The organism is Pseudomonas sp. EA_35y_Pfl2_R111, from assembly GCF_963970955.1.
Classification (GTDB): domain Bacteria; phylum Pseudomonadota; class Gammaproteobacteria; order Pseudomonadales; family Pseudomonadaceae; genus Aquipseudomonas.
Window position 1 is genome coordinate 460073 of sequence record NZ_CAXAOM010000002.1, and the last position, 56392, is coordinate 516464.

General features: G+C 60.1%; 54 protein-coding genes and 1 pseudogene (1 of these 55 only partly in view). 20 read left to right on the plus strand and 35 right to left on the minus strand.

The window, feature by feature from the left end; all coding sequences use genetic code 11:
* On the minus strand, positions 1-3159 hold the start of the coding sequence (locus AACY25_RS10640; protein ID WP_339524415.1) for a retention module-containing protein. The gene continues 7362 nt to the left of window position 1, outside the view; the window shows 3159 of its 10521 coding nt (coding positions 1-3159); its start codon is at positions 3157-3159; its stop codon lies off the left edge, out of view.
* Between the two features lie 436 nt (positions 3160-3595).
* On the opposite strand from AACY25_RS10640, the gene AACY25_RS10645 reads away from it, so the two are divergent.
* From AACY25_RS10645 to AACY25_RS10655, 3 genes are read left to right on the plus strand one after another with little or no spacing between them, the layout of a single operon-like run.
* A complete protein-coding gene (locus tag AACY25_RS10645; RefSeq protein ID WP_339524417.1) occupies positions 3596-4951 on the plus strand; it encodes a TolC family outer membrane protein in 1356 nt (451 codons plus the stop codon).
* 32 nt (positions 4952-4983) lie between these two features.
* Complete coding sequence (locus AACY25_RS10650) at positions 4984-7134, plus strand: type I secretion system permease/ATPase (protein WP_445262149.1); 2151 nt, start codon at positions 4984-4986, stop codon at positions 7132-7134.
* Positions 7135-7142: 8 nt separating this feature from the next.
* Complete coding sequence (locus AACY25_RS10655) at positions 7143-8501, plus strand: HlyD family type I secretion periplasmic adaptor subunit (protein ID WP_339524421.1); 1359 nt, start codon at positions 7143-7145, stop codon at positions 8499-8501.
* A 27-nt stretch (positions 8502-8528) separates the two neighbouring features.
* Here AACY25_RS10655 and AACY25_RS10660 read toward each other — a convergent pair whose 3' ends face one another.
* The 5 genes from AACY25_RS10660 to aceK form a co-directional block, all read right to left on the minus strand.
* Complete coding sequence (locus AACY25_RS10660) at positions 8529-9143, minus strand: tRNA-uridine aminocarboxypropyltransferase (protein WP_339524423.1); 615 nt, start codon at positions 9141-9143, stop codon at positions 8529-8531.
* Between the two features lie 90 nt (positions 9144-9233).
* Entirely contained in the window at positions 9234-10799 is a 1566-nt protein-coding gene (locus tag AACY25_RS10665) for a methyl-accepting chemotaxis protein (RefSeq protein WP_339524424.1), read from the minus strand.
* 182 nt (positions 10800-10981) lie between these two features.
* Positions 10982-11113, minus strand: a complete 132-nt coding sequence (locus AACY25_RS10670) for a PA1414 family protein (RefSeq protein WP_339524426.1) — start codon at positions 11111-11113, stop codon at positions 10982-10984.
* A 99-nt stretch (positions 11114-11212) separates the two neighbouring features.
* Positions 11213-13252, minus strand: a complete 2040-nt coding sequence (locus tag AACY25_RS10675; protein ID WP_339524427.1) for a TonB-dependent receptor family protein — start codon at positions 13250-13252, stop codon at positions 11213-11215.
* 4 nt (positions 13253-13256) lie between these two features.
* Positions 13257-14987 carry a bifunctional isocitrate dehydrogenase kinase/phosphatase gene (aceK, locus tag AACY25_RS10680; protein WP_339524429.1) on the minus strand — a complete coding sequence of 577 codons (1731 nt, stop codon included), beginning with the start codon at positions 14985-14987 and terminating at the stop codon, positions 13257-13259.
* Positions 14988-15189: 202 nt separating this feature from the next.
* On the opposite strand from aceK, the gene AACY25_RS10685 reads away from it, so the two are divergent.
* Complete coding sequence (locus AACY25_RS10685) at positions 15190-16089, plus strand: DMT family transporter (protein WP_339524431.1); 900 nt, start codon at positions 15190-15192, stop codon at positions 16087-16089.
* Positions 16090-16333: 244 nt separating this feature from the next.
* Here AACY25_RS10685 and cysK read toward each other — a convergent pair whose 3' ends face one another.
* Entirely contained in the window at positions 16334-17308 is a 975-nt protein-coding gene (cysK, locus tag AACY25_RS10690; protein ID WP_339524432.1) for a cysteine synthase A, read from the minus strand.
* Positions 17309-17429: 121 nt separating this feature from the next.
* Between cysK and AACY25_RS10695 the strand changes: the two genes are divergently transcribed.
* The 4 genes from AACY25_RS10695 (at position 17430) to AACY25_RS10710 (ending at position 21118) form a co-directional block, all read left to right on the plus strand.
* On the plus strand, positions 17430-18506 hold the full coding sequence (locus AACY25_RS10695) for a DUF748 domain-containing protein (RefSeq protein ID WP_339524434.1): 1077 nt from the start codon (positions 17430-17432) through the stop codon (positions 18504-18506).
* Between the two features lie 131 nt (positions 18507-18637).
* Complete coding sequence (locus AACY25_RS10700; protein WP_339410795.1) at positions 18638-19483, plus strand: AAA family ATPase; 846 nt, start codon at positions 18638-18640, stop codon at positions 19481-19483.
* A 26-nt stretch (positions 19484-19509) separates the two neighbouring features.
* The gene (locus AACY25_RS10705; protein ID WP_339524436.1) at positions 19510-19905 is read left to right on the plus strand and encodes a GFA family protein; all 396 of its coding nucleotides are present in this window, start codon (positions 19510-19512) and stop codon (positions 19903-19905) included.
* Positions 19906-19939: 34 nt separating this feature from the next.
* Positions 19940-21118, plus strand: coding sequence for a vWA domain-containing protein (locus tag AACY25_RS10710; RefSeq protein WP_339410791.1), 1179 nt, complete (start codon positions 19940-19942; stop codon positions 21116-21118).
* A 39-nt stretch (positions 21119-21157) separates the two neighbouring features.
* On the opposite strand, the gene AACY25_RS10715 is transcribed toward AACY25_RS10710, so the two are convergent.
* The 3 genes and pseudogenes from AACY25_RS10715 to AACY25_RS10730 all read right to left on the minus strand — a co-directional run bounded on the left by AACY25_RS10715 (position 21158) and on the right by AACY25_RS10730 (position 23311).
* On the minus strand, positions 21158-22117 hold the full coding sequence (locus AACY25_RS10715) for a DUF2167 domain-containing protein (RefSeq protein ID WP_339524437.1): 960 nt from the start codon (positions 22115-22117) through the stop codon (positions 21158-21160).
* A 92-nt stretch (positions 22118-22209) separates the two neighbouring features.
* Positions 22210-22341 (minus strand): annotated as a pseudogene (locus AACY25_RS10720) (EamA family transporter); the annotation flags it as partial.
* 79 nt (positions 22342-22420) lie between these two features.
* Positions 22421-23311, minus strand: a complete 891-nt coding sequence (locus AACY25_RS10730) for a LysR substrate-binding domain-containing protein (RefSeq protein ID WP_339524438.1) — start codon at positions 23309-23311, stop codon at positions 22421-22423.
* A 105-nt stretch (positions 23312-23416) separates the two neighbouring features.
* Between AACY25_RS10730 and AACY25_RS10735 the strand changes: the two genes are divergently transcribed.
* Complete coding sequence (locus tag AACY25_RS10735; protein WP_339524439.1) at positions 23417-24379, plus strand: DMT family transporter; 963 nt, start codon at positions 23417-23419, stop codon at positions 24377-24379.
* Positions 24380-24431: 52 nt separating this feature from the next.
* On the opposite strand, the gene AACY25_RS10740 is transcribed toward AACY25_RS10735, so the two are convergent.
* From AACY25_RS10740 to AACY25_RS10755, 4 genes are all read right to left on the minus strand, one after another.
* Positions 24432-24956: a DUF2937 family protein gene (locus AACY25_RS10740; protein WP_339524440.1), complete on the minus strand. Its 525-nt coding sequence runs from the start codon at positions 24954-24956 to the stop codon at positions 24432-24434.
* 15 nt (positions 24957-24971) lie between these two features.
* Complete coding sequence (locus AACY25_RS10745) at positions 24972-25748, minus strand: class II glutamine amidotransferase (RefSeq protein ID WP_339524441.1); 777 nt, start codon at positions 25746-25748, stop codon at positions 24972-24974.
* Positions 25741-26184, minus strand: coding sequence for an HIT family protein (locus tag AACY25_RS10750; protein WP_339524442.1), 444 nt, complete (start codon positions 26182-26184; stop codon positions 25741-25743). Before AACY25_RS10750 ends, AACY25_RS10745 begins: the two co-directional genes overlap by 8 nt.
* A 90-nt stretch (positions 26185-26274) precedes the next feature.
* Positions 26275-26748 carry an MFS transporter gene (locus AACY25_RS10755; protein ID WP_339524443.1) on the minus strand — a complete coding sequence of 158 codons (474 nt, stop codon included), beginning with the start codon at positions 26746-26748 and terminating at the stop codon, positions 26275-26277.
* A gap of 294 nt (positions 26749-27042) precedes the next feature.
* Between AACY25_RS10755 and AACY25_RS10760 the strand changes: the two genes are divergently transcribed.
* The 3 genes from AACY25_RS10760 (at position 27043) to AACY25_RS10770 (ending at position 31513) form a co-directional block, all read left to right on the plus strand.
* Positions 27043-29073, plus strand: a complete 2031-nt coding sequence (locus tag AACY25_RS10760; RefSeq protein WP_339524444.1) for a S9 family peptidase — start codon at positions 27043-27045, stop codon at positions 29071-29073.
* Between the two features lie 219 nt (positions 29074-29292).
* On the plus strand, positions 29293-30915 hold the full coding sequence (locus AACY25_RS10765; RefSeq protein ID WP_339524445.1) for a methyl-accepting chemotaxis protein: 1623 nt from the start codon (positions 29293-29295) through the stop codon (positions 30913-30915).
* A gap of 124 nt (positions 30916-31039) precedes the next feature.
* A complete protein-coding gene (locus AACY25_RS10770) occupies positions 31040-31513 on the plus strand; it encodes a Crp/Fnr family transcriptional regulator (RefSeq protein WP_339524446.1) in 474 nt (157 codons plus the stop codon).
* 11 nt (positions 31514-31524) lie between these two features.
* Here AACY25_RS10770 and AACY25_RS10775 read toward each other — a convergent pair whose 3' ends face one another.
* Entirely contained in the window at positions 31525-31824 is a 300-nt protein-coding gene (locus tag AACY25_RS10775) for a hypothetical protein (RefSeq protein ID WP_339524447.1), read from the minus strand.
* Between the two features lie 125 nt (positions 31825-31949).
* Between AACY25_RS10775 and AACY25_RS10780 the strand changes: the two genes are divergently transcribed.
* On the plus strand, positions 31950-32321 hold the full coding sequence (locus tag AACY25_RS10780) for a YajD family HNH nuclease (protein WP_090253165.1): 372 nt from the start codon (positions 31950-31952) through the stop codon (positions 32319-32321).
* A 176-nt stretch (positions 32322-32497) separates the two neighbouring features.
* Complete coding sequence (locus AACY25_RS10785; protein ID WP_339524452.1) at positions 32498-32968, plus strand: RNA methyltransferase; 471 nt, start codon at positions 32498-32500, stop codon at positions 32966-32968.
* A 15-nt stretch (positions 32969-32983) separates the two neighbouring features.
* On the opposite strand, the gene AACY25_RS10790 is transcribed toward AACY25_RS10785, so the two are convergent.
* From AACY25_RS10790 to rnd, 8 genes are all read right to left on the minus strand, one after another.
* Positions 32984-34075 carry an extracellular solute-binding protein gene (locus tag AACY25_RS10790; protein WP_339524454.1) on the minus strand — a complete coding sequence of 364 codons (1092 nt, stop codon included), beginning with the start codon at positions 34073-34075 and terminating at the stop codon, positions 32984-32986.
* A gap of 9 nt (positions 34076-34084) precedes the next feature.
* Positions 34085-35197 carry an agmatine deiminase gene (gene aguA / locus AACY25_RS10795; protein ID WP_339524455.1) on the minus strand — a complete coding sequence of 371 codons (1113 nt, stop codon included), beginning with the start codon at positions 35195-35197 and terminating at the stop codon, positions 34085-34087.
* 100 nt (positions 35198-35297) lie between these two features.
* Positions 35298-36182 (minus strand): LysR substrate-binding domain-containing protein, encoded by an 885-nt coding sequence (locus tag AACY25_RS10800; RefSeq protein WP_339524456.1) that lies wholly within the window; start codon positions 36180-36182, stop codon positions 35298-35300.
* A gap of 18 nt (positions 36183-36200) precedes the next feature.
* On the minus strand, positions 36201-37427 hold the full coding sequence (locus tag AACY25_RS10805) for a hypothetical protein (RefSeq protein WP_339524458.1): 1227 nt from the start codon (positions 37425-37427) through the stop codon (positions 36201-36203).
* A gap of 64 nt (positions 37428-37491) precedes the next feature.
* Positions 37492-37941: a YcgN family cysteine cluster protein gene (locus AACY25_RS10810; protein WP_160087331.1), complete on the minus strand. Its 450-nt coding sequence runs from the start codon at positions 37939-37941 to the stop codon at positions 37492-37494.
* A gap of 84 nt (positions 37942-38025) precedes the next feature.
* A complete protein-coding gene (locus AACY25_RS10815) occupies positions 38026-38958 on the minus strand; it encodes a D-2-hydroxyacid dehydrogenase (protein ID WP_339524995.1) in 933 nt (310 codons plus the stop codon).
* Between the two features lie 29 nt (positions 38959-38987).
* The gene (locus AACY25_RS10820; RefSeq protein ID WP_090253148.1) at positions 38988-39281 is read right to left on the minus strand and encodes a YcgL domain-containing protein; all 294 of its coding nucleotides are present in this window, start codon (positions 39279-39281) and stop codon (positions 38988-38990) included.
* On the minus strand, positions 39278-40411 hold the full coding sequence (gene rnd, locus AACY25_RS10825) for a ribonuclease D (RefSeq protein WP_339524460.1): 1134 nt from the start codon (positions 40409-40411) through the stop codon (positions 39278-39280). Before rnd ends, AACY25_RS10820 begins: the two co-directional genes overlap by 4 nt.
* A 157-nt stretch (positions 40412-40568) precedes the next feature.
* On the opposite strand from rnd, the gene AACY25_RS10830 reads away from it, so the two are divergent.
* Positions 40569-41630, plus strand: coding sequence for an SMP-30/gluconolactonase/LRE family protein (locus AACY25_RS10830; RefSeq protein WP_339524462.1), 1062 nt, complete (start codon positions 40569-40571; stop codon positions 41628-41630).
* A gap of 67 nt (positions 41631-41697) precedes the next feature.
* Here AACY25_RS10830 and AACY25_RS10835 read toward each other — a convergent pair whose 3' ends face one another.
* Both AACY25_RS10835 and AACY25_RS10840 read right to left on the minus strand, forming a co-directional pair.
* Positions 41698-42381: a spermidine synthase gene (locus AACY25_RS10835; protein WP_304865139.1), complete on the minus strand. Its 684-nt coding sequence runs from the start codon at positions 42379-42381 to the stop codon at positions 41698-41700.
* A gap of 57 nt (positions 42382-42438) precedes the next feature.
* The gene (locus AACY25_RS10840; RefSeq protein WP_339524465.1) at positions 42439-43155 is read right to left on the minus strand and encodes a ZIP family metal transporter; all 717 of its coding nucleotides are present in this window, start codon (positions 43153-43155) and stop codon (positions 42439-42441) included.
* Positions 43156-43401: 246 nt separating this feature from the next.
* Between AACY25_RS10840 and AACY25_RS10845 the strand changes: the two genes are divergently transcribed.
* The 4 genes from AACY25_RS10845 (at position 43402) to AACY25_RS10860 (ending at position 47074) form a co-directional block, all read left to right on the plus strand.
* A complete protein-coding gene (locus AACY25_RS10845) occupies positions 43402-44256 on the plus strand; it encodes a sulfurtransferase (protein WP_339524466.1) in 855 nt (284 codons plus the stop codon).
* A 236-nt stretch (positions 44257-44492) separates the two neighbouring features.
* Complete coding sequence (locus AACY25_RS10850; protein WP_339524468.1) at positions 44493-44972, plus strand: hypothetical protein; 480 nt, start codon at positions 44493-44495, stop codon at positions 44970-44972.
* 164 nt (positions 44973-45136) lie between these two features.
* Complete coding sequence (locus AACY25_RS10855; RefSeq protein WP_339524470.1) at positions 45137-46387, plus strand: OmpP1/FadL family transporter; 1251 nt, start codon at positions 45137-45139, stop codon at positions 46385-46387.
* 69 nt (positions 46388-46456) lie between these two features.
* Positions 46457-47074, plus strand: a complete 618-nt coding sequence (locus tag AACY25_RS10860; RefSeq protein ID WP_339524472.1) for a response regulator transcription factor — start codon at positions 46457-46459, stop codon at positions 47072-47074.
* Here AACY25_RS10860 and AACY25_RS10865 read toward each other — a convergent pair.
* The 6 genes from AACY25_RS10865 to AACY25_RS10890 form a co-directional block, all read right to left on the minus strand.
* Complete coding sequence (locus tag AACY25_RS10865) at positions 47043-48821, minus strand: ATP-binding response regulator (protein ID WP_339524474.1); 1779 nt, start codon at positions 48819-48821, stop codon at positions 47043-47045. The genes AACY25_RS10860 and AACY25_RS10865 overlap by 32 nt on opposite strands.
* A gap of 3 nt (positions 48822-48824) precedes the next feature.
* Complete coding sequence (locus AACY25_RS10870; protein WP_339524476.1) at positions 48825-49895, minus strand: lipase secretion chaperone; 1071 nt, start codon at positions 49893-49895, stop codon at positions 48825-48827.
* Between the two features lie 48 nt (positions 49896-49943).
* Positions 49944-50870: an esterase/lipase family protein gene (locus AACY25_RS10875; protein ID WP_339410753.1), complete on the minus strand. Its 927-nt coding sequence runs from the start codon at positions 50868-50870 to the stop codon at positions 49944-49946.
* A gap of 123 nt (positions 50871-50993) precedes the next feature.
* Positions 50994-51545: a glutathione peroxidase gene (locus tag AACY25_RS10880; RefSeq protein ID WP_339524478.1), complete on the minus strand. Its 552-nt coding sequence runs from the start codon at positions 51543-51545 to the stop codon at positions 50994-50996.
* 19 nt (positions 51546-51564) lie between these two features.
* Positions 51565-51690: a hypothetical protein gene (locus AACY25_RS10885; protein WP_304865155.1), complete on the minus strand. Its 126-nt coding sequence runs from the start codon at positions 51688-51690 to the stop codon at positions 51565-51567.
* A complete protein-coding gene (locus AACY25_RS10890) occupies positions 51687-52895 on the minus strand; it encodes an MFS transporter (protein WP_445262138.1) in 1209 nt (402 codons plus the stop codon). The genes AACY25_RS10885 and AACY25_RS10890 overlap by 4 nt, the downstream gene beginning before the upstream one ends.
* 209 nt (positions 52896-53104) lie before the next feature.
* Here AACY25_RS10890 and AACY25_RS10895 point away from each other — a divergent pair, with 209 nt between their 5' ends.
* On the plus strand, positions 53105-53437 hold the full coding sequence (locus tag AACY25_RS10895; RefSeq protein WP_339410748.1) for a four-helix bundle copper-binding protein: 333 nt from the start codon (positions 53105-53107) through the stop codon (positions 53435-53437).
* A 23-nt stretch (positions 53438-53460) separates the two neighbouring features.
* Here AACY25_RS10895 and AACY25_RS10900 read toward each other — a convergent pair whose 3' ends face one another.
* Genes AACY25_RS10900 through cobU form a run of 4 tightly spaced genes read right to left on the minus strand, consistent with a single transcriptional unit; the run spans position 53461 to position 56340 of the window.
* Positions 53461-54198, minus strand: coding sequence for an adenosylcobinamide-GDP ribazoletransferase (locus AACY25_RS10900; RefSeq protein ID WP_339524480.1), 738 nt, complete (start codon positions 54196-54198; stop codon positions 53461-53463).
* Entirely contained in the window at positions 54195-54770 is a 576-nt protein-coding gene (gene cobC, locus AACY25_RS10905; RefSeq protein ID WP_339524482.1) for an alpha-ribazole phosphatase family protein, read from the minus strand. Before cobC ends, AACY25_RS10900 begins: the two co-directional genes overlap by 4 nt.
* Entirely contained in the window at positions 54767-55822 is a 1056-nt protein-coding gene (gene cobT, locus AACY25_RS10910) for a nicotinate-nucleotide--dimethylbenzimidazole phosphoribosyltransferase (protein ID WP_339524484.1), read from the minus strand. The genes cobC and cobT overlap by 4 nt, the downstream gene beginning before the upstream one ends.
* Complete coding sequence (cobU, locus tag AACY25_RS10915) at positions 55819-56340, minus strand: bifunctional adenosylcobinamide kinase/adenosylcobinamide-phosphate guanylyltransferase (RefSeq protein ID WP_339524486.1); 522 nt, start codon at positions 56338-56340, stop codon at positions 55819-55821. The genes cobT and cobU overlap by 4 nt, the downstream gene beginning before the upstream one ends.
* Positions 56341-56392 lie beyond the last annotated feature (52 nt).

A 56392-nucleotide genomic window follows, 5' to 3' on the forward strand; every position in this document is an offset into this window, starting at 1 on the left:
GCCGGCATCCGCCCCACCCACGATACGACCAACGATCAGTGCACCTTCAAGGTGCAGAGTGATGCTGTGACCATCGGTGGTACGTAACCCGGAGTCATCGCCGTTGCCGTTTTTCACCACCAAGCTGAGCTGGACAGTCGCGCCCTCTTCGTCCTCACCGTAACTGCTACCCAGGGTAGTCACTACGGGAGTTGCACTCTTGGCAAAGCCAGTCGGGCTGATGTCTGTACCTTTGTTGGCAACGCCATCAAATACCGACAGGTAAGCCACATCATTGTCAGTGATATCGCCCAGGGTCCAGGTATGCCAGAAATTCTGCAAACCAGCCGTTTCATCGTGGGTGACATCAGCCCATGGGCCTTTGAGATTAATGTGCGCAGTGGGGCCGTCATCCTCGAAGCGGATTGAGCTGCCAATATTGACCTTATCGACAGCCACGTCGCCGTCACCATCGGTCACTGTCAGCACTGCCTGCACCTTGCCAGCCAGGCTTACCGCTTCGTCATAGCTACTACCGCCAACTGGATGCTCCAGCGACACGTATTGCGCCACGCTGACCGTGCCGTCAGCGCCTATGGTGATGGCAAATGCTGCCTTACCGGCATCCGGTCCACCGACAATGCGCCCAACCACCAGGCTGTTTTCAACATAGAGTTTGATGGCAAAACCAGCAGTAGTGGCCAGGCCTGAGTCAGCACCATTGCCGCCGACAACTGCGAGGCTAAGCTGTGAAGTCGCGCCTTCTTGATCCTGCCCGTAGCTGCTACCAGCAGTCGTAACCAGCGGATCATTGCTTTGCGCATAGCCTTTTGGAGAAAGATCACCGCCTCTGTTCACAACACTGTTAAACAGACTGGAGATGCCATTGATGTCGTTGTCGTTGGCGTCTCCAGCAGGTGCTGGGGTCGCCGTGGCATTCTGCAAACCATGCGATTCGTCGTGTACAACGCGTACGCCCTGCACGGCGTTTATGTTGGCAACCGGGCCGTCGTCCTCAAAGCCAATCACATGGCCAACGCTGACTTTATCCACCGCCACATCACCATCGCCATCTGTCACGGTGACCACGGCATTGATCTTGCCAACCAGAGTTACCGCTTCGTCATAGCTGCTGCCACCAACCGGGTGTTCCAGCGACATGTACTGGGCAATGCTGATCGAGCCATCGGCACCAATGGCAACAGCAAAGGCTGCCTGCCCAGCAAAATCACCACTGGCAACACGGCCCACAACCAAGCCGCCTTCGAGGTAAAGATTGATGGGGGTGCCGTCGGTGGTTTTCAGGCCAGAATCACTGCCCGGCGCTCCTGTCAGTTCAAGGCTGAGGACTGTGGTAGCACCGGAAAAATCTGAACCATAGCTGCTACCAAATGTGCTCACGATAGGCGTCAGGCTTCGGGCAAAGCCTGTAGGGTCGATATCACCCCCCTTGTCAGCCACACCATTGAATGCTGATACAAAGCTAACATCGTTGTCCCAGTCACCAGGCTTCCACCAGGAGGTCAGGAAATTCTGCAGCCCTGCGCTTTCATCATGAGTTACTTGTGCCCATGGACCTTTGAGGAATATGCAGGCTTGTGGGCCGTCATCTTCAAAGCCAATACGCGATCCCAGCTCGACTGTGGGAGAGGTTGCCGAATCGCCATCGTTGTCGAAGATCTTCACGGTCACGCCGATCAGACCCTCGCCAATTGCGGCCATGGTGTCGTGGTTATTACCGTCATCACCATGGTCAACAGCAGCATATTGAGTGACAGAGACCGCACCCGTACTTGAGTTGATGCTGATACGGAACACCACCAGGCCGCCGTCGGCGATTCCAAGAATGTCGCCTGCGTCTGCACCAGCACCGCCGACAAACGACAGCAAGATCGGGCCACCAGCCGTGGCGGTAAGGCCCGAGTCAGCGCCATCTTCTGCCAAGGTCAGTGAGAATGTCCTGGCCTCAAGATCTTCGCCATCGGCACCTGGGTCGACAGCCAGTGAAAAGATACTTTCCAAGTTAAAACTGGCGTAGCCAATTACACCGGTTTCGCTGCCTAAATAACTGGTTTCATCGTTATTCGACGCATAGCCAGACTCATCTTTAGTCGAGCCACCAGTACCAACGGACTCATCGACGACCAGCAGACCACCCTGCTCAGATATGTCAAAACGCAGGATGCTGGGGCCATCGTCATATACAGCGATAGTGAGCGGCACTGTCGGCGATACGTCGCCATCGTCATCAAACACACGAACAAAGAACGGGTCGAGCAGCTGGTCATCAGCCCCAACAGCATTGGGATTGGAATGATTGAGCGTGTTGTCAGCCAGGGTGTACGTCCAGTTGCCGGCGGCATCAAACACCAACTGCCCATAAACGCCCTGAACCACACCGCCGCCTTGCACATTGACCCACACCCCATCCTTATCCAGCACCTGGATGGCCGAGACACCGTCGGGTGAATTGATGATCAATGAGCCGGAAACATTTTCCGCATTGCTGCCAGGGTTCGAACCGGCCTGGCCGTCAAGGTTGGTTACCGCGTCAGGATTGAGCGCAGCCTCTTCAACCACGCCTGGGCCCGTAACGACAGAGCCTTCCTGATCGAAGTAGATAATTTCAATCGTGGGTGACGAGTCTGGCGCCTCATCACTCACCACAGGTTCTGGATTGGGAAACTCCGGCCCGGTGTTCAGCCCTTCGGTTGGGAAGCCAATGATCGGATCGAGTGCGCCGCCGGTTTCACCCAGCAATACGAAGGAATGGCCGCCGCCCGCACCACCAGCTCCGCCTGCGCCACCCGCACCTGGGCCCGCAGCGGTTGCTTCACCTTCAAGCGTCGGGTCGACGCCGGCTTCAATGGCAGCCTGCAATTGCTCAACATCGGTCAGGTCGCCATCACTCGGCGCTGCCGGAGGCGATTCTGCGGTAGCTACTTGCTGATCGGAATTGCCTGCGAGCATTTGCTCTGTGAGGTTTAGGCTGCTGTCGCGACCCAGGGTCAATTGCTGTCCATTGCTCAGAGCAACCGCAATAGCTCCAGCGGCTCCGGTAACAATTTGCTCCCCCGCAAAAACTCGATCACCTTCACTAAGTGGCCGACGCGTTCCGTCGCCAGCTACTGCATAGACTTCGCCGATAACTTGGCTGACGACACCAATCAAAGTAGCCATGATTCCATCCTCACTACAGCTGCCGACCACCGCCGACACGTATGTCAAAAAAGGTCTAAACACCCTTCAGGAGAGAACAAAACCACTGGCTGATTACTACGACGTCACGCTCAAAAACAAAAACGACAAAAAACTGTCACCCTGACTCACGTCGCTCACTACACCAGCAAGATCCCGCCCTTAATTGTATCTGACCATCTGTTTTAGCCGCGCACGCTATCTAAAAGCACAAAACGCGCGGCTTATGAATTAAAACAATGTGCTGCTTTTCCCAGACTGCATAAGATTTTTTTCTTATAGGCCTTGTAACAATTTTTTCTTAGCTACGCTTAAAACTGTTCTTAGCTGTGATGTTACAGGCTGAAAGTAATCAGCAAGGCAAATAAGCCATTTTTTTGGCGACTGGATTTTGAAAACTTATAAGGAGAGTTACCAGATGCGCGCACTTAACCCTTTATGGAGCAGTATTGTGCTGGCAATGGTCTGTACACAGGCATACGGCATAACCCTATCCGAGGCGATTCAGAGCACTCTGGATAACCACCCCGAAGTTCACGCGGGAGCCAATAGCCGCCTTTCATCGGACGAAGACGTAAAGATTGCGAAAGGTGGCTATCTACCCACCGTTGACCTATTGATGGGCTACGGCCGAGAAAATACCGATAGCCCAACCACCCGGGCACTGGGCAACCACAACACAGAAACCCTGAACTACGGCACCTCTGAGCTGCGCCTGCGGCAGATGATCTTTGATGGCTTTAATACGCCGAACGAAGTGGAACGCACTAAAGCCGTGGTGAACTCACGGGCCTATCGTCTGCTTGGCACCTCGGAAAGCCTGGCCCTACGCACCGTCGAGGTCTATCTGGACCTGCTGATGCGCCGTGAAATGGTCGAGCTTGCACGTAACAACCTGCAGGCTCACCAACGTATCGGTGATCAAATCGGTCTGCGCAGCGAGCAAGGCGTTGGCAGCACGGCGGACCTTGACCAATCCGAAGCGCGTTTGGCACTCGCTGAGAACAACCTTTATACCGAGCAGGTAAACCTGGCTGACGCCGAAGCCAATTTCTTCAGTGCCGTTGGCCGCATGCCCGATCAGCTGGCCTCTCCGGCATCACTGAAAGGTTCATTGCCAGAAAGCCTCGCCGAGGCTCGGCAGGCGGTAATCGACAACAACCCCTTCCTGAAGTCTGCACAGTCCGATGTGCATGCGGCAGAAAAACAATATGAAGTTGCCAAGTCCACCTTCTATCCGCGTGTTGACCTTGAACTGGCCACCAACGCCGACAACAACACCCAGGGCGACGAAGGCCACAACAACGGTTGGCGTGCCGCCGTAGTGATGAACTACAACCTGTTCAACGGCATGCGTGACAAGGCGCGCCTGCAATCGACTGCTCACCAGATCAATGAGTCGATGGATATTCGCAACAACGCCCTGCGCGTACTCAACGAGAACCTCTCCCTGGCCTGGAACGCCATGGAAAATGCCCGACTGCAAACCCCAAAAGCACGAGATTACGCCGACTACACCTCGCGGGTTCGCGAAGCCTATCAACAGCAATTCGGCCTGGGCCAACGCACCTTGCTCGATTTGCTGGACAGTGAGAACGAGCTCTTTACCGCTAACCGCCGCTACAGCGAAGTGCGCTTCAGCGAAGAGTTCTCGATGTACCGGGTAAGTGCAGCGATGGGCGACTTGTTGCGTCAACAGCAAGTGGTAGTACCGGCAGAGGCTGTAGCCCTCACCGAAGTGAAGAGCGAGGCACGTCTGCCGGCAATGAAGTAGAACCGGCTAAGGAGTAGTACACCTTGACCACCATGGAACGGCCGGGGTCACCCAGCGATCCGCGTCTTAATCACGACGATCCGCTGCTTGATGGCTTGTTGATTCTTTGCAAACTCCACGGCTGCTCAGCCAGTCGTGGCAGCTTGAGTGCAGGCCTGCCATTGCCCGAGCAACGCCTTAGTGCCGAGCTGTTACCTCGCGCTGCGGCGCGAGCGGGTTTGCAAGGGCGTTTACTGCACCGCGATCTGGCGAGTATCTCAACCCTCAACCTACCCGTGTTGCTGCTGTTGAAAGACGGCCGTAGCGCTGTGCTGCGCCAATGGGGGCCGAAGAATCAAGCGCAGATCCTGCCCTGCGAAGCCGACGGCGGTGAACAGTGGGTAGGCCGTGAACAATTGGCCGCCGAATATAGCGGCCAAGCCTTCTTCGCTCGCCCACGGCATGAGTTGGAAGAAGCACGCTCCCCCCTCATTCCACGCATTGAAGCCTGGTTTCGCGACACCCTGAAGCTGTCGCGCTGGTTGTACACCGATGCAATTCTCGCCAGCCTGCTGATCAACCTACTCGGGCTAATGGTGCCGCTGTTTGTTATGCAGACATATGACCGCGTCGTGCCCAACCAAGCAACCTCGACACTCTGGGTACTGGCCATCGGTTTGTTCGTCGGCATGGGCTTCGAGTTACTGCTGAAAATCCTACGCTCGCATCTACTCGATACCGCCGGCAAGAAAACCGATGTGGTGCTGTCGGCCACATTATTCGAGCGCATCACTGGCATGTCGATGAACGCTCGCCCGGCCACCATCGGCGGATTTGCCCAGAGCATTCATGATTTCCAGGGCCTGCGTGAATTTCTCACGGCCGTCACCCTCACCAGCCTGATCGACCTGCCCTTCTCATTTCTGATGATCACGGTGATATGGCTGATTGGCGGCTGGCTCGTCGTTATTCCACTGCTGGCGTTCCCGATCACTGCTCTCTTTGCTTTTATCATTCAAGCGCGCTTGCGCGACACGGTGGAGAAAAGCCTGCAATTGGCCTCGCAACGCCAGGCGCTCCTGATCGAAACCCTCGGAGGCCTGGAAACCCTAAAAGCCTGCAGCGCGGAAAGCGAACGTCAGCATCAATGGGAAAAGACCCATGGCGCCCTCACTCGCCTGGATATCCACGCGCGCTCACTGGCCGCAATCGCCACTAACGGCACATTGTTTCTGCAGCAATTCGCCGGCATGGCCACCATCGTGGCGGGGGTTTATATCATCATCGCCGGCCAGCTCAGTGTCGGCGCATTGGTTGCCTGCTACATGCTGGGCAGCCGTATCCTCGCGCCACTTGGGCAGATTGCCGGTCTGATCACCCGCTACCAGCAAGCGCGTCTGACCATGACCAGTACCGATGCGCTAATGGCCTTGCCGCAGGAGCGCCAAGCCAAACAGCGCCCACTGGACCGTACTCAGTTGCATGGCGCGCTGGATGTACGCGATGTCACGTTCAACTACCCCGGACAAAGTACCCCAGCCCTTGCCGGGGTCAGTCTGCGTTTGAGTGCGGGTGAACGCATCGGCATCATCGGCCGCAGCGGCTCCGGTAAAAGCACCCTGGCGCGCTTGGTAATGGCCTTCTACAGCCCGCACAAAGGGCAAATCCTGCTGGACAACCTCGACCTACGTCAGCTCGATGTAGCCGACTTACGCCATCAGATTGGTTACGTGGCCCATGACCTGCCCCTGCTGGCCGGCAGTCTGCGCGACAACCTGACCTTGGGCGCACGCTATGTCAGCGATGCACGCATGCTTGAAGTGGCCGAGCTGACTGGCGTGGTCGACCTGGCAAGGCAACATCCACAAGGTTTTGACCGCCCCGTGGGCGAGCGTGGTCAGCTGCTTTCTGGCGGACAACGCCAGGCTGTGTTGCTGGCCCGCGCGCTATTACTCGACCCGCCCATTCTGTTGTTGGATGAGCCCACTAGCGCGATGGACAACACCAGCGAGGAAATCCTGCGTAACCGCCTGCAAACCTGGGCACAAGGTAAAACCATGCTACTGATCACCCACCGCGCATCCATGCTCAGCCTGGTGGATCGCCTGGTGGTGCTGGATAACGGCCATATTGTTGCTGACGGCCCTAAAGAAGCAGTTATTGAAGCGCTACGCAAAGGTCGAGTTGGCCCCGCAGCGGTATAGGAACGGTCATGCAGATAAGCACCTCGATTCGCGACTACTTCGCCAGCATGCGCCAGCGCAAGCAGGACACCGAGTTTATGCCGGAAGTCGACGGCGCCATTCTCGAAGACTCGCCTTGGTTCACCCGTATCACCGTCTGGGTCGTCAGCGCGTGCCTGCTCACAGCGTTGATCTGGGCCAATTTTGCCGTGCTTGAGGAGGTCACTACCGGCGAAGGCAAAGCCATCCCCTCAAGTAAGATCCAGGTCATCCAGAACCTGGAAGGCGGCATCGTCAGCGAGATATTTGTGCGCGAAGGGCAAATCGTCGAGAAAGGCGCCGTGCTACTGCGCCTGGATGACACGCGTTTTCTCTCCAATCGCGGCGAAGCTGAAGCCGACCGCCTGGCCCTGGTAGCCCGGGTCGAGCGTTTAACCGCAGAGGCAGAAGGTCGCCCCATAAGCATGCCGGAAGATATCTTGCGCCTGGCACCGCAACTGGCCGAAGACGAGCTGGCGCTTTACCAGTCCCGGCAGAACCGTCTGCAAAGTGAACAACGCACCCTTGGCGAACAGCTGCGGCAAAAAACCCAGGAACTGGCCGAGTTCCGCGCCAAGGCTCAGCAATACCGGTCAAGCATGGGCCTGCTGCAGCAGGAACTGAATATGTCGCAACCACTGGTAGCTACCGGTGCGATTTCCCAGGTGGAAATCCTGCGGCTGCGGCGCAGCTTGGTGGAAGTGCGTGGCTCGCTGGACGCCACTAACCTGGCAATCCCAAGAGCCGAGTCGGCCATGGATGAAATCAAAAGCAAGGTGGAAGAGTCAGAACTGAGCTTTCGCTCTGAAGCCTTCAAGGAACTCAATGAAATTCGCACCGAACTAAAAAAAATAACGGCCAGCAGCGTCGCTATCGACGACCGCGTCAGCCGCACCACCGTGGTCTCGCCCGTGCGCGGGGTAATCAAGCAGCTCAAGGTCAATACCATTGGCGGCGTGGTGCAGCCCGGCAATGACATGCTGGAGATCGTGCCGCTGGACGACAGCCTGCTGATTGAGGCCAAGGTACGACCGCAGGATGTAGCCTTTCTGCACCCAGGGCAGAAAGCCATGGTCAAATTCACCGCCTACGACTACACCATCTACGGCGGGCTCAGGGCCAATCTTGAGCTGATCAGCGCCGATACCATCACCGATGAAGAAGGCAACAGCTTCTACCTGATTCAGGTGCGTACCGATAAAAGTCATTTGGGCAGCGTAGAACATCCGCTGCTGATCATCCCCGGTATGGTCGCCACCGTAGATATCATCACCGGTGAGAAAAGCGTGCTCGACTACCTGCTCAAACCAGTGCTGAAGGCCCGCTCGGAAGCTATGCGCGAGCGCTGAAATGCTCTGTCCAGCCACCTGACGCGGTCACGAGCATCCATCTGGCGTGCCGTGATTGCGCTGAAAAATCTGCTCCCCCATCGCCTCGATCTGCCCCTCAATCAGCACCTCAAAGGGTTTGAGCAAAGCGTCGAAACAGGCTGGCGCCTCGACTGTATTCAGCGCAGTCACAATCGCTTCGACGGTTGATAACGCACCGGGCATAGGGGCTTTGCGCAGCCGATAACGCGATTGCAAGCCTTCTGGCAGGACCACCCTGGGCAAAGCCGCCAACAACGGGTTGAGGTGCAACAGCTTGCGCGCCTTGCGCCAGGTGCCGTCAGGCACCACCAATAACAGCGGTAATTCACTGTGTTGCTCGGCAAACGACTTCAGCACTTGCGCCTGCTCGCCAGGAAATAGCAAACACGCGCGACAGCCAGGCTGCTGCAATAACGCAGGGAGAGACTCGAAGACTTCGCCCACCAGCAATTCAGCATTGTTCAAGCCAAGAGCCGCCAAGCGTGCGGTATTTAGCGCATGTTTGACCTCGCTCGGATGCTGCAAAATCAGCACCCGAGTACGGCTAGCCAGACAGGGAATAAGCGCACATAAACAGCGCTCGGCTGGGCGGGTACAGCGGGGGCACTGCGCACGTGGCATCGGTTTCTCCTCAGCCGCGCAGTTTGCCATAGCCGATAGAAAACGGCCCACCTCAGAGGTGGGCCGATACGCATATAAACGAACCGTTACTTAGCGATTGAAGCGCTCCGCCAGGCTGTGCAGGTAGTCCGCCATATCTTCCAGCTCCTGACCAATAGCCGCTCCCTGATGCGCCTGCTCGGCGCTGCGATCAGAGAGCTGGGCGATCTGGGTAATCTGCCGACTGATATCTTCCGCCACATGGCTTTGCTCTTCGGAAGCCGAGGCCATCTGCTGGCTCATGCCAGTGATACGGCTGACGGCCGCACTGATGCCATCCAGCGCGCTGCGTACAGACTCAACACTCTCAACACTCTGCTTGGAAATCGCTTCGCCCTTGCCTGCCGTTACCACTGCCCGTTCGGCGCCAGCACGCAGTGATGAAATGATCTGGTGGATCTGTTCGGTCGACTCGCGCGTGCGTGAAGCCAGCGAACGCACCTCATCTGCCACTACCGCAAAACCGCGCCCCTGCTCGCCGGCACGCGCCGCTTCGATGGCAGCGTTAAGCGCCAACAGGTTGGTCTGTTCGGCAATCGAGGTGATCACATCCGCCACACTGCCGATGGACTGAGTGGAGTTGGCCAGGTCATTGACCGCCTGACCAATGTCCACCACGGCCTTGGCCATATGGTGCATGGACTCGAGGCTACCGCCGGCTAGCTGCAATCCTTGCTTGGCTAGACGATCCGCCTCCTCGGCGGCGTGCGAGGTGCTCTGCACGTTGTGCGTCACCTCTTGAATGGTGGCTGCCATCTGGTTGATCGCCGTGGCGGACTGATCAGTTTCACTGCGCTGTTGATCAAGCATTTGCGCCCCGGAGCGCGACAGGTCAGCAGAGCGGCTGGCGTGTTTCTTGACGTTCACGCCAGCGTCCTCGATGCGCGTCAACGCCGTCTGCAGGCGCGCGTCCTCGCTGATCATTGCCATATCCAGCAGGGCCTGTGCGCCACGGCTATCGGTGTAGGTCAAGGCGACCAAGGCGCTAGTAAACGCCTTGGGATGCTCGGCAAGCGTGCGTCGAATCAGACCTCTCTTGGCATGCAACTGGTAGGAGCCCAGGCCAAACATGGTCACGAAAATAAAGCCCCATAACCAAGGGCCGCTCAATACAAAGTGCGCCCCGAGAATCAGCAGAGCGGCGAGGATAAGCGGCCACGACTGGATGATGTCCAGCGTCCACAGTTCCAGCTTAGGCACCGCCGGTTTACCCTCACGCAAACGTGCGTAGAGCTTTTCGGCACGACGCTTCTGCGCCTCGCTGGGCAGGGAGCGCACTGACTCATAGCCAGCCACCCTGCCACCTTCATAGATCGGTGTGACATAGGCGCTAACCCAGTAATAATCACCGTTCTTCGAGCGATTCTTGACGATTCCCATCCACGGTTTGCCCTGCTTGATGGTCTCCCACATATGGCCAAATACGCCTGGGGGCATATCGGGATGGCGCACTAAGTTGTGGGGTTGACCGATCAATTCTTCACGGGTGAAACCGCTGATTTCGACAAAGGCGTCGTTGCAATAAGTGATATTGCTATTCAGGTCGGTGGTGGAGATCAGTCTTTCGTGCTCGGGGAACGTTCTTTCCCGCTGAGTTACTGGGAGGTTCTGGCGCATTGGAGCTATCCCTGTCTGAGCTATATACATAACCGCAGGTATAGGTCTAGCACAGCAGTACCAACACGCTAGCAAATGCTTGTTTTAAACGTGATTAGCGATCCAGCATGCAAGCGCCAGCGGCCAAAGCCAAAGCCAAACGCTGTCTGGCTCTAACCGAGCGCACGCACAAGTGGGGAGGCCTAACGTCGAGGGGGAAGCGCTTTGGCACCAGAGGCATTACTGCGCACGGGAATGGGCTGCAGTTTTGGCCGCTCACATAAGCCAAGGGCAACCAGCAGATCAAGCAAAGCATTTTGCAACTTGGCGCTCATAAAATAGCCTCCAACCAAGAACATCGAATAGGTGCTTGGACACCTTTAAACAGCCTAGTTCAGCCTGCTCAAAACTGCCGGCCACTTCGTCGCTACAGACTAAAACAGCACACGTAACCCAGCGTAAAGAGTACGTCCTGGCCCCGGCTCAAAATAACGAGCGTTGCCATCGTTGATCCGCAGGTTATCGAAATACTCACGGCCCAGCAGGTTATCGATGCCGAGGTAAGGCTCCAAGCTCTGCTCACCAACCTGAAAACGCTTGCCGATGCGCAGATTAAACAAGGCATAACCGGGTGCAGACTGCGTATTGGCATCGTTGGCATATACCCGCGCCTGAGCCATCACACCGAGGCGCACATAGCCGTGTTGATGCTCATAGGCCAGTTCGCTGAATAGAGTCTGCCGGGGAATACCGGGGATGCGTTCGCCGGAAAAGTCGCCCGCTGCCGTTTGATAATCCTCGAAACGGTAGCGGTTGTAGGCATAGGCCACCGACCAGCGCCAGGCATCGGCAAGCTGCCAATCCAGGCTCAACTCCAGACCATCGCGGCGCGACTCACCGGCATTGCGATAAAAGTTACGTCCGGGCTGTGCTGGCAAGCTGAAGCCCACCAACTCATCTTCCAGCTCAATCCGGTAAAGCGACAGGCTGTAACGCAGCGAGGGCCATTCGCCTTTAATGCCCAGTTCGCGGCTGAGCGCCTGGGCAGGCTGCAACGTGCTGTTGAAGCCGCCGCCTTGCGGGTCGCCCAGTTCGCTAATAGTCGGAGATTCAAAGGAGCTGGCCAGCCGCGCATAGACGGACTGCTGCGGGGTAAAGCGATAACTCAGGCCAGCGCTGTAGTTCCAGTCCTCCAGGCTGCGCGAGCCTGAATCGTCGCGGTTATCGGCCAGATAATAGTCATCCACCGCCAGCCGTACCTGGTCATAACGCAGCCCGAGTGTGGCTTGCCATTGCTCGCTCAGATCGATCTGGTCCTCGATAAACAGTCCCTGACTCAGCGCCGATTCATCCTGCTGCTGACGTAACTGCCCACGCTCGCCCAGCAGGTTGTCATAGCGCCGACGATCATCACGTTGCGCCTCAAGGTCAAAGCCTGCGGTGATCTTGTGCGCCAGGCCGATTAGCTCGCGATGATGGCTGTACTGCCCGCCAATGCCGCCGAAATAACGCTCGAAGGTCGTCTGCCCACTTGTGGTAAAACCCAGTCGATTGCCGAACTCGCGATGCCCCAGATAACTGCGCAGCTGATACTCGTCAGCGCCCGTCGCGTAACCATCCCAGACCAGGCCCAGGCGCTGCTGACGGATATATTCGTCGGCGTCAAAAAGCAGGTTGTTTGGCGCCGCCTGGCGGCGATCCGCCTTCACTTGCGCAGCCGTCAGGCCGCCTGGGTCTTCGGCGCGGTTGTCGATGGCATTGAAGTTCAGGCGCAAACGCCCAGTGGGGGCATACCACCGCAGCTTTCCAGTGAGACTGTTGGTGTGCGCCTGACTGTGTTCGCGGTAGCCCTCTAGCACGGTGCTGTTAAATGCCAGCAAGCCACCCAGGTTGCCATCGCTGCCGCCGATTTCGCCCCGCATACGTTGATAACCCAGGCCGGCCGCACTCAGGTCCAGTTGCATCGAGGGTATGGCCGGCGGCTCGCGGGTTTCGATGGTCAGCACGCCGCCAGCCGCGTTGCCGTAAAGCACCGAGGCCGGGCCGCGCAATACTTCCATACGTTCGACCAGGCCCAGGTCGAGGCCGTCGAGTTCGGTCTGACCATCTGGCATGGTTAACGGCACACCATCGACCAGTACGCGAATACCGCGCACACCAAAATTACCGCGCGCGCCAAAGCCACGAATAGACGGGCGCAGCCCCTGAGCCAGGTTGTAACGGTTGAGGCTAAACACACCCGGTACGCGGGCCAGCAGCGTGTCCAGCGCGAGGTTTTGCTCACCGGGCGCAGTGCCGGACTCAACCACCGTCACGGCGGCCGCAGTACTTAACCAGCGCGTGGTGCTGCGGGGCGAGGTGATCAGCAACGGGGCCAGCTCGACAGCGGTATTTTCAGCCTCGGCCGCCAGTAATGCGCGGCTATCCGCCAACAGCCAAAGACCTGCGGCAATCGCCCCAAAGGCCAAACGCACGCTCTTAATATTCCTTGTCGGCCTGATCCTTGCGCCGATAGGGGAACACATCAATAACTTTGCCGGCACGAATCGCCTCCTGCAGGCTTTTCCAGTAATCAGCGTCATATAGCTCGCCATGCAGCTCGTTGAACAGCTTGCGCTGTTGTATATCGGCAAACAAAAACGGCGGAAATTCCTCGGGGAATACATCCAGCGGCGCCACCGAGTACCAGGGTTCGGAAGACATTTCATCTTCCGGATAGCGCGCCTGAGGGATACGGCGGAAATTCGCTTCGGTCAGAAAGCAGATCTCGTCGTAGTCGTAGAACACCACACGGCCGTGACGGGTGACGCCAAAGTTCTTCAGCAGCATGTCGCCAGGGAATATATTCGCCGCCGCCAGTTGCTTGATGGCTAGGCCGTAATCATCGAGTGCTTCACGCACCTGGGCTGCGCTGGCGCTTTCCACATACAGGTTGAGCGGGGTCATGCGCCGCTCGGTCCAGCAGTGGCGCACCAGCACCGTGTCACCATTGACCTCGACTGTGGACGGCGCAACCTCCAGCAGCTCGGCCAGGCACTCTGGATCAAACTTGCTCAGTGGGAAGCGGAAATCGGCGAACTCCTGGGTATCGGCCATGCGCCCTACCCGGTCGACAGTTTTCACCAGGCGGTACTTCTCAATCACCGTGTTGCGGTCGACGTTCTTAGACGGCGAGAAGCGGTCCTTGATGATTTTGAATACGGTATTGAAGCCCGGCAGGGTAAACACACTCATGACCATGCCGCGCACACCGGGGGCCATGACGAATTTGTCATCGGTGGTGGCCAGGTGGTTGATCAGCGAGCGGTAGAACTCCGACTTGCCGTGTTTGTAGAAGCCGATCGAGGTGTATAGCTCGGCTACATGCTTGCCCGGCAGGATGCGTTTAAGGAAGCCGACGAACTCTGCCGGATAGCCAACGCGCACCATGAAATAGGAGCGCGTGAAAGAGAAGATGATTGATACCTCGGCCTCGTCGGTGATCAGGGCATCAATCTGGATGCCCTGACCTTCGCGGTGCAGCAGCGGGATCACCAGCGGCCATTGCTCGTCGCGGGTGTATATGCGCCCGACCAAATACGCACCCTTGTTGCGGTATAGGCGCGAGGCGAACAGCTCGATGCGCAGGTCAGGGTCCTTGCACACCCAATCCGGCAAGTTGGCGTACAGCTGCTTGAGCAGGCGCGCCAGATCGCGCTCGAGGTTTTCATAGCCGACTTCAAAGCTGAAATCCTCGAAAATCTGCCGCAACGCCTGCTCAACATTACCCTTGGGCTCGTAGAGGCGGGTTTGCGGTGTCCGTGCATTGACTCGCAGGGCCGGACGCGTGGTGTGGATAAACATGCAGCCATCGTTGATCTGGTCATGGCTGAACAAGCCGCAGAAGATCGAGTTAAACCAGGTTTCCGCCAGCTCATCGTCGTAACGCAGGTCGATCAGGGCGATATAAGCCGACTTGACCAGCGGCCACTGCGTCACATCTAGCAGCACCTCGGCCTCGTAGGCTTTGCGCAGGCGCTCGCTGACTGCCGTAACACACTCTTCATACAGGGCAATACGAGCCGCCGAAGCTTGTTGGATTTCCTGCCACTGCGCCTGCTCGAAACGTACCCGCGCGCCATTGGTAATCTGCCGGAACTGCTCACGGTAATCGTCGAAACCTTCAAGAATCAGCGCGGCAATCGCGCTGGCCGGCCATTGCTGTGGCATATACGAACCCCTGCAGATGAAATGCGGACAATCCACCGAGCTTATCCAGTGACCGGGCCAAGTTAAAGGCGCCCGCACCTAGATACGCGCTTATCTACCACGAAATATTGCCAATCAAACGCTTTGAAAGCGCATTTCGAATTGCCTTGGCGTACGCGCCCGGCAACACTGCTTGGCCTCTATCACCGCTGTGGAGTCCGTTGTGCGTCTTGCCGACCTGATCCGTCTGCTGTTGCTTGCTGCCATCTGGGGCGCAAGTTTTCTGTTTATGCGTATTGTCGCGCCGGTACTGGGCAGCATGCCGACGGCGTTTTTCCGCGCCAGCCTGGGCATGCTCGGCCTGCTGGCGATTCTGCTGCTGATGCGCATGCGCTGGGACTTCAACGGCAAGCTCAAACACTGCCTGATGCTCGGGGTGATCAACGCCGGCCTGCCCTCGGCTATGTATTGCCTGGCAGCACTGGTACTGCCAGCGGGCTACTCAGCGATTCTGAATGCCACCACGCCGATGATGGGCGTGCTGATCGGCATGCTTTTCTTTGCCGAAGCCATGACCTTAAGCAAGGCCGCGGGTGTGGCCATTGGCCTGTTTGGCGTGGCCGTGCTGACCCGCACCGGCCCGATGGAGTTTGATCTACCGCTGCTCTGGGGCGCGGCCGCCTGCCTGGTAGCAACCACCTGCTACGGTTTTGCCGGCTTCCTCACACGGCATTGGATCGGCCAACACGGCGGCCTGGATAACCGCCTAACCGCCTTCGCCAGCCTGTGCGGCGCCAGCCTGTTCCTGTTGCCATTCTTCGGCGGATCCTTGCTGATCCAGCCGCCCGCTAGCTGGGGCGGGCTCGACGTGTGGCTGTCACTGGCAGGGCTGGGCTTTATCTGCACCGCGTTCGCCTACGTGCTGTATTTTCGCCTGCTCAGCGATATCGGCCCAATCAAGGCCAGCACCACCACCTTCCTCATCCCGCCGTTCGGTGTGCTGTGGGGTGCACTGCTGCTGGATGAACCACTTTCCTGGGCTTACTTGTACGGCGGTGTGCTGATCGCCATCGCACTCTGGCTGGTGGTACGACCAAGTAGCCGCGCCAAAGTCCCCGCCTGAACCGTCACAAGAAGCACGCTTATAAAAAAGCCGCCCTAAGGCGGCTTTTTTCATCAAGTCTCCAGGCCCGATCTCGTGAGCTAGAGCGAGATAATGCGAAGATGGCTGAGGGCGCTACGTGTTGTAAATGAGCAGTACTCGCTTCGCTCGCCCTTCGGGCCGCGCTGAAGCGCGTTAGCGCCAGCGGCCTTCCGAAGCCATCTTCAACGCTGGATCGCCGACGCGCAACAGATCGGAGCGGTACTTATTGCTGCAGTTCCTGCTCGGTAAACATATCGCTAAACAGCATGCTCGACAGATAGCGCTCACCGGAGTCCGGCAGAATTACAACGATGGTTTTGCCCTGCATGCCAGGTTCGGCAGCGATGCGCAGAGCGGCAGCCATGGCCGCGCCACAGGAAATGCCGCAAAGGATGCCCTCCTCGCGCATCAAGCGCAGGGCGACAGCCTTGGCATCGTCGTCGGTCACCAGTTCAACTCGGTCAACCATAGCCAGGTCCAGATTGCTTGGGACAAAGCCAGCACCGATACCCTGAATCTTGTGCGGGCTGGGCTTGACCTCATCACCGGCGATGGTCTGGGTAATCACTGGCGAACTGATCGGCTCGACCGCTACCGAGAGAATCGGCTTGCCCTGGGTCTTTTTGATATAGCGCGAGATACCAGTGATAGTGCCGCCAGTACCGACGCCTGCGACCAACACGTCGATAGAACCCTCGGTATCCTGCCAAATTTCCGGGCCAGTAGTCTGTTCGTGGATCGCCGGGTTGGCCGGGTTGCTGAATTGCTGCGGCATAAAGTAGGCGGCGCTATCGGAGGCGGCAATTTCTGCAGCCTTTTCAATGGCCCCCTTCATGCCCTTGGCAGGCTCGGTCAGCACCAGCTCAGCGCCCAGGGCCTTGAGCACCTTGCGCCGTTCCAGGCTCATGGAGGCCGGCATGGTGAGCAGCAGCTTGTAACCACGCGCGGCCGCAACGAAGGCCAGGCCAATGCCAGTATTGCCCGAGGTCGGCTCGACTATCGTCATACCCGGCTTGAGCACACCTCGCTGTTCAGCATCCCGGACCATGCTGACACCAATACGGCACTTCACCGAGTAGGCTGGGTTACGCCCTTCGATTTTGGCCAGAATGGTGACGCCTTTCGGGCCCAGGCGGTTGATCATCACCAACGGCGTATTGCCGATGGATTGCGCGTTATCTGCGTAGATGCGGCTCATGGCGAGGTCCTTATGCGTACGTTGCCGAATGGGCTATCGAGCCTAAGCTCCCAGAACGTGGCAGTCCAGTACGGCGATGCATTAGCTGGAACCCCGCCGCAGCTCACGAGTCAGTCTATTTATGAAAAGACGCTATAGCACTCCTCTTTGGGTATTCATCGGTCTGATCGGCGCCTTGCTGATTCTGCATTTCGCCTTGCCTATTCTGGTGCGTGACTACCTGAATGACAGACTGGCCGACATGGGCGATTACCGCGGCCAGATCAACGACGTGGACCTGGCATGGTGGCGTGGTGCCTATCGCATCAATGACTTACAAATTGTCAAAGTCGACGGCCAGGTGCCGGTGCCTTTCGTTGATGTACCCAGCATCGACCTTGCGGTGAGCTGGCATTCGCTGTGGTACGAACGGGCGGTCGTCGCCCGCGTGGTATTCGAGCGCCCTGAGCTCAATTTCGTCGACGGCGGCGCCGACCCCGAATCTTCGCAAACCGGTCAAGGCGTGGACTGGCGCGAACAGCTGAATAAGTTGCTGCCGATCACCCTTAACGAAGTACGCGTGAGCGACGGCACCCTGAGCTTTCATAACTTCAATTCCTCGCCGCCAGTGGACCTCGAAGCCAACCAGATCAATGCCAGCCTCTACAACCTGACCAATGTCGCCGACGAACAAGGCGAGCGCGTCGCCCGCTTCGAGGGCAAGGCCCTGTTGCTCGGCCATGCGCCGCTGGAAACCACGGCGGTGTTCGACCCCTTCAAAAATTTCGAAGACTTCGAGTTTCGTCTGCGCACCACTGATATCGAACTCAAGCGCCTCAACGACTTCTCTAGCGCCTATGGCAAGTTCGACTTCAATGCCGGCACCGGCAATGTGGTGATCGAGGCCACCGCTGATGACGGCCAACTGAGCGGCTACGTGAAACCCCTGTTGCGCGATGTCGATGTATTCAACTGGCAGCAAGACGTCGAAGTCGAGGACAAGGGTTTCTTCCGATCGATCTGGGAAGCCCTGGTTGGCGGCGGCGAAAGTGTGCTGAGAAACCAGCGTGAAGACCAGTTTGCTACTCAGGTTGAGCTGAGCGGCAGCGTGCGCCAGCAGGACATCAGCGCCTTCCAGGCGTTTCTGGCGATCCTGCGCAACGCTTTCGTCCAGGCGTTCAATACGCGCTTTGAGCGCAACGCAACGGAAAACGACTGACCAGCGACAGCTCATTCAGTGACTGAATAGCCCGACTGCGTTCACAGGCCGATGCCGCGCACGTTATAGTTACCCCCTTTCACTAAGTGCATGGCCTGGGCTACCGGGCGTTACCGTTCGAGGATTTACCGATGAAGTTCGAAGGCACCCAGTCCTACGTCGCCACCGACGACCTCAAGCTCGCGGTCAATGCCGCCATCACCCTGGAGCGCCCGTTGCTGGTCAAGGGTGAGCCGGGCACCGGTAAAACCATGCTGGCCGAACAACTGGCCGAATCCTTTGGCGCGCGCCTGATCACCTGGCACATCAAATCCACCACCAAGGCCCACCAGGGCCTGTACGAGTACGACGCGGTCAGCCGCCTTCGCGATTCGCAGCTGGATTCGGACAAAGTCCACGATGTGCGCAACTACATCAAGAAAGGCAAGCTGTGGGAGGCCTTCGAGGCCGAAGAACGCGTGATTCTGCTGATCGACGAGATCGACAAGGCCGACATCGAGTTCCCTAACGACCTGCTGCAAGAACTCGACAAGATGGAGTTCTACGTTTACGAGACTGACGAGACGATCAAGGCGAAAAAACGCCCGATCATCATCATCACCTCGAACAACGAAAAAGAGTTGCCGGACGCCTTTCTGCGCCGCTGCTTCTTCCACTACATCGCCTTCCCGGATCGCGCGACCCTGCAGAAGATCGTTGATGTGCACTACCCCAACATCAAGAAAGATCTGGTCGCCGAAGCGCTGGACGTATTCTTCGACGTGCGCAAAGTGCCGGGCCTGAAGAAGAAGCCGTCCACCAGCGAACTGGTCGACTGGCTCAAGCTACTGATGGCCGACAATATTGGCGAAGCGGTGCTGCGCGAACGCGACCCAACCAAGGCCATCCCGCCGCTGGCTGGCGCCCTGGTGAAGAACGAGCAGGATGTGCAGCTGCTGGAACGTCTGGCCTTTATGAGCCGCCGCGCCTCACGTTGATCAGCAGCCGACCGGGAGGAGTTGTGATGCACAGCGGCAGTTGCCTTTGCGCTGCAGTGAAATACCGCATCGATGCACCTATCGAATCGGCAACCCACTGCCATTGTTCGATGTGCCGCAAAGCCCACGGCGCGGCATTCGCCACTTACGGCAATGTGCGGCGTAAAGATTTCCACTTCATCCAAGGCGAGGAATCACTGGGCATCTACCAGTCCTCGCCGGGCGTGACGCGAACCTTTTGCAAGCATTGCGGCTCGACCCTGCAGTGGTACAGCGAACAGCCCCACCCAAACTGGCTTTCGGTCGCCCTGGGCACGTTGGATACGCCAGTGGGTGAGATTGCGCAGAAGCATATTTTTCCGGAATCGAAGGCCGACTGGTACGCCATCAATGATGGCCTGCCATTGGAGCGGCGCTCATAGCGCCATAGTCAGATGAATTCACGAGGGCGCAGCCATGCTGCTCAACCTGTTTAACGAAATGCGCGCCGCCAAGGTGCCGGTGTCGGTGCGTGAGCTGCTCGACCTGATCAACGCGTTGAAACACAACGTGGTGTTCGCCGATATGGACGAGTTCTATTTCCTCTCGCGCACCATCTTGGTCAAGGACGAGCGGCATTTCGACAAGTTCGACCGCGCGTTCGGTGCCTACTTCAAGGGCCTGGAAAACCTCAACCAGCACATCGAGGCCTTGATCCCCGATGAGTGGCTGCGCAAGGAGTTCGAGCGTTCACTGACCGACGAAGAGCGCGCCAAGATCGAATCCCTCGGCGGCCTGGACAAGCTGATTGAAGAGTTCAAGAAACGCCTGGAAGAACAGAAAGAGCGCCACGAAGGCGGCAACAAGTGGATCGGCACCGGCGGTACCAGCCCATTTGGCTCCGGCGGCTTCAACCCGGAAGGCATCCGCGTGGGTGACGCTGGAAAGCGCCAGGGCAAGGCGGTTAAGGTCTGGGATCAGCGCGAGTACAAAAACCTCGACGATCAGGTCGAACTGGGCACGCGCAATATCAAGGTGGCCTTGCGCCGTCTGCGCAAGTTCGCCCGCCAAGGTGCCGAGGACGAGCTTGATCTCGGCGGCACCATCGACCACACCGCCAAAGACGGCGGCCTGCTGAATATCCAGATGCGTCCAGAGCGGCGCAATGCGGTGAAACTGCTGATCCTCTTCGACATCGGCGGCTCGATGGACGCCCACGTCAAGGTCTGCGAAGAGCTGTTCAGCGCCTGCAAGACCGAGTTCAAGCATATGGAGTACTTCTACTTCCATAACTGCGTGTACGAGTCGGTGTGGAAGAACAACCTGCGCCGCACCTCCGAGCGCTTCTCCACCCAGGATCTGCTGCACAAGTACGGCGCGGACTACAAAGTGGTGTTCGTCGGCGACGCGGCCATGGCGCCCTACGAGATCACCCAGGCTGGCGGCAGTGTCGAGCACTGGAACGAGGAGCCGGGTTACGTCTGGATCAAGCGCTTTATGGAGAAGTACAAAAAGCTTATCTGGATCAACCCCTACCCCAAGGACACCTGGAACTACACCGCCTCGACCAACATCATGCGCGAGCTGTTGGAAGACCAGATGTACCCACTGACCTTGCAGGGTCTGGAAGACGGGATGAAGTTTCTCTCCAAATAGTGAACCCGCCCCAGACCGGGGCGGGCTTATGCAACAACTTTACTTCTTGCCGGTCAGGCGCTTGGCCAACCAGCCGAACAGCAGCACCGGTACCAGCCAGAACTTTTTCAGCAACAGCAGGATGGTGGCGAACAAGCCGGCTTTAGCCGCCAGTTTGCCGGCGATCAACGCACCGATGCCGTAGGCAGCCACTTGGTCGATATCCGGATCGAAGTCGGCGTAGCGGCTGCCGTCGTTGAATTCGGTCATCGCCAACACCGCCGGCACGCTCTCTTGGATCTCTGGCAGTTGGTCCATATTGGCGATGAAGTTCAATACCAGCACACCTTTGCGGCCCAATACGCGGATGTTGTAGTTCAGGGTATTGATGTCGCTGTCACCGAAACGCAGCTCCTTGGCCCAATGCAGTTTCTTGCCTTGGGCATCGTAGTGCGGCTGTGCGGCCCAGCCCAACAATTCAATCGACTCGTAGCCATTCTCGGCGCGCCAAACGTTGCTCTCGACCGTCTCTTGCTGCAGCTGCTCGAGCATCTCGGCGTAATCGATATCGGCTGCGTCTTCGTCGGAGACGAAACCGCTTTCTTCGAATTCGACGGTCACCGCCCAGGACTCATCAGCCAGTGGCGAAATGCCGGCCGGCAGAATCATCCCCAGTGGCAGCTCATCAGTCGGTGGGTTACCCCAGGCGTCGACCAATACCCGGTTGGCATCCTCGCTATCGAGGAACACCAGGTTTTCCGGCAGATTCAGGCTCGCCAGGTTGTCGCCCAGTACCACCTTGCCGGTTTGAAAGTTCAGGCTGGCGAGAAACTCTTCTTCGCTCATACCCTGCTCATCCGCCTCCTCTATCAGCTCTTCTTGTACGTGCTCTTCTTGTTGTTGCTCTGCCATGGACTCGGCCGGAACCGCAGATTCAGCTTGCGGCTCGGTTGATTCGGCGTGGGCAAACGGCAGGGAAACAGCCAAAAAGGCTGCAAGGATCAGATCCTTGATCGACATAAACACTCCATTACAACGAAATAATTGAAGGCACAACGCTATCACGCGGAGATAGAGCTGCCGGCTGTTTCTTGACGCTTTTTGAAACATTTTTACAAACTTGCTGATCGCTTCTCGATTGGCAGCTTTGTGATCGCAAACCCTGCCGGCAGAAGCGCCGAATACGCCAATAGATCCAACGACAGCGACTAGCCCTCGTACCGGGCGCCGATCACCATGACGAAGCAGTACTGCGCGAGCGCGATCAGACCAAGGGCATCCCACCGCTGGCAGGCACTTTGCTGAAGAACGAGCAGGGGCGCTTTAACTGGGATTGGTATCGCTGCCAGTCAGGCAGTCGACCAGCTCTGCGGCAAACCCCGACAACAGCTCGCGCTTACGCACGCAGACCTTCAAGTCCCGCTGCGCCCACGACTCTTCCAGCTCGATCACCGCCAGCTGCGCGCCAGCGGTGACGGCACTGCGCGGTACCATGCCGATGCCAACGCCGGCACTGACCATGCGGCACACTGCCTCGAAGCTGCGTACCTGAATCCGCACCTCAAGGTGTCGCCCCAGTGCGGCGGCCGCATTCATAGTAAAGGTGTGAATCGCCGAGCCTGAATGCAGCATGACAAAGGGGTAATCCAAAACCTGGGCAAACAGGCTGCTGGTCTGCGCTGCCAGTGGATGATCAGTTGGTGCAATCAACACCAACCGATCCGCCCGGTATGGGATCAGCTCAACCTCCGCGTCCGCAATCGTCCCCGCCACCACACCGACTTCCACCTCGCCGCGTGCCACGGCCATCAGCACGTGCGGGCTGGTGTGCTCCTCCAGGGAAATACTGACTTGCGGGTGACGCTGCAAAAAGGTCGAAAGGCTGTCGGGCAGAAAGGTATGGGTGGCGTGGGTGTTGGCCCACAGGCTGACATGGCCGCGCACTCCTTTGGCGTAGGGCGTAAGGTCGGCATGCATCTGCTCAAGCTGGGCAAACACCTGGCGCGCATGACGCAGCAACGCCTCGCCGGCGCGGGTCAGGCTGACGCCGCGTGGCTCGCGGAGCAATAGCGGCGTGCCGATCGACTCCTCCAGCAACCGCATACGATGACTGGCCGAAGACGCCGCCAGATGCACGCGCTCGGCACCGCGGGTTAAATTCTTCGCTTCGGCAATCGCGACAAACAGGCGCAGATCAATCAGGTCATAGTGCATAGCGTTAGTCAGATCCGAACGATCACTTATGAAATAGCCAATTCCATAGGGATTCTATACCCAGCATCATTCGGCTCAGCACAACTCTTTAGGGATTCACTCAACATGCCATGGAAAACCTGGTCAGCCGAACGATTGGGCATCGCACTGGCGGTACTCGCCGCCTTCGGTTTCTCGTTCAAGGCAATTTTCGTCAAGCTGACCTACGCCGCCGCGCCAGTGGACGCGATCACATTGTTGGCACTGCGCATGAGCTTTGCCCTGCCTATCGCACTTTGGGTCACGCTGTGGTTATGCCGCGCTGCGCCGCCGCTGACTCGCAGAGACTGGGGCATGCTGATCGCCCTGGGCCTGCTGGGTTACTACGGGGCCAGCATCCTCGATTTTGTTGGCCTGCAGTACATCTCGGCGGCGCTGGAACGCTTGATTCTGTTTATCTATCCGACCATGACCGTGCTGATCGGCGTGCTGTTTATGGGCAAGCGTCTAGAGAAGCGCCAGGTTGCGGCGCTGCTGCTGACCTACGCCGGTATCGGCCTGGCGTTCGCCCACGATCTACAGGTGGCGGAGGATCTGCATACGGTGCTGATCGGCGCTGCCTTCGTCTTCGGCTCTGCGCTGTGCTACGCCCTGTATAGCTCCGGCGCCGAGGTGGCGATTCACCGGTTGGGCACCATTCGCTTTGCTGCTCTAGCGATTATCGTCTCCACGTTTGCCACGCAGATTCACTTCCTCGCCACTCAACCATTTTCCGCACTGCAACAACCAGTCGAGGTGTATGCGTACAGCGCGGCGATGGCGATTTTCTCCACGGTGCTGCCGATCTTCTGGCAATCCGCCGCGTTGCGCCTGATTGGCTCGGCGCGCACCGTGCTGATTGGCACACTGGGACCGATCCTGACGATTGTCTTCGCCTGGATGCTATTGTCGGAGCCGGTGTCGTTTGCCCAACTGGCGGGGGCTGGACTGGTGCTGGCGGGGGTGTTGTTGGTGTCGCGACGTAAAAGATTGCCGATTCTGCCGACTGTTAGCGAGGCCGCCTGCGCTCACGACAGCAAGCCGGCTTAAGGCGCGAATCAGCAAACGCCAAGGGCTCTTACGAGCCCTTGTGTCATTCAACTTAGCGCCAGTGCCGCTGCTGCACTTTCTGATTGCGGCCCGCACCGAACAGCATGCCGACCAATAGCGCCAGGCTTTCGAGCAGCCAGGCCAGCAGCATGGCGCAGGCAATGCCCCAGGCGATGGCTTCAGGTGCCAACAACACTTGGTAGCGGTAGGCGGCGAAGGTTTCTTCCATTAACTCATGGTCGGCAGCGGTAGCCAGATGCCAGACCTGGCCATACCAAGGCCCTTGCATGGCCTTGGATTCGCGCTCAAGGAAGGCCGAGCGCTCGACCAGGGTGCCCAGGCTCTGCGCGTCGCTGCGCATTACCGGGTCGGCGCTGGCCTGGTAATGGCCAACCAACGCGACCAGATCGCCTTTGAAAAAGCGCCGAGCCGTTTCGCGAAAGCCCTTGAGGCCCAACTCAGATTCGATGCGATGGGCTTCGACGCGCTTACTGTAGTCGTCGATAAACCCCGGTACCTGCACCCCAATCAGCAACCCCAGAGCAAACAAGGCCAACCGCAGATAACTTCTAAACATGTCCCCTCCCCCCATTCAGTCAGTTAGGCCTTGCGCCACACATTCACCACCGCGCCATAAACGCCACTCGCCCGGCTGGTACAGCGTCCAGCTCTCATTATTGGTCAACGGCTCGGTCGCCAATACGCTGACCACGTCATTGGGCGTGGTTTCCGCCTGAAAATCCACCTGCATATCGGCATCTTTCAAATGCGCCGGACCAAACGGCGCACGTCGGGTTATATGCGCCAGCTTGCTGCTGCAGAAGCTGAACAGCCAATCGCCATCGCTAAGCAAGCAGTTGAATACACCGTGCTGGCGATAGCCGGCGCAAGCACTGACCAAGGTGGGTAGCAACTGTTCCACCGCCACCGGCTCGGGAAAAGCCTGGCGCAGGCGATTAAGCAGATCACAGAACGCCGCTTCGCTGTCGGTATCGCCAATCGGCCGGTAGTTATCCAACTGCGGTGAGAACTCGGCCAGTTGGCCATTGTGCGCAAAGCACCAGTTACGCCCCCACATCTCACGCACAAACGGATGGGTATTGGCCAGGCAGACGCGGCCGACATTGGCCTGACGGATATGCCCGATCACCACTTCGCTCTTGATCGGATAGCGCTGCACCAGCTGCGCCACCTCTGATTCGCTGCTGGCGCGCGGGTCCTGAAACAGGCGCAGGCCGCGCCCTTCATAAAAACCGATGCCCCAGCCATCACGGTGCGGGCCGGTACGCCCGCCGCGCTGCATCAGACCGGTAAAACTGAAGACGATATCGGTCGGCACATTGGCGCTCATGCCCAGCAATTCACACATCGCGTAACGCCTCGCGCAGCTGCTGTGCCTCAGTAGCCAGACGCGCCTCGATACGTTTGCGCGCCAACGGCAGAAAACGCGTCAGGGCGCGCCAAAGTAATTGCGTGACATCGCCGCTGCGCCGTGGAATCAGATGCAGATGCAGGTGCGGCACATGCTGATTGGAGGTCGGTCCGTCATTGATCAAAAAATTGATGCCCTGCTCGCCATAACCGGCCGCACGCAGACCGGCAGCCATGCGTTGCGCCAGCGGCACCAGCTGCGCACAAGCAGCCGCGGAGAGATCTCTGAGGAATGGTGCGTGTTCGCGGCTGACAATCAACACATGGGCCGGACGCAGGGGAAAGATATCCAGCAGGACGATAAAGTGCTCGTCCTCATATATACGCTCAGCAGGCAATCGCTCAGCGGCGATTGCACAGAACACACACTCCATAAACCCCTCCCTAGTCAATGAGCGGCCATGCTGAACGGCTGTGTGCTTTGGCGCAAGGGCAGCGGCGTCGGGCGACGCCGCTCAGACGACTTACAAACGTGGCTCTACGCGCAGGCGACGGTCGCCACGGGCATCGTAACGGGTGTCGCCGAAACTCTGTTCATCGCGCGCCATCATCTCGCGCAAGGTCGGCTCGTCAGCAGCAATCGGGGCTGGCCCTTTGCGCGCCTGCCACCAGCGCTCTACGGGCCAGCGTACGGCAACGAACAGCAGGTACAGGGCAAACACGATCAACGCGTACATGCTTAGGTCCGCCACCGCGCGCCAGACGTTGTTACCCACGCCCAGCAGCAGGTCCATGGCGGTGATCGCCACTGCGGGGGCAAACTGCTCTTTGCCAGGGTCGACGATGGTCGGACTGAACAGCAGCACCAGCACCAGCACGCGCAGCGGCTCGCGCAGGTAGCGCCACATCCAGCTGGTCAGGCGAAACCACACCAACAGGCAACCAAGAGCCGCCAGCAGATAGGCGCCCCAGGCAAGCAGGTAGTCGTTTTCAGTCATAAAACGCAAATTCTCTGGCATTGATAACCGCGCAGCGCACGCGCATAAGCGCGCAGATTTCAGCAGCCGACGGGCGAAGTGGCGCTTATGATAACGGCTTTTGCCTGCTTTGAACCTGTTCAAAAGCTCGCGAGCTAGAGACATGCAAGGCAAAAACAGGCGAGGACGCGGAGTTTACAAGTTGTAAATGAGCAGTCCGAGCCTGTTTTTAACGCAGCAGGGCCGACGCGCAGCAGGTTTTGCACAGGTTCTTCGGCGTCCCCGCTGTTGGCCGTCATCTAACGGAGTTACCCCATGCAACACGCACCCATCGCCCGCGCAGACAAAGCTGCGGACCCGTATCGCTGGCTGGAAAACCGCGACAGCGCTGAGGTGCTTGATTACCTCAAGGCGGAAAATGCCTACCTGGAACAGCAACTCAGCGAGCAAATGCAACTGCGCGAAACACTGTTTCAGGAGATCAAGGGGCGCATCCGCGAAACCGACCTCAGCCTGCCGTCGCCCTGGGGCCCTTATCTGTATTACCAGCGCACCACCGCTGGCGATGAATACCCGCGGCATTACCGCTGCCGCAAACCCGCCGATGGCTCGCTGACTGTCGATGAGGCCAGCGAGCAGCTGCTGCTCGACCCCAATGCCCTGGCCGAGGGCGGGTTTATCTCGCTCGGCGCCTTCAGCATCAGCCCCGACCATCAACGCCTGGCCTATAGCCTGGACACCAGCGGCGAGGAAACCTACCAGCTGTTCGTCAAGGAGCTGGCCGACGACAGCCTGATCGAACTGCCGTTCGAGGAATGCGACGGCAGCATGACCTGGGCCAATGACAGCCAGACGCTGTTCTTCGGCGAACTGGACGACACCCACCGCCCGCACAAGCTGTATCGCCATCGCCTCGGCACGCAGGCTGCCGAACTGGTATTCCACGAGCAAGACGGGCGCTTCTTTCTCAGTTGCTACCGCAGCAGCTCCGAGCGCCAGCTGATTCTGCAACTGGGTAGCAAGACCACCAGCGAAGCCTGGGTACTGGACGCTGCCACCCCACACGTCGCTTTCAGCTGCGTGGCCCCGCGCGAAGAAGGCCACGAATATGACGTCGACCACGGCACGTTGAATGGCCAGTGGAGCTGGTTTATCCGCAGCAACCAGCACGGCATCAACTTCGCCCTGTTCAGTGCCAGCGAAGCAGCCCCGAGCCGCAGCCACTGGCAATTGCTACGCGCCCATGACCCTGAAGTAATGCTCGAAGGCTTTAGCCTTAATCAGCAAGCGTTGGTGCTGAGCCTGCGTGAAGGCGGCTTGCCGATTATCGAAGTGCAGCCACAGGGACAAGCAGCCTACCGCGTACAGCTACCGGACGCCGCCTACAGCCTGTATGTGCAAGACAGCCTGGAATTCGACAGCCCGGCGGTTCGCCTGCGCTATGAAGCGCTCAATCGCCCCGCGCAGGTGCGTCAGCTGGAGCTGGCCACTGGCGCCCAGTTGGTGCTCAAACAAACCCTGGTGCTTGGGCCGTTCGATGCCGACGACTATGTCAGCCAACGCCTATGGGCCACGGCCGCCGATGGCAGCCAGGTACCGATCAGCCTGGTGGCCAAGCGCGAAGTGCTCGGCACCTCTGCCCCGCTCTACCTGTACGGCTACGGCGCTTACGGCGAAAGCCTCGATCCCTGGTTCTCCCATGGGCGCCTGAGCCTGCTAGAGCGTGGTTTTATCTTCGCCATCGCCCATGTCCGTGGCGGCGGTGAACTCGGCGAAGCCTGGTACCGCGCCGGCAAGTTGGAGCATAAGCAGAACTCATTTAGCGACTTTATTGCCTGCGCCGAACACCTGATCACTACTGGCTACACCAGCGCGCAGCAGCTGGTGATCAGCGGCGGCAGCGCGGGCGGTTTGCTGATGGGTGCGGTGCTTAATCAACGTCCCGAGCTATTTGCCGCCGCCATCGCCGAAGTACCGTTTGTCGATGTGCTCAACACCATGCAGAACCCCAACCTGCCGCTGACGGTCACCGAATACGACGAATGGGGCGACCCTAACCAACCCGCGGTATTCGAGCGAATCAAAGGCTACGCGCCGTATGAGAACGTGCAGGCCCAGGCCTACCCGGCGATTCTTGCGGTGGCCGGCTATAACGACAGCCGGGTGCAGTACTGGGAAGCCGCCAAATGGGTGGCCAAGCTGCGTGCGCAGAAAACCGACAACAACCTGTTGCTGCTGAAAACCGAACTGGACGCCGGCCACGGCGGCATGAGCGGCCGCTACCAAGCCCTCAAGGACGCCGCTCTGGAGTACGCCTTTATCCTCAAGGTACTGGGCCTGGTTTGAGTCCGACCCGCCGCTCTGCCGCCCGCTCTTATGCGGACCAAAGGAGCGGCGTAAGCTCAGAGTAATTCGCGCTAAACAGCGGACGTTTAGGGCGAAAAATTACTTGACCGTTCATGCAGATTTAACCTGTCTGACTTGCAAGTTCGGCTAGGCTGAATGACACGCTGGCGTACTGCCATCTCACCCATTCAACTGCCTGCTCACCATGGACGGTCTGTGATGAAAAACTGGAAGATCAGAACCCACCTATTCCTGCTTTCCGGTTGCCTGCTGCTCGGCCTGCTCTGCGTCGGCGGCCTTGGCCTGTATGGCTTACAAGCCACCGTCAAAGGGCTGCAAACGGTTTACCTCGACCGTGTGGTGCCGCTACGCGACCTCAAGCTGATTGCCGACCTCTACGCCGTCAATATCGTCGACGCGACCCACAAGGCGCGCAGCGGCGAGCTGGATGAGAACACCGCGCAGCAGCTGATCGAACAAGCCCAGGTGCGTATCGAAGAAACCTGGCAGGCCTATCTGGCCACCGAACTGATCCGCGAAGAAAACCAACTGATCGAGCAAATCAATCCGCTGATGCAACAAGCCCAGCAACCGCTGGATGAACTGCAAAGCCTGCTCAACCGTGGCGATAAAGCCGGCGTTGAAGCCTTTGCCAGCCAGCGCCTTTATCCGCTGATCGACCCGCTGTCAGAGAAATTTGCCGAACTGATCGACGTGCAACTGCTTGAAGCCAAGCGCCAATACCAGCTGGGCGAAGCCGCCTATGCCAGCAACCTCAACCTGAGCATCGGCGTGCTGTTGATTGCCCTGCTGGTTGGCCTGGCGCAGGTGTTGTATTTCATCCGCCTGATGAGCCGGCAGCTGGGTGCCGAGCCCGGTGAGCTGGAAGAAATCAGTGCGCACATCGCCGAAGGCCGCCTGGGCGGCAAAACCCTGGGCAACCAGGTGATGACCGGCGTAATGAAATCTGTGCAGAGCATGCGCCGCGGCCTGCAGGACATGATCGGCAATATTGGCGAAGCCTCCGAGCAGATCGAATGCGCCACCCTGCAACTGGCCGCTTCCTCCGAGCAGGTGCTGACCAGCGCCAATGTGCAAAGCGACACCGCTTCGGCCATGGCCGCCACCGTCGAGCAACTGGCGGTGAGCATCAACCACATCGCCGAGAACGCCCAGCAAACCTACGACATGGCGAAGAAAGCCGGCGATATGACCGATGCAGGCATTCAGGTGATGGCCCGCGCCACCGCAGAAATGCACAAGATCGCCGAGCTGGTGGCCGAGAGTTCGCAGGATGTGGAAACCCTGGCCGCGCAATCACGCAATATCAGCGCCATCGTCGACGTGATTCGCGGCATTGCCGAACAAACCAACCTGCTCGCCCTTAACGCCGCCATTGAGGCCGCGCGTGCCGGCGAGCAAGGCCGCGGCTTTGCCGTGGTCGCCGATGAAGTCCGCAGCCTGGCCGGACGCACCGCGCAGTCCACTACCGAAATCATTGCCTTGGTCGATGCCATTCACAGCGGCATGCACAAGGCGAAAAACAGTATGGCTGCCGGCTGCGAACGGGTCAGCATTGGCACCCAGCTGGTGGATCAGGCAGGCAGCTCAATGGGCGGTATTCGCCAGGCGCTGAATGAATCGCTGCAAGCTGTCAGCGTGATCTCGCTGTCGCTGCAGGAGCAACGCGCCGCCAGCGAACAGGTGGCCATGAGCGTGGAGCGGGTGGCGCAGATCGTCGAAGAAAACTCCGCCGCACAAGGCGGCATCGTTCAGGCCATCCAGTCCCTGCAAGCCATGTCCGGGCGCTTGCAGGGGGTGATGCGGCGCTTCAGTTTCTAAATCGTAGATAGCCGTTCAGGCCACTCAGCAGCAGGTCGCGAGTGGCGCTGGCGAGCCTAGTGGCAGGCGGCTAAGGTCAAGCTATGCGACTGACCTCGCGCCACGTCTATCCAGGCTGCCGTCCATGCCCGCCCACTCCCAATTGATTGATGAAATACGCGACATGCTGCTCGATTGCGGCCTGTTCGACAGCCTCACCCCCAACGAGCTGCTCAGCGCCGCCGGTTACTTCAACATCAGTAAATGCGCCCCAGAGGCAAGCATCTGCCGCGAAGGTGAGCCTGGCACCTTTATGTGCATCATCCACTCGGGTGCGGTATCGGTGCGCAAGATCAATTCCAGCGGTGAAACCATCGAACTGGCCAAGCTGCGCAAGGGCCGCGCGTTTGGCGAGATGGCGGTACTCGACGGTGAACGCCGCTCGGCCAGCTGTATTGCCGTAAGTGATTGCAGCCTGCTGATGCTGGCCAGGGACTCACTGGACAAGATGCTCGGCGAAGCCCCCAAGACCGCCGCCAAGGTCATCCGCGCCATTGCCATCGCCATGTCGCGACGCTTGCGTATGGCCGATGGGCAGTTGGTCGAGCAGCAGCTCTAGCGACTCGCCGCTCACTCGTCAGCTTTTGGTAACGGCTGCGCATTACGCTCGCGCTGCTCTCGCAGCAGCGGCAGGTCCTGATCACTGCGTGGCTGATTGGACTGCGGCGGCGATGGCTGCTTGAGCAGCGGTGGATTATTGCGGGTCGGCGCGGGTATATGCTGCGGCGCAGCCGACGGATAGGGTTGCGGCGTGGCCGTACCGGGGGCGCCTGGCGCTGGGGCTGTGCTCGGCATTTTCGGCGGTTGCTGGGCAAGCAGCGCGGTGCTGGCCAGCGTGGTTAGAACGAGCAACAAATGGTTCAGGCGCATGGTGGTATCTCCAAGGCAGTTATCCTCTTGGGCAGCAGCCCAGCAGCGAAGTGCCTCACGGGCGGTTCTCACTGACCACTGGCAAGGCTAGACTGATCGCACAGCCCCAGCGTACGAGACTCCAGATGAGCAGCGACAAATCCCCCTCCGCCACCGGCAAGCTTGACCGCATCCTCGCCGAGGCCCAGCGCTCGCGTGAAGAAGGCTACCGCGACAAGGCACTGAAGATGTACCCGCACGTCTGCGGCCGCTGCGCCCGCGAGTTCTCCGGCAAGCGCCTGAGCGAGCTGACCGTGCACCACCGCGACCACAACCACGACAACAACCCGCAAGACGGCTCCAACTGGGAGCTGCTGTGCCTGTACTGCCATGACAACGAACACTCGCGCTACACCGACCAGCAGTACTTCAGCGAAGGCTCGCTGAGTACACCGAAGACCGCTCAGGCGACCCACAATCCCTTCGCCGACCTGGCTGCAAGGCTGAAAAAGCAGTAGCGCAAGCCTCTAGAAACCCCGCTTGCTGACGATCTACGGGTTAGTCGCATCGCCAGCAAGCGGGCTCCTCCAAAAAATCGGCTCGCTGCCATACAGGTATACTCGCGTCTTTTTTGTCGCCCGCACCCTTGGCGCAGCTTCAATCATCCCTTCGAAAATTCTGTGCGAGTGCCACCGTGGCCAACAAGAGATACGCCTGCATCGGCCTGTTCAACCCCAAATCCCCGGAAAACGTCGGCTCAGTGATGCGCGCAGCCGGCTGCTATAGCGCCGCCTCGGTGTTCTACAGCGGCAAACGCTATGCCCGTGCCCGCGACTTCATCACCGACACCCAGCGCATCTATATGGATATTCCGCTGATCGGCGTGGAAGACCTGCAGCAGATCATCCCCATAGGCTGCACGCCGGTGGCCGTGGAGCTGGTCGAAGGTGCACGGCCACTGCCGCAATACACCCACCCCGACCGCGCCATCTATATCTTCGGCCCCGAAGACGGCTCGCTGAGCAAGGAAGTCCTCGACTGGTGCGAGGACGTGATCTACATCCCCACCCAGGGCTGCATGAACCTCGCTGCCACCGTCAATGTGGTGCTCTACGACCGTATGGCCAAGGGCTTGAACACCAAATCCGGCCTTGGTCTCAAGTAAGCCGTAACCCAGCCGCTACAACCCTGACTTGAGCCGACTAAAGGCGCGGGTCAATGCGCGGTTGAACGCCTTGGCGTTGTCGTTTTTGGTGTATAGCTGCGCACGCACAGCGGCCGGTGGATAAGTGCCGGGGTCAGCGAGGATGGCTGGATCGACCGTGGCATTGGCCGCCGGCACTGCGTTGGCGTAGTAGATGGTATTGGTGATGGCGCCAATCACCTCTGGCGTCATCAGGTGGTCCATCAATGCCAGCCCGGCCTCAGGGTGCGGCGCATCCTTGGGAATCACCATCGCATCGAACCAGATCAGCGTGCCTTCACGCGGGATGCTGTAGTGCAGGCTATAGGGCTTGCCTGCCTGCTGCGCCTGGCCGGCGGCGATCGAGACGTTGCCGTTCCACGACATCGCCAGGCAGGTATCGCCATTGGCCAGGTCGGTGATATTGCGGTCGTTGTCGAAATAGCGAATCGACGGCCGCACCTTGGCCAGATGGGCTTCGGCCAGTTTCAGGTCATCCAGGCTCTGCTTGTTGATATCCAGCCCCAGGTAACGGAACGCGGCAGCGAACACCTCATTGGGATCGTTGAGAAAGCTCACTCCGCAGTCGGCGAACTTGGCCACTACCTGCGGATCGAGCAACATTGCCCAGCTATCAGTCGGCGCATTGGTCATACGCTTGGCGATGGCCTGCTCTTGATAGCCAAAACCCGTGGTGCCCCAGACATACAGGCCGGCGTAACGGTTGCCCGGATCAAACGCGGCCATATGCCCGGTGAACTCGCTATCCAGCCCGTCGAAGTGCGGTAGCGCGGCCTTGTTGAGCGGCTGTAGCGCGCCGCTCTGAATCGCTCGCTGCAGATGCTGACCAGCCGTCAGCACCAGGTCATAGCCGCTGCGCCCGGTAAGCAGTTTGGTCTCCACGGTTTCCAGCGAATCGAAGTGGTCGACCACCACCTTGATCCCCGTCTTCTGCTCGAAGCTGCTGAGGGTATCCGGCGCCAGGTACTCGCCCCAGATAAACAGATTGACCTGCTTCGGCGTTTCGGCCGCCAGCACTTGCGCGCTCACGGCCAGACTCAAGGCCAACAGACTGATATGCAGTTTCATCAGAGCCTCCTAGGCGCGCTTGGGCGCGGCGTATTGCGGCATGGTGATGCAGGCGACGTTGCCTCCTCCGAGGAGGATTTCCCGGGAGTTCTCGATGCCGATAATCCGGTGTTTGGGAAACAGCTCGGCCAGGGTCGCCTGAGCCACGCGGTCGCAGGGGTCATTGAACAGCGGCACGACGATGGCCGAGTTGCCGGCGTAGTAGTTGATATAGGAGGCGCAGATCTGCGTGCCGGCCTGGCGCGTATGGGTGGCGTCATCCTGATCCAGGCCTTCAGCTTCTTCGGCCGTCCACTCCAGTACGCGCGGCTGCGGCAGCTTGTGTACCTCCAGCGCGCGGCCACGGGCGTCTCGCGTGCTGCGCAGGATGTCGTAGGCCTCCTGGTAGATTTCCCACTGCGGATCGCTACGGTCGTCGGTCCACTGCTGTACCACCACGCCTGGGCGGACGAAGCAGGCCAGGTCGTCGATATGGCCATCGGTTTCATCGAACTTGCAGCCGCGTGGCAGCCAGATCACCTGTTCGGCGCCGAGGTAATCGCTAAGCCGGCGAGTCATCTCATCCTTACCCAGATGGGCGTTGCGGTTGCGGTTAAGCAGACACTGCTCAGTGGTTAGCAGGGTACGCTGGCCATCAGTCTGGATGCCGCCCATCTCGGCGATAAAGGGCGCGCGGTAGCGGTCATAGCCTTCGATTTCGAGGATCTTCTGCGCGATCTGATCATCCTTATCCCATGGGTAGTACAAGCCGCCATCGAGACCGCCGTAGGCGTTGAACTCGAAATCCACGCCGCGCACCTCAAAGCTGTCGTCATTGACCAGAAAGGCCGGGCCGCTGTCGCGGAACCAGGTGTCGTTGCAAGTCATCTCCACCACCCGCACATGGGCCGGTAGCTGACGACGAGCATTGGCGTACTGGCTGGCCGAGGCGCACACGGTGACCGGTTCGCTACTGGCAATCGCCGTGACGATATCCACCCAGACCTTCTGCGCCGGCTTGGCACCGTTGCGCCACACGTCGGTGCGCTCCGGCCAGCCGAGCCAGCAGCCGGCCTTGGGTTCGAATTCGCCGGGCAGACGGAAGCCATCGGCTTTGGGGAGAGAAGTCAGGGAACGCGCCATCGGATGCACCTTATGCCTGTGGGGAAGATGGCCACACAGTACGCGGCGCTTTGGCCGGGATTCCAACGACGATTATTGCGGAATAGCTGAATTCAACTCATCAGTCAGCCAGGTGATCGCCCAGCCAATCTAAAAAGTGCGCCACCGCCGGTTTCTCCAGACGAATGCGTTCGCAGACCAGCGCATATTGTCCTAGCGCCGCCACACTGGCGTTGAACGGCCGTACCAGACGGCCGCTGGCCAGGTCTTCGGCGGCGGTGAGGTTGTCGCCCATGGCCACGCCCTGCCCTTGCGCCGCTGCTTCCAGCGCCAGGCCGGCATGCCCCAGGTAAAGATGACGCGCCGGTTGGATATCGCCGGCATGGGTGGTCAGCCAAGCGGTCCAGGTTTTGCCGTCCTGATCATCGTGCAGCAGGCCGTGGCGGGCCAGGTCACGCGGGTGCTTGAGTCCACCCTGGTTGAACAGGCTGGGGCTGCACACCGGAAAGAACTGCAGAGTCGGCAGCGGTCGCACGAAGTAGGCACTGGCATCCTCAGGCCCGGTGCCATAAGTGATCGCCAGATCGATATCCGGGCTCGGCAAACTGGCTTCCAGCGGCTGTTCGTGCAGATGCAGGGTGATCTGCGGATAGCGATCGCTGAAGTCGGCCAGACGACTGACCAGCCACTTCTGCGCCAGCTCCGGCGTTACCGCGATACGCAGCACCGCCAGCGATCCGGGATCACGCAGCTCGTCACAAGCCTCACCGATCAATTCGAACGCCTGCTGCAAGCGCTGCAGCAAACGCCGCGCAGCAGGCGTTGGTACAACCTGACGCCCTTCGCGGGCAAACAGCGGCGTGCCGAGCTGCTCTTCAAGCTGGCGGATCTGGTGGCTAACTGCGCTGTCGGTAACGCACAGCTCAGCCGCCGCCCGGCCAAAGTGGGCGTGCCGGGCGGCGCATTCGAAGGTGCGCAAGGCGGTGAGGGACGGTAGACGGCGCATGCTTACTCAGGGCGTGGGCTAGCGCAACAGCTTGTTGTCCAGCGTCTTCGATGCGCCGCCCATAACGTTCTCGCTGATCTCGATAAAGTCCTTGGTGCTGGCCTTGTCCAGGCGCATCAGGCCGCGGGTCACGTCATCTAGCGAGCGTGGCTGAGTGGTGCCTTTGGTGGCCTGGCGGATTTCCCGATCCAGTTCCTGCAGCAGCAACACCGCACGGGCGGTGACTGGGCCGCTGGAGTTGTTGGTGCGCAGGCTATCCACCGGTTTGCTCCAGCGAACCAGCTGTTCGCGAATCTTCTGGTAACGCTCCTCGCTGAGGCCACCGGCGCGGCGCATCAGCTCGATGGCGTAGTACTCGGCCAGGCCTTCGGTGATCCAGTCGCTGCGATCACGCGCCTTGATCCGGCTGAACACATGCACCAGCTCGTGCACCAGGGAGCTGGTGCCGTTTTCGCTGACCAATGGGCGATCCGTATGCATGTAGTAGGAGTTGGCCGCCGACAGGCCGCCGCGCCACATCGGGTTACCGGCGCCAACGATCAGCAGCTTGGCCGGGTCGCGCGGAAACACTTCCTGGGCATGCGGCCAGATAAAGGTCAGCAGGGTCATCACGTCCATACGGCGCATGCCTTCACCCACCGGGGCGGTGATGGTCACATCAGTTTCACCGAGCTTGGCGCGGCGGGTGCCGATCTTGCCTGCGAGCATCCAGCCGGTCGGGCGGTCGAATTTGCGCTGCGGGTTGTCGATACGGAACTTGTTTTTGCCGATACGCGGCCAGCCGGTTTCGACGCTCTTCCAGCCCTTGGGCAGATCGAATTGCAGCCGCGAAACCAGCTCGGTTTTATCTTCTTGACGCAGCTTGACCGCCGGCACCAGATCATCGCCGCGCAGCAGGGCCCAATCCTTGGTGATCAACGCATCAAAGCGTCCCGCGCTGCGCTCATGATTGATACGCACGCGGTAAGTCAGGGTTGACTTGCCTTTGCCAGGCTTCCAGGTGCCCTGCTCAGGGCTGTTCTGTGTCCACTCGCCGTCGGCCTTGAAGTCGCTGTAGGCGCCCTGCTCACCCAGGTTGAACGCCAGGCTGATCACCTGCGCGCCGTCTTCCAGGGTCAGGCTGACTTCAGCCTGCTCAGCATCAGGCAGAAAGCGCACGCGGTAATCCAGATCGACCTTCTTTGCCCACAGCGGCGTGCTCAGGCTCATCAGAACAACGGACAGCAGCAAACGGCGCATCAACATGGCAAAGCTCCACAGTGCAAATCATTGATTCAGGCGAGTTTAGGCTGGGATTTGTCGACGAGGTTCAGCCAGCGCGGAAAATCATGTGGTCTTCCCACTCATCTTCAGCCACGCTGTTTTCGCTGAGCATGCGCCCAGCCTGGGAAATCCGCTGTTTGTGCACCTGCTCCGGATCGCCACAAACCAGGTGGTGCCAGAGCAGCAGATCCTTGCCCTCGCTGACCAGACGGTAAGCACAGGTCGGCGGCAGCCACTGGAACTGGTCGGCCTGGGCCGGGGTGAGCTGGATGCAATCGGCGACGAATTTGCGCCGGTTGCTGTAGTCGGTGCAGCGGCAGGTCTGCAGGTCCAGCAGTTTGCAGGCGATGCGCGTGTAATAGACGCTGCCATCGTCCTCATCCTCGAGCTTCTGCAGGCAGCACAGGCCGCAGCCATCGCACAGCGATTCCCACTCGTCCTGATCCAGCTGTTCGAGGGTTTTGCGTTTCCAGAAGGGTTCGACTTTGGCGGCCATGGCGAGGGTACAGTGAGGGGCGAAAAGGCCGGCAGTCTAGCGGCTGGGGCAACAACGGCCAAGGGCGGCAAGCCGAATGGTTAATTAATAACCACGGACAAAGTCCACCTGCCCGCGCAGTGCATGACCGGCCTGCCAGCGCGCCAGGTTCTCGACAAACAGCTGCACCAGTAGGTGCGGGTCCGTCGGCGCCGAGCTATGTCCAGTCAGCAGCAGACGCGGTGCATCCCAGAATGGGTGGCAGGCGGGCAAAGGCTCTTCACGGCAGACATCAATCACCGCGCCAGCCAGTTGCCCTTGTTGCAGCGCACTGACCAGCGCCTGGTCGACCACCGCCACGCCGCGCCCGGCATTGATAAACAGTGCGCTGGGCTTGCAGGCGGCGAACAGTGCCGCGTCATAGATATCGCGGGTGGCCGGGGTATCCGGCAGCAGGTTGATCAGGTAATCAGCCTCGCCCACCAGGCTTGGCAGCTCGTCGAGCCCGACCACCTGACGGAACGGCGGCAGATTGCGCGGACTGCTGGCGATGCCCAGTAGCTCGATGCCGAACGGCGCCAGAAACTGCGCCACACTCAGACCGATATCACCGGTGCCGACGATCAGCACTTTGCGCCCAGCCAGGCTGCGCGGCAGGCGATTGTCCCAGCGCTGCTCGACCTGCGCCACCAGACGCGCCAGCAACTGACGCTCGTGGGCCAGCAGGTGGCACAGCACATACTCGGCCATCACCTGACCGAAAATGCCCACGGCGCGGGTTAGCGCGTAATCCGTTGGTAAGTCCTTGGCGAGCAGCGGCGTAATGCCCGCCCAGGTCGATTGCAGCCACTGGGGTTTAGCGCCTTGGCGCAGCAAAGGCGCGAGCAGATCCGGCTGGCCCAACCATAACGGGCAGCTCGCCGCGTATTGGGCTAACTCGGCCGGCCGCTCGCTGCCGCACAGCTCGAGCTCAGGGGCCTGCTGGCGCAGTAATTCGGCATACAGCGCGTGTTCGGCTTCGGCAATCAACACACGCACAGGGGCATTCGCAGTGGCGGGCATGGCGCTTACATCGGGTCGTTACGGCGCAGCAATTCATCCGGCAGATGCTCGATATATTCATCTTCCGGCGGCGGCATCTGCAGGTGGTAGCCCTGCTCGTCGAGGTTGGCCAGCACCTTGTGGATGTCTTCGCGGGCCAGCACGCGCTCGGGCGTCAACACCATCTCAAAGGCCAGGGCCGGCGGCCCAAAGGCCAGCAGCAGGTTTTCCGGCACGCGCTTGAGACCATCGCTGCGCAGCACGTAGAGGTACATCTCGTTCTTGCGCGGGCTTTTGTAAATCGAACAGATACGTTTCACGCGGACTCTCCGGTTGCAGCCAGGCAATTGAGCAGCGCCTGGCCCATCAATTCGCGCCGCCAGCCGCGCAGCGACTCCGGCAGCTGGTACGGCCCGTTGGGGTAGCCGGTTTTCAGCAGGGCTTCGAGGGTTTTCTTGCGCAGCATTAGCTCCGGGGCAATGTTCAGGCGCTCACCTTCGCGCTGGCCGATGGCGCGCAGTTTTTTCAGCAGTGCTGCAGCCTCCAGCGGCAAGGGTTCTGGCAGGGCTTCGGGCCAATTCTCAGCCGGAGTGGCGGCTGCTTGCTTGATCAGTTGCAGAATAAATTCGCCGTCCTGGCGCACGGTTTTCGGGTGCATGTCCTCAATTCGCGCCAGTGCCACCAGGTTGTCCGGCTGGGTGCGCGCCAATGGCCACAACGAATGCTCACGAATAATCCGGTTACGCGGCTGGTTACGCTTACGCGCCTGACCTTCACGCCAGGTGCACAGTGCTTTCAGCACGGCCAACTGCTGGCGTGAGAGTTTCCACGCCAGCTTGGCTTCGCGGTAGGCCAGTTCCGGATCGACTTCACGCTTGAGATTGCTGACCAGCTCGGCGCCATCCTCCAGCACCCAGGCGTATTTCTCGTCTGACAGCTGCGCCTTGAGCTGCGCATACACCTCGGCCAGGTGCAGCACATCTTCGGCCGCATAACTGACCTGGGTGACCGACAATGGCCGCTGCAGCCAGTCGGAGCGGGTCTCGCCCTTGGGCAGTTCGATATTCAGCACCGCCTGCACCAAGCGCGAATAACCCATGGAGAAGCCGAGATTGAGGTAACCGGCGGCCAGTTGGGTGTCGAACAGCGGCGTGGGCAGGCTGCCAGTCAGGCGCAGAAAGACTTCCAGATCTTCGCTGCAGGCGTGCAGCACCTTGACCACAGCCGGGTCCTGCAGCAGCTCGGAAAAAGGCGCCCAGTCGCTGATCAGCAGCGGATCGATCAGATACGCCCGCTCGCCCTCGCTGACCTGCAGTAGGCCGGCAATCGGGTAAAAGGTGTCGACCCGCATAAATTCGGTATCAACCGCCACAAACGCCAGCGTGCGCCAGGTTGCACAATGCTGCGCCAGGCTGGCGTCATCACCAATCCACTGAATATCAATCGCCACGCGGCTCTCCCATCAAGAATGCCGCGCAGTATATATGCCCAGGCACAGTGCCGGGCATTTGCCGGCCATTTACCCCCAGGGCATCACAGATGCAAACGAACCCTGTAATCTGGCCGGCGCTTGCATCTGCTCACCTTCATCACAGGGAATAACAACAATGAAGAAACTGCTCGGCCTGCTTGTGGCCTTGATTGCGGCGGCGGCGATCTACCTCGCCGTCACACCCAGCCCGATTGATCCACTGGCCTGGGAAGCCCCGGCCATCCCGCCGATGACCGGCGTACTGGAACCCAACGACACGCTGATGAAGGCCGAACTGCTCGGCCGCGGCCAGGTGCATGGCCCGGAAGACACCGCCGTAGACGCCCAGGGCCTGGTGTACGCCGGCCTGCATAACGGCAAGATCGTGCGGATCAAAGCCGACGGCAGCGTGGAAACTTTTGTCGACACCAAAGGCCGCCCACTGGGCATGGACTTTGACGCCGCCGGCAACCTGATCGTCGCCGACGCCTACAAGGGCTTGCTGAGCATCAACGCCCAGGGGCAAATCAAGGTCCTGACCACCGAAGCCGAAGGCGTCGCCTTCAAGTTCACCGACGATCTGGATATCGCCCGTGACGGCACCATCTACTTCAGCGATGCCAGCCAGCGCTTCGAACAACCGGACTATCTGCTCGACCTGCTCGAAGCCCGCCCACACGGCCGCCTGCTCAGCTACAACCCGGCTACTGGCGAAACCAAGGTACTGCTCAAGGACCTGTACTTCGCCAACGGCGTGGCGCTGTCGGCCAATGAAGACTTCGTGCTGGTCAACGAAACCTACCGCTACCGCATCACCCGTTACTGGCTGAGCGGCGAGAAGGCCGGCACCCACGACATCTTTATCGACAACCTGCCGGGCCTGCCAGACAACCTGCAGGGCGACCGCAACGGCACCTTCTGGGTGGCCCTGCCGACCCCGCGCAAAGCCGACGCCGACATGCTGCACCGCTCGCCCTGGGCGAAATCGCAGCTGGCCAAACTGCCACGCGCCTTCTGGCCCAAGGCCGTGCCTTACGGCTTTGCCATCGCGATTAATGAGCAGGGCGAAATCACCCAGAGCCTGCACGACACCAGCGGCACCCACCTGCGCATGATCACCTCGGTCAAGCCGCTGGGCGACTACCTGTACTTTGGCAGCCTGGACAACGACCGCATCGGCAAACTAAAGATTCGCTAAGCAACCCACACAAAAAAGCCCGCGCAACTGCTTAGCTGCGCGGGCTTTTTTAATGTTCGGGATTTACCTATTTGATCTTTTCGGCGATCCAGATGGTGTGCCGGGTGCCCTTGTTGCCATGGGCGTAGACCTGCACTTCTTCGACCTTGAAGCCGGCCTTGCGCACTTTGTCGCTGAATACCCGGTCGGCGCTGGCCGACCACACTGCCAGCACGCCCTTGTTGCGCAGCGCCTGATAGCAGCGCTGCAGGCCCTGGGCGGAATACAGCCAGCTATTGCGCTTCTGAGTCAGACCTTCGGGGCCGTTGTCGACATCCAGCATGATCGCGTCATAACGCTGATCGGCGCTCTTCAGGCAATTGGCGACATCGTCCTGAATTACCCGGGTACGCGGATCGAGAATCGGGTAACCGGCCTTGGCGCCCAACGGGCCGCGGTTCCACTCCACCACGCCAGGCACCAGCTCGGCCACTTCCACTTCGGCGGTCTTGCCCAGGTTCTGCAGCGCCGCGGCCAGGGTGAAACCCATGCCCAGGCCGCCGATCAAAACCCGTGAATCCGGCCGACCGGCGACTTTCTTGCAGGGAATCGCCGCCAGGGCGTCTTCCGAGCCATGCATGCGCGTATTCATTAGCTGACCGCCATCGCCGCCGGCAATTTTGATCACAAAATCCTCACCGTACTCGAACAGGCACAATGCACCGGAGCCATCGGGAATCGGGGCGGTATCGAGCAATACAAAACGCTTCATGATGGTCTCGTGGGGAGGGAGTGCATAAGGAGAGGCGAACAATACAGCAGGCGCAGCTCAACCCCCAGTCAGCATATGCCCGACGATACCGAGCATGAAACCCAGCAGCGCGCCGAGCGACGGCGCCCAATGTTTGTTCAGCTTGGCCTGAGGGGCGATATCCTGAAACACCGAATAGAGAATACCGCCAGCAGCGAACAACATCACCGCCGCAACCACTTGCGGCGAATCATCCAACCATAAATAACCGGATACGCCAGCAGCTGGCCCAAGCAATGCGGCTGCGGCAAACAGCGAAAGCAGGCGTTTACGACTGTAGCCGCTCGATTGGCTCATCTCGCGATAAGCATTGAAACCCTCCGGCAGGTTCTGCATCGCCATCAGGATGGCCAACAACATCGCACCCTTGCCGCCATGGGCAAACGCGGCACCCAGAGCCAGGGATTCAGGAATGAAGTCGGTCAACATCGCAGCTAACTGGCTGGCGGGAGTGTTCATCCGATCAAGCAGAATATCCAGCCCCATAAAGGCAGCGCCGCCGACGCAGAACCACAGAGCGGCCGCAGCCGGCTCAAAGCACACAATCGCTTGCGGCACCAGTACCAGCGCGACCGCAGCCAACAGCGCACCGCCACCGAAAGCAACCACCCCGTGGCGTAGCTCACTTTCCAACCAGCGCGGACGGATACGTTCGACACTGGCAAAACCCGCGCCGAGTGGCATGGCCATACCGGCCAACAAGGTATAAGCCACCACCATAAAAAGAAAATCCATGGCCATCTCGCCTGCCGGTCAGAGGCTATCAATATCCCCAATTACGCCGCTAACTCAAGCGCTGGCATCCATCGACGCAGATCGGTAACGACATCGGCTACCAAGCCGTGGCAACTTCGAGCCAATGCCGATTATGCTCTGCCCCCTGCAATCTTAGACGGATCAGGCCGGGCATCGCCCACTTAGAACGCTCTTCAGATGCCAGCCTGGCCTTCTTCCTTTTACCGACCGCCAAGGACGCACATCATGCCCCTCGCCCAACTGATCAGCGCCGCCCAGCTACAGCGCCGCCTAGATGAACCCGATCTGCTGATTCTCGATTGCCGCTTTGCCCTGGAAGATTTGGCCTACGGCCAGCGTAGCTACGCCGAAGGGCATATCCCCGGCGCGCAGTTTGCCGATCTGGAGCGCGACCTGTCCGGGCCGATCCACAAAGGCATCACCGGCCGTCATCCCCTGCCAGAACCAGCGCAATTGCTGCAGCGTCTGCGCGAATGGGGTCTGAACAATCACAGCGAAGTGGTGCTGTACGACGACGGCCCCGGCGCCTTTGCAGCCCGCGCCTGGTGGCTGCTGGCGTGGCTGGGCAAGCGTGACGGTGTGTACCTGCTCGATGGCGGCCTCAAGGCTTGGCGCGAGGCCGGCGGCGCATTGACTCAGGACCTGCCCACACAGACTTCCGGCACCTTTAATGGCAACGCCGATGCCAGCCTGCTGGTTAGCGCTACGCAGCTTCAACAGCGCCTCGGGGCTAGCAATCTAACGCTGCTGGACGCGCGAGGCCTGCCGCGGTTCAGAGGCGAGGTAGAACCGATCGACCCAGTCGCCGGGCATATTCCCGGCGCGCAGTGCGCGGCGTTCACCGACAACCTCGACAGCGACGGCCACTTTCTCAGCCCGCAGCAGCTGCGCCAGCGCTTTGCCGTATATCTCGGCGAGCGCCCGGCCTGTGAGCTGGTCGCCTACTGCGGTTCAGGCGTAACCGCCTGCCACAACTTGTTCGCCCTGTGTCTGGCGGGCTACCCCCTGTCCCCGCTGTATGCAGGCTCATGGAGCGAATGGATCACCGACCCCACCCGGCCAATGGCCACTGGCGACTAATTTCAGCGAAATCTGGCTGGCCGCGAGTGTGACGCCAGCCAGCCGTGGCTAAGCACCAACTGGAATATAGGCAATAACCGAAAGCCGAAAACAATTTAAAAACAGCCCTTTACAGTTGAAAGGTCGCACTACACTTCAACATGAGCGGCTAACCCCGCTCCCGGTGGGGCCTTTCTCAGAATAAGTCGAAGCTGCCAGCGCCCCGGCCCCATCGGTCATTTACCGCCGAGGGCTTTATGGGAATTGCCGCCTGCGAGTTAAGTCAGTACGTCATCCGCCCTACCCTGCTCTACCTGGGCCGCCATTCCAACGCTGCCGAAGCTTTGTTGCTCGGTGCCGCCGCCAGCCAATCCGGGCTCGGTTCGGCCCTCGATGACAAACATGGTCATGGCCTTTACCGCATCGCCGCACAGCGCCACCAACAGCTCTGGGATCAACACCTGGCACTGGACCCGGATCTCGCCAGCCAGGTACGCGGCCTTGCCAGCCAGCATGCCTTCCTCGCAGCACCGCACTTGGAGTTGACCGTCAACCTGCGTTACGCAACGGCGATTGCCTGGATGCTGATCGAAGCCGAACACCGCGAACTACCGGCCGCCGATGATCTGCTCGGCATGGCACAAGTCTGGCGTCGGGTTTTCAGGCCCCACGGCCGCACCAAGGACTTTATCGCCGCCTGGCAACGCTGCATCGGCAGCCTTAGCCAGGTGGCCTGAGGCCACGGCAGAGAGCCAATATTGTCCGACAACTTTCAGCGCAGTTAGCAGAAAATAGCCTCAAATTAAAGGCATACAACGCTCTATCTCGGGAACTTCGAAGGCTTGGCAAGGGTCAGGAAAAGTTGTTAGTTTCCGCCCCCGCTAAAATCTAGGAGTCCACCGTGACTAGAAGAGTCGTCAAGACCTGCCTGTCCCTTGCCCTTGCCTCTGCCGCCAGCCATGGTTTTGCCAGCGGCTTTGCCATCAACGAACAAAGCGTCAGCAGCATGGGTACCGCCTTCGCTGGCCGCTCCTCCTCTGCCGATGACGCCAGCACCGTATTCGGCAACCCAGCCGGTATGGCACGTATCAAGCGTGAACAAGTCAGCGGCGGCGTTGCCCTGATCCACGCAAAAACCGATATCGACAACGCCAGCGGCTCTGCCAGCGGCAGCAATGACGGCGACATGGTGCCGTTTATCGGCGCGCCTATGGGCTATTACGTCAAACCACTGGATGACAACTGGAGCTTCGGCCTGGGCTTGTACGTGCCGTTTGGCCTGGTGACCGATTACGAGCGCGACTTCCAGGGCCGCTACCACGGCGACCGTAGCGAAGTTCGGGTGATTACCCTGCAGCCGACCCTGAGCTATCGCTTCAATGAGCACCTGTCGATCGGCTTCGGCCCAACCATCAACCGTATCGACGGCGAGCTGACCTCGGCCATCAACAACCCGATTCCCGGCGCAGGTGATGGCAAGGTCGAAATCAAGGGTGATGACACCGCGCTGGGTTACAACGTCGGCGTGCTGTTTGAAATCAGCCCACAAACGCGTTTCGGCCTGACCTACCACTCCAAGGTTGATTACCGCCTGAAAGGCGATACCACGGTTTCAGGTCCAGGCTTTGTCATTGGTTCATCGGCTGGGACCTACGACGCGTCACTGGAGCTGACCACCCCGGAATCGGTAGATTTCTCGGTAACTCACGAATTGGATGCCGACTGGACTCTGTACGCCGGCAGCACCTGGACGCGCTGGAGCCGTCTGCAAGAGATTCGCGCTGATAACAAACGCGTAGGTGGCTTGCTAGCAGGAAACCTCAGCAGCATCAGTGAACCACAGAACTGGCACGACACCTGGGCGCACGCCGTGGGCGCCGCCTACAAGCTGAATCCGCAGTGGACCCTGCGCGCCGGCCTGGCCATAGACCAGTCGCCGACCAATAACGCCGACCGTTCGCCACGCATCCCCACCGGCGACCGCACCATCCTCAGCCTGGGCACAGCCTGGAGCCCGAATGATGATGTGACCATCGACCTGGCCTACTCCTACCTGATGGAAGACGACGCCCATATCGAAAGGGACGATTACCGCGCAACCTACAAAAACACGGCCCACGGCCTGGGCGCACAAGTGACGTACCGCTTCTAAATCAACCAGCGGTTTAGGTTAAACTCGCGCGGCGTCCACAAAAATAATAACGCCGCCTGAGACAGCCCTATGACTGCACTCTGCACTGCCCTGCCCGAACAGCTCAGCCTGTTACTGGTAGATGACCACCGGATCTTTCTCGATGGCCTTAGCTTGGCCCTCGCCCCGCTCTGCGACGATCTGCAGATTCGCACCGCCGAATCCGCTGCCGCCGCCGAAGCCTGCCTGCAACACGCCACCTTCGACCTGATTCTGCTCGATCTGCGCCTGCCCGATATGCCGGGCCTGGAGCTGCTGCAACGCTGGCAACAACAAGGCCGCATGACCCCAGTAGCGATCCTTAGCGCCAGCGACTCCAATCTGGACGCCCAGGCCGCACTGGCCGCCGGCGCGCTGGGCTTTATCCCGAAAAGTGCCAATAGCGATGAACTGCGCCAGGCGGTGACCCGCGTACTGCTGGGAGAAACCCTGCCCGCACCGCAGACTGGCGACAAACCGCAGCTCACCCCCCGGCAGATGGAAATCCTCCAGCTACTCGCCGAAGGCTTGCCGAACAAATCCATCAGCCGTCAGCTGGGCGTCTCCGAAGACACGGTGAAAACCCATCTGAAATCACTGTTTCAGGAGTTTTCCGTACATACCCGGACTGCCTGCGTCAGTGCGGCGCGGCAACGGGGCTGGCTCTAAGCTCTGCCGGTAACAGCACCGCCAAAGCCTGACGCAATCGGGCCGGCAGCAGCGGTTTGCCAAGCAAAATGACATGAGCTCGGGTGCAGCGCTCCTGCAGGTCGGCGCTGACGTCAGCGGTAATCAGCAAGGCCGGCAGCATGCGCCCGGCCTCTTCGCGCAAGCGCTCGATAACGCGCAAACCGTCCTCGGTGGCGGCCAGTCGGTAGTCGCTGATCAGCACCTGCGGCTGCGCCTCGGGTAAACACTGCAAGGCCTCGGCTGGATCGGCGCAGGCCCAGACTTCGCAACCCCAGCGTTGCAATAAACCGGACAACGCCTCGCGGCCCGCTGCATCGTCTTCCAGCAATAACACCCGTCCGCTCAATGCCGCAGCAACCGCCACGGGTGCTTGCCACTCACCGGCTGCAGCCTGCGGCAGCTGCAGAATAAAGCGCGCGCCCTCGCCTGGGCCCGATTCCAGCTGCAGCGGATGCCCCAGCAACTGCGCCAATTGCTGGACGATAGCCAAGCCCAAGCCCAGCCCGCGCTCGGCATTGCGGCCGGGATTGTCCAATTGGCGGAACTCTTCAAACACCTGGCCCTGTTCTTCCTCGCTCAAACCCTGACCGTCATCACCCACCTCCAGCCGCACCACGCCCTGTTCGGCATGAACATGCAGCCAGATATACCGCGCCTGAGCATGGCGCAAAGCATTGCTCAGCAGGTTGCGCAGCATGCGCTCCAGTAGCAGCGGATCACTGCGCACCCAGAGGTCCGCGCATTGCAGCTGCAGCTCGACACCCTGGGCGTCGGCCTCGGCGCGGCTTTCATCGCTCAGGCGTGCCAGCAAGGGGCGCAAGGCAAACACTTCCGGCTTGGCCTGCACACCACCGGGCAGGGTCAGACGGGTGTAATCGAACAGCGATTGCAACAGCCGGCTGAGCTGCTCCACGGCAATCGCCAGACGGCTGCTGATGCGGTGCACGCCGGGGTCCTGGTTCTGCTCCAGCAGGTGTTGGGCGTACAGGCCCATGGCGTTCAATGGTTGGCGCAGATCATGGCTGGCGGCGGCCAACAGACGCAGTTTGCGCGCGTCATCGGCTTCGGCACGTTGCCGCGCCAAATCAAGCAAGCGCAGATTAAGCCAGGCGCCACGCTGACCGTGCTCCTGCAGATAAGCACCGACACTGCCAATCAGGTTGGCGCAAAACAGAAACAGGCCCTGATAACCCAGTGCCACACTGCCACCCGTGGCGATCAGCCCCATCCAGAGGAACAGCCCGCACACACCCCAGGACGCCAGGCTGACCGCGCGGAACGACACGCCGAGCAGCACGTAGCCAAACAGCAGCACCAGAAACAGCCCGTCATAAGGCATGGCGACGCCCAGACTCCAGCACAGATGAATGATCACCGCGACGCAAACACCGTTGAAGGCGTAAGCGGCCACATAGACCAACAGGGCGCGTCTCGGCGGGCTCTGCGGACGGCGACAGTAGAAGAAGGACAGCAGCGCGGCGAATATGCCCAGCAGTCGCACTGGCAGGGTGGCAAGGCTGGCGTTAAGGGGCAGCAGCAATAGATCGAGGACGGTGTAGACCAGTTGAAAGATCACCGCAGTGCTGCTGATCAGCAACAGTCGGCGCCGAATACGCTGAACCCGGTGCTCAACAAAACCATCTTCCAGCACGTTGGTAAAACGCAGCCGGCGGTAACCGCGGCGCTGCTGGGTCAGTAGCAGCGCTTCCTGACGCTCCAGGCTCATGGCTTACAGCTCGGGCGGTTGATTGTCCTGTTGCTTGGCGGCAATGGCGTCATAGGTTTCCACCCGGTGCTGATCTTCGGCGCTGAATAGACGCTGGCGCAAACGCTGCTGCTCCTGCTGCTGATCCGCAGCGCTGAGGCCATTGCCCTGCAAAGCGGCAAGTTCCTGCTGGTAGGTGGCATAACGTTGTTGCCAAGCGCGCTCGTTACGCTGCTCGCTGAGCAGGCGTTCGACCGTGGGTGGATCATAGGTTAAGGCAAGCAGCTGACGCACCTGCTCTTCGCTGGCACCCTCCTGCCAAAGTTTGTCTGTTTCGATTTGCAACGCCTGAGCCTGGGCCTGACGCTCTTCACTGGCCCGCATGGCCTCGGGTAGCTGGGCGCGCAAACGCTCCTGCGCCAGGGCCTTGCCGTGCTCACTGAGATCATCACGGGCCATCAGCGCCAGGTTGTCCAGGGTGTAACGGCCGTAGGCTTCTTCGGCACCGAACAGGGCTTCGGTCGCCGCACTGGAGAAGTGTGCCCGACGTAGCTGCGCCAATTGCTCGAAGGCCCGCTGCAAGGCAACCAACTGGCCATCCGGGGTACTTTGCTGGGCACTGCTCAAGGGTTGCTGCAACAGCGCCAGGCTGGCGCGCTTGTAATCCATATAATCGCCCAGCAGGCCGATAAACTGACCCAGGGCTGGCTCCGGCAAACGCCCACGGGCGTCGACCAGCATCACCTCGACCACGGTTTCCAGGCCAGCTTGATCGGCGGCGCTGAGGAAGTAATCCAGATAATCGCGCAGTGCTAGGTTCAGCTGCAGATTACCGGCGCTGTCCGCTTTCAATTCGCCATCCACCTCGGTGCCCTGCAAACCCGGCAGGTTTGCCGGCGCTCTAGCAGCTGATACGTCGGTTTTGGCGCTTTGCAGCAAAGGGCTGGGAGCAGCAGACAAAGGCGCACTGACAACAGCAGGAATGGCAGGCGAGAGGGGCGCAACAATGGCTGGCCATTGCCAATAAAGCGTAAGGCCGACAACGCTGCCGGCCAGTATCAGGGGAGGAACAGTTGAACGCAGCGACAGGGCCATATGACCTCCAGATTGCGGGCTGCATGGCGCAGCCCGCTGGTGCGACGGTCAGACGCCTTTGTTTTTCAGGCGGTTGGCATGCTGGCGATACAGCGAAACCGGCTCGGTCCAGCCACGAATGCCGAACAGATGGTTGATCGCATCCACGTGGTTCATGTTGTAGCCATCACCGATCACCTGCCCCAGGTAAGTGGAGCAGACGCCGACCAGGCCGTCGTTCTTCTCGCTGCCAAAGGCCAGCCCGGTGATCGCCAGGAACGGATCGACCGCATCGAAGACGTTGGTGTAGGAGGTATTACCGGTCCAGGAGAAGTAACGGATGTTGTGCCCGCGCACATTGTGCACTTCAGTGGATTTGGCGCAGTAGCTGCTGCTATTCACGCCCCACGGATGGCGACCATTCAGCGCAGTGGTACCGGCGGTGGTCAGGGTTTTCAGCGCATCGATACCGCTCTGTGGATTGCTGCTGCCGGACAGCAGGTTGATGACCGCGCCCAGGGCATTGGCCAGGGCATTGGCGCCACCCTCGATGCCGCTATTGGGTGGAATCACCCCGCGCAGCACGTCGGCGACTTTCGAGCCTTTATTGACGCCGTTGACCGACGTCACCGAGGCCACCAGATCTGGACGCAGCGAGGCGGCGACGCGCGAGGTTGGCGAGCCCTGACTGTGGCCGATCAGGTTGACCTTGCCGCCATTGGCGCCGGCCCATGGCACGATCTGCTTAGCCAACGCGGCGCCGCGCTGCTCGCTGTCATTTAGCGCCGAAACGCTGGCCACATAGACCTTGGCGCCATCGCGCTCGAGGTTCCAGGGGATGGTGTGGAAGTAGTTGATCAGACCGCCGATGGTATCGAAGCCGGTCACCCCGTGTACCAGTACGATCGGGTATTTGGTCTTGGTGTAGTTGGCCTGGGCCTCAACCGCGCCGACCAGGGCGCAGGCAGCTAGAGCAGTAGTAATAACGCGACGCATGGGTGCCTCCTTATTTTTCTTGTTGGCACGCCGGGAAACTGCGTCCGGCGTACTCACAACTTTAAGGAGGTGCTGGGAAGTGAGCTATCGCCCAGATGGGTGAGTCTTTACCCCACCCTGGTTTCAGTGCTGCGAAGCAATCGCCTGCTCAACGGCGGCCAAGAATGCCGAATCATCCGGGGTGGTGGTGCTGGGGAAGCTGGCGATCACCCTGCCCTGGGCATCGATCACATACTTGGAGAAATTCCAGCGTGGCGCCTGACTCTGCGCGGCCAGTTCCTTGAACAGCGGCAACGCACCACTACCGGTCACGCGTTGGGTGTCACTCATGGGGAAGGTCACACCGTAATTGACATAACAGACCTTGGCGGTTTCTTCGCTGCTGTCAGCCTCCTGGCGGAAGTCATCAGACGGCACGCCGAGGATCTGCAGGCCCTGCTCCTTGTAGCGCTGATAGAGTGCTTCAAGGCCTTTGAACTGAGGGGTGAAGCCGCAGAAACTGGCGGTATTGACCACCACCAGCGGCTTGCCGGCGAACTGCGCGCAAAGGTCGATACGTTCCTCGCTGCGCAGCTTCTGCACCTCGCCCTGCAACAATGCCGGGCATTCAGCCGCGTGCGCCGAACCAACCCAGGCGCTAAATAGAACGACAACCAACAGGGATAAACGCCACATACGAATCACCATGATGAACTCAGCAAACACCCAGCCCCAGCTGTAAGAATGCGAGACCACTTTGCAGCCAGCCCCACCAGGCCAGGCCCAGGGCCAACATGCCGGCCATCACCAGCGCGGTGTTCCAGCCATAGTCGGTATTCATGCATTCGCCTCCTGTTGTTGCAAGCGTGCCACGGGCAACTCGCGTACTGGCCAGTTCAGCGCGGCGGCAAGCAGGCTGAGCAGTACAGCAATCTGCCAGACCAGATCATAACTGCCAGTGTGGTCATACAGATAACCACCCATCCAGCCGCCGAGAAACGCGCCCAGCTGATGGAACAGAAACACGATACCGCCAAGCATCGACAGGTTGCGCACGCCGAAGAGGGTCGCCACCGTGCCATTGGTCAGCGGCACCGTCGACAGCCACAACAGGCCCATGGCCACGCCAAAGGCATAGGCGCTCCAGACCGTCAGCGGCGTCAGGATAAACGCCGTAATCACCACTGCTCGCGCCAGGTACAAAGCGCTGAGCAGGCGCGGCTTGGACATCCGCCCGCCCAGCCAGCCAGCGATATAGGTGCCGAAGATATTGAACAGCCCCACCAGTGCCAACACCGTGGTGCCGACCAGCGCCGGCAGATGCTGATCGACCAGATAGGCCGGCAAATGCACGCCGATAAACACCACCTGAAAACCGCAGACAAAAAAGCCCATCGCCAACAGCCAGAACCCTGAATGACCGCAAGCCTCGCGCAAGGCCTCACCCAGTGTCTGCTCCTGGCCGGTAAGGGGTAGCGGTGTGTCCTTGAGCATCGCCGCCAGCGGCACGATCAAGACTACCAGCAGCCCCAAGGCCATCAGCGCCACCGACCAGCCTAGCCAGCTGAGCAGCCCCAAAGTGCCGGGCAGCATGGCGAACTGACCGAAGGAGCCCGCCGCGGCGGCGATACCCATGGCCATGCTGCGTTTTTCAATCGGCACGGCGCGGCCCACCGCACCAAGAATCACCGAGAACGAGGTACCGGACAGGCCGATGCCGATCAATAATCCGGCGCTTAGCGACAGGCTCAGCGGCGAGTCGGCCAGGCCCATGCAACCCAGGCCAATGGCATACAGCACGCCGCCGACTATCACCGTGCGTTTGGCGCCGAAGCGGTCCGCCAGCGCACCAGTAAACGGCTGGGTCAGGCCCCAGATCAGATTCTGCAGGGCGATGGCGAAGGCGAACACTTCACGCCCCCAGCCGAATTCGGCGCTCATCGGCGGCAGAAACAGGCCAAAACCATGGCGAATGCCCAACGACAGCGCCAGGATCAGCGATGCACCGAGCAGTATCCACATACTGCCGCGCCCAATTGTCCTCATGCTCCCTGCCTCCCTGACAGCTCAAATAGTCGTTGAATTAGTTGATCGTTCAATCAGATCGCCGAGAGTGACGCCAGGCGAGCGTTAAAACAAGTCGACCATCGACCAATAAACAACCCGTAAAGCGAGCCCCCATCACCGAAAAAACCTGAACACGCCTAACGTCACGCCGGTCAAACAGAACTCACCCACTATTGGAGAACATGACCATGAGTTCGTCCCAATACGCATCCTGCATGCAAGCCTGCAGCGCTTGCGCAATTGCCTGTGAGACCTGCGCATCGGCCTGCCTTGAGGAAAACGACGTGAGCATGATGGCCACGTGTATTCGACTCGACCGCGATTGCGCGGATATGTGCCACTTGGCGCAAGTGCTGATGGCCCGCAAGAGCGCCCTGGTCGATGAGTTCTGCCGGCTTTGTGCGGTCGCGTGTCAGGCCTGCGCCGAAGAATGTATGAAACACCAACACGAGCACTGCCAGCAGTGCGCTCAGGCCTGCCAGCGCTGCGCTGATGAATGCAACGCGCTGGCGCTCTCTTAACGCGCTCGGCTTGCACCCATAGGCTAAGCGCTGATAGCCAAACCCAGCAGTACAACGCACTCGAGCGTTTCCAGCAGAGCACCGGCGGTATCGCCAGTGGTACCGCCGATGCGCTGACACATCAGCCGCCGCACGAAGCAGAACAGCGCACAGGCAATCACCACCGCCAGTAATCCCAAGAGCCCGCCGCAAAACACGCAAAGCAGCGCGCTGGCGATCAGCACACGCCAGCCGAGCGTGCGTGGCAGATGCTCGGTCATGGCCTGGCCCAAGCCGCCGGGACGCACGTTGGGGGTGGTCAGAAAAAGCGCCAGCATTGCGCTACGCCCAAGCAGCGGGACCAGCAGCAAGGCGCTAGACGCAGACCCTGCTTCAAGCAGCGTCGCCAAGGCAACAAACTTGAGCAACAGCACCAGCACCAGCGCCACCACCGCAATCGGCCCGCTGCGAGGGTCTTTCATAATGGCCAGGGTGCGCTCTTTATCGCCAAAGCCACCCGCCCAGGCATCGGCGCTGTCGGCCAGGCCATCCAGGTGCAGTCCACCGCTGATGCCCACCCATAAGGTCAGCAATAACGCCGCCTGCAACAGCACAGCGCTATCGCCCAGCAGTTGTTGCGCGGCGAGCAGCAACAGGCCGATCAGCAGCCCCACCAGTGGATAGAACAGCAACGAACGGCCGATCTGCTCAGGCGTCGGCATGCCAGCCAGGGTCACCGGCAGGCGGGTAAGAAACTGCAACGCAATCCACCAGGATGTCATGCGCGCTCCCGCAGCTCGCCCTGCTCGTCCAGCCACAGTTGATAGCGCTCGGCATGCCCCACCGCCACCTGCAGCAAATCATTGCGCGGCAAGCCACGGGCGCGCGCCAGCAACAGGCGGATCACCCCGCCATGGGTCACCAGCAGCAGTCGCTCGCCGGTATGGCGCGCCTGCAGACGCTGCAATGCGCTCAATATCCGCGCCTCGAAAGCCAACAACGGCTCGCCTTCAGGAGGGGTAAAGCCGTAGGGGTCCCTCCAGAAACGGCCTAAATCTTCTGCGCTGGTCTGCATCAATTCGGCCGTACTGCGCCCTTCCCAGGCGCCGAAATGCAGCTCCTGCAGATCGGCCTCCAGACTCAGCGGCACGCCGTGCTGTGCGGCCAGTTCTTCGGCAAAGCGCGCGCAGCGCTGCAACGGCGAGCTGATCAGCCGATCCCAGCGGCTGCCGTCGGCCACCGCCGCGCGCAGCTGCGCCCAGCCGGTTTCGGTCAGGGCATCATCGAGGCTGCCACGCAGGCCACCGCCCAGCTCGGTTTCACCGTGGCGCAGCAGTTCCAGATAGACCGTCATGCAGGGCGCTCGGCCACCGCCGCCTCGGCAAAGGTGGCCATATCGTTGTGCAGGCTGCAAGCCAGTCGCAGCAGCGGCACGGCCAGGGCCGCCCCACTGCCCTCGCCCAGGCGCAGGCCCAGATCGAGCAAAGGCTCGGCTTGCAGCGCCTTGAGCACCCGCTGATGGCCGGGCTCGGCGCCAGTGTGGGCAAACAGCAGCCATTCACGGCAAGCCGGATTCAGCTGTACCGCCAGCAAGGCGGCAACGCTGCAGATATAACCATCCACCAGGGCGGTGATGCCCTGCTGCGCGCAGGTCAAATAGGCGCCGCTCAGCGCAGCAATCTCGAAGCCGCCGAGGCGTTGCAGTATGTCGATGGGTTCACTGATCGCCGGGCGATGCAACGCAAGCGCACTCTCGATCACCTCGGCTTTGTGCGCTACACCCGCGCTATCCAGGCCGGTGCCTGGGCCGACCAACTCCTGGGCCGGGCACTCCAGCAGCAGGCAGGCCATGGCCGTGGCCGCGGTGGTATTGCCGATGCCCATCTCACCACCGATAAACAGCTGGCTACCGGCTTCACGGGCGCGCTGCACGCTGGCCCGGCCTGCATCAAGGGTCATGAGTAACTGCGCAGCAGTCATCGCGGGGCCTTGGGCGAAGTTCGCCGTGCCCGCGCCGATATGCAGATGACGCACGCCGCGTAGCGGTTCCAACGGCAGCGCGGTACCCAGGTCGATCACCTCAAGCGTTGCGCCCAGCTGTTTGGCCAATACGCTGATCGCAGCGCCGCCGCTGACGAAGTTGCGCAGCATCTGTCCGGTGACGGCCTGGGGGAACGCCGATACACCCTCGGCGACCACGCCATGGTCGCCGGAAAAAATGCTGATCCACAGCTGCTCAATGCACGGTCTTGGGTTGCCCTGCATGGCCGCCAGATCAATCGCTAGCTGCTCCAGCTGGCCGAGGGAGCCCGCCGGCTTGGTCAGTTCAAGCTGACGCGCCTGAGCCTTACTGCGCGCCGGCATATCCAGCGCCTGACAGCCCTGTTGCCACCATTGCTCACTCATAGCGCTTTCCCCTTGAGAACCATCGGCAACCCCGCCACGGTAAACACCACACGCTCACAGCGCTCGGCCAGGGCCTGATGCAACCAGCCGGCCTCATCCACATAACGCCGGGTCAGTTCACCCAGCGGCACCACACCCAGGCCGGTTTCATTGCTGACCAACACAATCCGCCCCGGCAAACCGCTCAGGCAATCCAGCAACGCATCACGCTCAGCGCTTAGGCGCGCCGGGTTATCCAGCATTAACAGATTGGTCAGCCACAGCGTCAGGCAATCGACCAGCAGGCACTTGTCCGCAGCCGCCTGTTCGCGCAGTACACGGGCCAGGGCCAGCGGTTCTTCCACCAACCCCCAATGCGCCGGACGGCGCGCACGGTGCTGCTGTACCCGCACACTCATTTCGCCATCCAGCGGCTGGCTGGTGGCGATATAAGTCACCGCCAGGCCGGACTCGGCCGCCAGCCGCTCCGCCAGGCGACTCTTGCCGGAACGGGCACCGCCGAGAATCAGTTCATGCATAGCTCACCTTGTCTTGCTGTAGGGTGGATATCGCTTTTTACATCCACCATCA

Bases quoted from the DNA above. Each gene is read 5' to 3' on its own strand.
- AACY25_RS10790 (WP_339524454.1), bottom strand. From the start codon at position 34,075: ATGAAACTGCATATCAGTCTGTTGGCCTTGAGTCTGGCCGTGAGCGCG.
- cobU (WP_339524486.1), bottom strand. From the start codon at position 56,340: ATGCATGAACTGATTCTCGGCGGTGCCCGTTCCGGCAAGAGTCGCCTG.
- AACY25_RS10800 (WP_339524456.1), bottom strand. From the start codon at position 36,182: ATGCGCCGTCTACCGTCCCTCACCGCCTTGCGCACCTTCGAATGCGCC.
- AACY25_RS10900 (WP_339524480.1), bottom strand. From the start codon at position 54,198: ATGACATCCTGGTGGATTGCGTTGCAGTTTCTTACCCGCCTGCCGGTG.
- AACY25_RS10695 (WP_339524434.1), top strand. From the start codon at position 17,430: ATGAAAAGACGCTATAGCACTCCTCTTTGGGTATTCATCGGTCTGATC.
- AACY25_RS10710 (WP_339410791.1), top strand. From the start codon at position 19,940: ATGCTGCTCAACCTGTTTAACGAAATGCGCGCCGCCAAGGTGCCGGTG.
- AACY25_RS10700 (WP_339410795.1), top strand. From the start codon at position 18,638: ATGAAGTTCGAAGGCACCCAGTCCTACGTCGCCACCGACGACCTCAAG.
- AACY25_RS10775 (WP_339524447.1), bottom strand. From the start codon at position 31,824: ATGCGCCTGAACCATTTGTTGCTCGTTCTAACCACGCTGGCCAGCACC.
- AACY25_RS10650 (WP_445262149.1), top strand. From the start codon at position 4,984: ATGGAACGGCCGGGGTCACCCAGCGATCCGCGTCTTAATCACGACGAT.
- AACY25_RS10830 (WP_339524462.1), top strand. From the start codon at position 40,569: ATGAAGAAACTGCTCGGCCTGCTTGTGGCCTTGATTGCGGCGGCGGCG.
- AACY25_RS10840 (WP_339524465.1), bottom strand. From the start codon at position 43,155: ATGGATTTTCTTTTTATGGTGGTGGCTTATACCTTGTTGGCCGGTATG.
- AACY25_RS10860 (WP_339524472.1), top strand. From the start codon at position 46,457: ATGACTGCACTCTGCACTGCCCTGCCCGAACAGCTCAGCCTGTTACTG.
- AACY25_RS10730 (WP_339524438.1), bottom strand. From the start codon at position 23,311: ATGCACTATGACCTGATTGATCTGCGCCTGTTTGTCGCGATTGCCGAA.
- AACY25_RS10835 (WP_304865139.1), bottom strand. From the start codon at position 42,381: ATGAAGCGTTTTGTATTGCTCGATACCGCCCCGATTCCCGATGGCTCC.
- AACY25_RS10780 (WP_090253165.1), top strand. From the start codon at position 31,950: ATGAGCAGCGACAAATCCCCCTCCGCCACCGGCAAGCTTGACCGCATC.
- AACY25_RS10655 (WP_339524421.1), top strand. From the start codon at position 7,143: ATGCAGATAAGCACCTCGATTCGCGACTACTTCGCCAGCATGCGCCAG.
- AACY25_RS10850 (WP_339524468.1), top strand. From the start codon at position 44,493: ATGGGAATTGCCGCCTGCGAGTTAAGTCAGTACGTCATCCGCCCTACC.
- cysK (WP_339524432.1), bottom strand. From the start codon at position 17,308: ATGAGCCGCATCTACGCAGATAACGCGCAATCCATCGGCAATACGCCG.
- AACY25_RS10870 (WP_339524476.1), bottom strand. From the start codon at position 49,895: ATGGCCCTGTCGCTGCGTTCAACTGTTCCTCCCCTGATACTGGCCGGC.
- AACY25_RS10770 (WP_339524446.1), top strand. From the start codon at position 31,040: ATGCCCGCCCACTCCCAATTGATTGATGAAATACGCGACATGCTGCTC.
- AACY25_RS10760 (WP_339524444.1), top strand. From the start codon at position 27,043: ATGCAACACGCACCCATCGCCCGCGCAGACAAAGCTGCGGACCCGTAT.
- aceK (WP_339524429.1), bottom strand. From the start codon at position 14,987: ATGCCACAGCAATGGCCGGCCAGCGCGATTGCCGCGCTGATTCTTGAA.
- cobC (WP_339524482.1), bottom strand. From the start codon at position 54,770: ATGACGGTCTATCTGGAACTGCTGCGCCACGGTGAAACCGAGCTGGGC.
- AACY25_RS10755 (WP_339524443.1), bottom strand. From the start codon at position 26,748: ATGACTGAAAACGACTACCTGCTTGCCTGGGGCGCCTATCTGCTGGCG.
- AACY25_RS10805 (WP_339524458.1), bottom strand. From the start codon at position 37,427: ATGTTGATGCGCCGTTTGCTGCTGTCCGTTGTTCTGATGAGCCTGAGC.
- AACY25_RS10895 (WP_339410748.1), top strand. From the start codon at position 53,105: ATGAGTTCGTCCCAATACGCATCCTGCATGCAAGCCTGCAGCGCTTGC.
- AACY25_RS10865 (WP_339524474.1), bottom strand. From the start codon at position 48,821: ATGAGCCTGGAGCGTCAGGAAGCGCTGCTACTGACCCAGCAGCGCCGC.
- AACY25_RS10845 (WP_339524466.1), top strand. From the start codon at position 43,402: ATGCCCCTCGCCCAACTGATCAGCGCCGCCCAGCTACAGCGCCGCCTA.
- AACY25_RS10765 (WP_339524445.1), top strand. From the start codon at position 29,293: ATGAAAAACTGGAAGATCAGAACCCACCTATTCCTGCTTTCCGGTTGC.
- AACY25_RS10740 (WP_339524440.1), bottom strand. From the start codon at position 24,956: ATGTTTAGAAGTTATCTGCGGTTGGCCTTGTTTGCTCTGGGGTTGCTG.
- AACY25_RS10670 (WP_339524426.1), bottom strand. From the start codon at position 11,113: ATGAGCGCCAAGTTGCAAAATGCTTTGCTTGATCTGCTGGTTGCCCTT.
- AACY25_RS10810 (WP_160087331.1), bottom strand. From the start codon at position 37,941: ATGGCCGCCAAAGTCGAACCCTTCTGGAAACGCAAAACCCTCGAACAG.
- AACY25_RS10880 (WP_339524478.1), bottom strand. From the start codon at position 51,545: ATGTGGCGTTTATCCCTGTTGGTTGTCGTTCTATTTAGCGCCTGGGTT.
- AACY25_RS10750 (WP_339524442.1), bottom strand. From the start codon at position 26,184: ATGGAGTGTGTGTTCTGTGCAATCGCCGCTGAGCGATTGCCTGCTGAG.
- AACY25_RS10875 (WP_339410753.1), bottom strand. From the start codon at position 50,870: ATGCGTCGCGTTATTACTACTGCTCTAGCTGCCTGCGCCCTGGTCGGC.
- AACY25_RS10735 (WP_339524439.1), top strand. From the start codon at position 23,417: ATGCCATGGAAAACCTGGTCAGCCGAACGATTGGGCATCGCACTGGCG.
- AACY25_RS10715 (WP_339524437.1), bottom strand. From the start codon at position 22,117: ATGTCGATCAAGGATCTGATCCTTGCAGCCTTTTTGGCTGTTTCCCTG.
- AACY25_RS10660 (WP_339524423.1), bottom strand. From the start codon at position 9,143: ATGCCACGTGCGCAGTGCCCCCGCTGTACCCGCCCAGCCGAGCGCTGT.
- AACY25_RS10745 (WP_339524441.1), bottom strand. From the start codon at position 25,748: ATGTGTGAATTGCTGGGCATGAGCGCCAATGTGCCGACCGATATCGTC.
- AACY25_RS10645 (WP_339524417.1), top strand. From the start codon at position 3,596: ATGCGCGCACTTAACCCTTTATGGAGCAGTATTGTGCTGGCAATGGTC.
- aguA (WP_339524455.1), bottom strand. From the start codon at position 35,197: ATGGCGCGTTCCCTGACTTCTCTCCCCAAAGCCGATGGCTTCCGTCTG.
- AACY25_RS10885 (WP_304865155.1), bottom strand. From the start codon at position 51,690: ATGAATACCGACTATGGCTGGAACACCGCGCTGGTGATGGCCGGCATG.
- cobT (WP_339524484.1), bottom strand. From the start codon at position 55,822: ATGAGTGAGCAATGGTGGCAACAGGGCTGTCAGGCGCTGGATATGCCG.
- AACY25_RS10665 (WP_339524424.1), bottom strand. From the start codon at position 10,799: ATGCGCCAGAACCTCCCAGTAACTCAGCGGGAAAGAACGTTCCCCGAG.
- AACY25_RS10705 (WP_339524436.1), top strand. From the start codon at position 19,510: ATGCACAGCGGCAGTTGCCTTTGCGCTGCAGTGAAATACCGCATCGAT.
- AACY25_RS10890 (WP_445262138.1), bottom strand. From the start codon at position 52,895: ATGAGGACAATTGGGCGCGGCAGTATGTGGATACTGCTCGGTGCATCG.